This is a genomic window from Streptomyces sp. NPDC051105 (genome assembly GCF_040682795.1).
GTDB lineage: Bacteria > Actinomycetota > Actinomycetes > Streptomycetales > Streptomycetaceae > Streptomyces.
This window is the reverse complement of sequence record NZ_JBFBBR010000022.1, coordinates 56,087-112,794: the sequence shown is the minus strand read 5'-3', so window position 1 is coordinate 112,794 and position 56,708 is coordinate 56,087. Positions and strand designations below refer to the sequence as shown.

50 protein-coding genes and 5 pseudogenes (2 of these 55 running past the window's edge) are annotated in these 56,708 nt (G+C 69.9%); 30 read left to right on the top strand and 25 right to left on the bottom strand.

Features of this window, described 5'->3' with window-relative positions; genetic code table 11:
• The 6 genes from AB0N16_RS37650 to AB0N16_RS37625 all read left to right on the top strand — a co-directional run.
• Window positions 1-853: the 3' portion of an alpha/beta hydrolase gene (locus tag AB0N16_RS37650; RefSeq protein WP_365804837.1), read on the top strand. The gene continues 137 nt to the left of window position 1, outside the view; the window shows 853 of its 990 coding nt (coding positions 138-990); its start codon lies off the left edge, out of view; it ends in the stop codon at window positions 851-853.
• A gap of 78 nt (window positions 854-931) precedes the next feature.
• The gene (locus AB0N16_RS37645) at window positions 932-1,915 is read left to right on the top strand and encodes a helix-turn-helix domain-containing protein (protein WP_365804835.1); all 984 of its coding nucleotides are present in this window, start codon (window positions 932-934) and stop codon (window positions 1,913-1,915) included.
• Entirely contained in the window at window positions 1,900-2,844 is a 945-nt protein-coding gene (locus tag AB0N16_RS37640) for a helix-turn-helix domain-containing protein (protein ID WP_365804833.1), read from the top strand. Before AB0N16_RS37645 ends, AB0N16_RS37640 begins: the two co-directional genes overlap by 16 nt.
• 428 nt (window positions 2,845-3,272) lie before the next feature.
• On the top strand, window positions 3,273-4,244 hold the full coding sequence (locus AB0N16_RS37635) for an alpha/beta hydrolase (protein WP_365804831.1): 972 nt from the start codon (window positions 3,273-3,275) through the stop codon (window positions 4,242-4,244).
• Between the two features lie 23 nt (window positions 4,245-4,267).
• Window positions 4,268-4,984: an alpha/beta hydrolase gene (locus AB0N16_RS37630; RefSeq protein ID WP_365804829.1), complete on the top strand. Its 717-nt coding sequence runs from the start codon at window positions 4,268-4,270 to the stop codon at window positions 4,982-4,984.
• Window positions 4,985-5,526: 542 nt separating this feature from the next.
• On the top strand, window positions 5,527-6,015 hold the full coding sequence (locus AB0N16_RS37625; protein ID WP_365804827.1) for a flavin reductase family protein: 489 nt from the start codon (window positions 5,527-5,529) through the stop codon (window positions 6,013-6,015).
• Between the two features lie 496 nt (window positions 6,016-6,511).
• On the opposite strand, the gene AB0N16_RS37620 is transcribed toward AB0N16_RS37625, so the two are convergent.
• From AB0N16_RS37620 to AB0N16_RS37605, 4 genes and pseudogenes are all read right to left on the bottom strand, one after another.
• The gene (locus tag AB0N16_RS37620) at window positions 6,512-7,789 is read right to left on the bottom strand and encodes an MFS transporter (protein ID WP_365804894.1); all 1,278 of its coding nucleotides are present in this window, start codon (window positions 7,787-7,789) and stop codon (window positions 6,512-6,514) included.
• Window positions 7,786-7,947, bottom strand: a complete 162-nt coding sequence (locus AB0N16_RS37615) for a hypothetical protein (protein ID WP_365804898.1) — start codon at window positions 7,945-7,947, stop codon at window positions 7,786-7,788. The genes AB0N16_RS37620 and AB0N16_RS37615 overlap by 4 nt, the downstream gene beginning before the upstream one ends.
• 112 nt (window positions 7,948-8,059) lie before the next feature.
• Window positions 8,060-8,425: pseudogene (locus AB0N16_RS37610) on the bottom strand (flavin reductase); the annotation flags it as partial.
• Window positions 8,376-9,008, bottom strand: coding sequence for a TetR/AcrR family transcriptional regulator (locus AB0N16_RS37605; protein WP_365804825.1), 633 nt, complete (start codon window positions 9,006-9,008; stop codon window positions 8,376-8,378). The pseudogene AB0N16_RS37610 and the gene AB0N16_RS37605, both read right to left, overlap by 50 nt.
• Window positions 9,009-9,348: 340 nt before the next feature.
• Here AB0N16_RS37605 and AB0N16_RS37600 point away from each other — a divergent pair, with 340 nt between their 5' ends.
• Window positions 9,349-11,799: a SpoIIE family protein phosphatase gene (locus tag AB0N16_RS37600; protein WP_365804823.1), complete on the top strand. Its 2,451-nt coding sequence runs from the start codon at window positions 9,349-9,351 to the stop codon at window positions 11,797-11,799.
• A gap of 59 nt (window positions 11,800-11,858) precedes the next feature.
• Here AB0N16_RS37600 and AB0N16_RS37595 read toward each other — a convergent pair.
• Window positions 11,859-12,367 (bottom strand): annotated as a pseudogene (locus AB0N16_RS37595) (ATP-binding cassette domain-containing protein); the annotation flags it as partial.
• Between the two features lie 164 nt (window positions 12,368-12,531).
• On the opposite strand from AB0N16_RS37595, the gene AB0N16_RS37590 reads away from it, so the two are divergent.
• Window positions 12,532-12,975, top strand: coding sequence for a hypothetical protein (locus AB0N16_RS37590; RefSeq protein WP_365804821.1), 444 nt, complete (start codon window positions 12,532-12,534; stop codon window positions 12,973-12,975).
• Between the two features lie 299 nt (window positions 12,976-13,274).
• Complete coding sequence (locus AB0N16_RS37585) at window positions 13,275-13,604, top strand: NIPSNAP family protein (RefSeq protein ID WP_365804819.1); 330 nt, start codon at window positions 13,275-13,277, stop codon at window positions 13,602-13,604.
• Between the two features lie 545 nt (window positions 13,605-14,149).
• On the opposite strand, the gene AB0N16_RS37580 is transcribed toward AB0N16_RS37585, so the two are convergent.
• Complete coding sequence (locus AB0N16_RS37580; protein ID WP_365804817.1) at window positions 14,150-14,545, bottom strand: hypothetical protein; 396 nt, start codon at window positions 14,543-14,545, stop codon at window positions 14,150-14,152.
• A 524-nt stretch (window positions 14,546-15,069) separates the two neighbouring features.
• Window positions 15,070-15,714, bottom strand: coding sequence for a dihydrofolate reductase family protein (locus tag AB0N16_RS37575; RefSeq protein ID WP_365804815.1), 645 nt, complete (start codon window positions 15,712-15,714; stop codon window positions 15,070-15,072).
• Between the two features lie 590 nt (window positions 15,715-16,304).
• Here AB0N16_RS37575 and AB0N16_RS37570 point away from each other — a divergent pair.
• The 4 genes from AB0N16_RS37570 to AB0N16_RS37555 all read left to right on the top strand — a co-directional run bounded on the left by AB0N16_RS37570 (window position 16,305) and on the right by AB0N16_RS37555 (window position 18,865).
• Complete coding sequence (locus AB0N16_RS37570; RefSeq protein ID WP_365804813.1) at window positions 16,305-16,901, top strand: hypothetical protein; 597 nt, start codon at window positions 16,305-16,307, stop codon at window positions 16,899-16,901.
• Between the two features lie 158 nt (window positions 16,902-17,059).
• Window positions 17,060-17,515 carry a DUF1153 domain-containing protein gene (locus tag AB0N16_RS37565; RefSeq protein ID WP_365804811.1) on the top strand — a complete coding sequence of 152 codons (456 nt, stop codon included), beginning with the start codon at window positions 17,060-17,062 and terminating at the stop codon, window positions 17,513-17,515.
• Between the two features lie 152 nt (window positions 17,516-17,667).
• Entirely contained in the window at window positions 17,668-18,252 is a 585-nt protein-coding gene (locus AB0N16_RS37560) for a hypothetical protein (RefSeq protein WP_365804809.1), read from the top strand.
• 49 nt (window positions 18,253-18,301) lie between these two features.
• Entirely contained in the window at window positions 18,302-18,865 is a 564-nt protein-coding gene (locus AB0N16_RS37555; RefSeq protein ID WP_365804807.1) for an adenylate kinase, read from the top strand.
• 194 nt (window positions 18,866-19,059) lie between these two features.
• Here the strand turns inward: AB0N16_RS37555 and AB0N16_RS37550 are convergent.
• The 6 genes and pseudogenes from AB0N16_RS37550 to AB0N16_RS37525 all read right to left on the bottom strand — a co-directional run.
• Window positions 19,060-19,263: pseudogene (locus tag AB0N16_RS37550) on the bottom strand (transposase); the annotation flags it as partial.
• Between the two features lie 326 nt (window positions 19,264-19,589).
• Window positions 19,590-20,579: a cytochrome d ubiquinol oxidase subunit II gene (locus AB0N16_RS37545; RefSeq protein WP_365804805.1), complete on the bottom strand. Its 990-nt coding sequence runs from the start codon at window positions 20,577-20,579 to the stop codon at window positions 19,590-19,592.
• Window positions 20,576-21,991: a cytochrome ubiquinol oxidase subunit I gene (locus AB0N16_RS37540; RefSeq protein ID WP_365804803.1), complete on the bottom strand. Its 1,416-nt coding sequence runs from the start codon at window positions 21,989-21,991 to the stop codon at window positions 20,576-20,578. The genes AB0N16_RS37545 and AB0N16_RS37540 overlap by 4 nt, the downstream gene beginning before the upstream one ends.
• A gap of 982 nt (window positions 21,992-22,973) precedes the next feature.
• The gene (locus AB0N16_RS37535; protein ID WP_365804801.1) at window positions 22,974-24,647 is read right to left on the bottom strand and encodes an esterase-like activity of phytase family protein; all 1,674 of its coding nucleotides are present in this window, start codon (window positions 24,645-24,647) and stop codon (window positions 22,974-22,976) included.
• Between the two features lie 97 nt (window positions 24,648-24,744).
• Window positions 24,745-25,731 (bottom strand): L,D-transpeptidase, encoded by a 987-nt coding sequence (locus AB0N16_RS37530; RefSeq protein ID WP_365804799.1) that lies wholly within the window; start codon window positions 25,729-25,731, stop codon window positions 24,745-24,747.
• A 511-nt stretch (window positions 25,732-26,242) separates the two neighbouring features.
• Entirely contained in the window at window positions 26,243-26,881 is a 639-nt protein-coding gene (locus AB0N16_RS37525; protein WP_365804797.1) for a TetR family transcriptional regulator, read from the bottom strand.
• A 361-nt stretch (window positions 26,882-27,242) separates the two neighbouring features.
• Between AB0N16_RS37525 and AB0N16_RS37520 the strand changes: the two genes are divergently transcribed.
• From AB0N16_RS37520 to AB0N16_RS37505, 4 genes are all read left to right on the top strand, one after another.
• Window positions 27,243-27,389 carry a hypothetical protein gene (locus AB0N16_RS37520; protein WP_365804795.1) on the top strand — a complete coding sequence of 49 codons (147 nt, stop codon included), beginning with the start codon at window positions 27,243-27,245 and terminating at the stop codon, window positions 27,387-27,389.
• On the top strand, window positions 27,377-27,550 hold the full coding sequence (locus AB0N16_RS37515; RefSeq protein ID WP_365804793.1) for a hypothetical protein: 174 nt from the start codon (window positions 27,377-27,379) through the stop codon (window positions 27,548-27,550). The genes AB0N16_RS37520 and AB0N16_RS37515 overlap by 13 nt, the downstream gene beginning before the upstream one ends.
• Before the next feature lie 265 nt (window positions 27,551-27,815).
• Window positions 27,816-28,730, top strand: coding sequence for an aldo/keto reductase (locus tag AB0N16_RS37510; RefSeq protein WP_365804791.1), 915 nt, complete (start codon window positions 27,816-27,818; stop codon window positions 28,728-28,730).
• Between the two features lie 232 nt (window positions 28,731-28,962).
• Window positions 28,963-29,895 (top strand): LLM class F420-dependent oxidoreductase, encoded by a 933-nt coding sequence (locus AB0N16_RS37505; protein WP_365804789.1) that lies wholly within the window; start codon window positions 28,963-28,965, stop codon window positions 29,893-29,895.
• Between the two features lie 18 nt (window positions 29,896-29,913).
• Here the strand turns inward: AB0N16_RS37505 and AB0N16_RS37500 are convergent.
• Window positions 29,914-30,155, bottom strand: a pseudogene (locus AB0N16_RS37500) (hypothetical protein); the annotation flags it as partial.
• 216 nt (window positions 30,156-30,371) lie between these two features.
• Between AB0N16_RS37500 and AB0N16_RS37495 the strand changes: the two are divergent.
• Window positions 30,372-30,971: an isochorismatase family protein gene (locus tag AB0N16_RS37495; protein ID WP_365804787.1), complete on the top strand. Its 600-nt coding sequence runs from the start codon at window positions 30,372-30,374 to the stop codon at window positions 30,969-30,971.
• Between the two features lie 10 nt (window positions 30,972-30,981).
• Window positions 30,982-31,893 carry a DJ-1/PfpI family protein gene (locus tag AB0N16_RS37490; protein WP_365804785.1) on the top strand — a complete coding sequence of 304 codons (912 nt, stop codon included), beginning with the start codon at window positions 30,982-30,984 and terminating at the stop codon, window positions 31,891-31,893.
• 116 nt (window positions 31,894-32,009) lie between these two features.
• Here AB0N16_RS37490 and AB0N16_RS37485 read toward each other — a convergent pair whose 3' ends face one another.
• On the bottom strand, window positions 32,010-32,771 hold the full coding sequence (locus AB0N16_RS37485) for a phosphotransferase (protein ID WP_365804783.1): 762 nt from the start codon (window positions 32,769-32,771) through the stop codon (window positions 32,010-32,012).
• Window positions 32,772-32,871: 100 nt separating this feature from the next.
• Here AB0N16_RS37485 and AB0N16_RS37480 point away from each other — a divergent pair, with 100 nt between their 5' ends.
• The 3 genes from AB0N16_RS37480 to AB0N16_RS37470 all read left to right on the top strand — a co-directional run bounded on the left by AB0N16_RS37480 (window position 32,872) and on the right by AB0N16_RS37470 (window position 35,318).
• The gene (locus AB0N16_RS37480; RefSeq protein WP_365804781.1) at window positions 32,872-33,066 is read left to right on the top strand and encodes a hypothetical protein; all 195 of its coding nucleotides are present in this window, start codon (window positions 32,872-32,874) and stop codon (window positions 33,064-33,066) included.
• A gap of 349 nt (window positions 33,067-33,415) precedes the next feature.
• Window positions 33,416-34,009 (top strand): helix-turn-helix domain-containing protein, encoded by a 594-nt coding sequence (locus AB0N16_RS37475; RefSeq protein ID WP_365804779.1) that lies wholly within the window; start codon window positions 33,416-33,418, stop codon window positions 34,007-34,009.
• Window positions 34,010-34,043: 34 nt separating this feature from the next.
• Entirely contained in the window at window positions 34,044-35,318 is a 1,275-nt protein-coding gene (locus AB0N16_RS37470) for an MFS transporter (RefSeq protein ID WP_365804777.1), read from the top strand.
• Window positions 35,319-35,374: 56 nt separating this feature from the next.
• On the opposite strand, the gene AB0N16_RS37465 is transcribed toward AB0N16_RS37470, so the two are convergent.
• A complete protein-coding gene (locus AB0N16_RS37465) occupies window positions 35,375-36,229 on the bottom strand; it encodes an inositol monophosphatase family protein (RefSeq protein ID WP_365804775.1) in 855 nt (284 codons plus the stop codon).
• A 75-nt stretch (window positions 36,230-36,304) separates the two neighbouring features.
• Between AB0N16_RS37465 and AB0N16_RS37460 the strand changes: the two are divergent.
• A pseudogene (locus tag AB0N16_RS37460) lies at window positions 36,305-36,382 on the top strand (IS5/IS1182 family transposase); the annotation flags it as partial.
• Window positions 36,359-36,604, top strand: coding sequence for a hypothetical protein (locus tag AB0N16_RS37455; RefSeq protein WP_365804892.1), 246 nt, complete (start codon window positions 36,359-36,361; stop codon window positions 36,602-36,604). The pseudogene AB0N16_RS37460 and the gene AB0N16_RS37455, both read left to right, overlap by 24 nt.
• A 45-nt stretch (window positions 36,605-36,649) precedes the next feature.
• On the opposite strand, the gene AB0N16_RS37450 is transcribed toward AB0N16_RS37455, so the two are convergent.
• A complete protein-coding gene (locus AB0N16_RS37450) occupies window positions 36,650-37,945 on the bottom strand; it encodes an MATE family efflux transporter (protein ID WP_365804773.1) in 1,296 nt (431 codons plus the stop codon).
• A gap of 227 nt (window positions 37,946-38,172) precedes the next feature.
• Here AB0N16_RS37450 and AB0N16_RS37445 point away from each other — a divergent pair, with 227 nt between their 5' ends.
• Window positions 38,173-38,772, top strand: a complete 600-nt coding sequence (locus AB0N16_RS37445) for a YdcF family protein (RefSeq protein ID WP_365804771.1) — start codon at window positions 38,173-38,175, stop codon at window positions 38,770-38,772.
• Between the two features lie 198 nt (window positions 38,773-38,970).
• On the opposite strand, the gene AB0N16_RS37440 is transcribed toward AB0N16_RS37445, so the two are convergent.
• Both AB0N16_RS37440 and AB0N16_RS37435 read right to left on the bottom strand, forming a co-directional pair.
• Window positions 38,971-39,702, bottom strand: a complete 732-nt coding sequence (locus tag AB0N16_RS37440) for an alpha/beta fold hydrolase (protein WP_365804769.1) — start codon at window positions 39,700-39,702, stop codon at window positions 38,971-38,973.
• Between the two features lie 355 nt (window positions 39,703-40,057).
• Window positions 40,058-40,561: a DUF1203 domain-containing protein gene (locus AB0N16_RS37435; RefSeq protein WP_365804767.1), complete on the bottom strand. Its 504-nt coding sequence runs from the start codon at window positions 40,559-40,561 to the stop codon at window positions 40,058-40,060.
• A gap of 518 nt (window positions 40,562-41,079) precedes the next feature.
• Between AB0N16_RS37435 and AB0N16_RS37430 the strand changes: the two genes are divergently transcribed.
• Window positions 41,080-41,607 carry a DUF485 domain-containing protein gene (locus AB0N16_RS37430; RefSeq protein ID WP_365804765.1) on the top strand — a complete coding sequence of 176 codons (528 nt, stop codon included), beginning with the start codon at window positions 41,080-41,082 and terminating at the stop codon, window positions 41,605-41,607.
• On the top strand, window positions 41,604-43,220 hold the full coding sequence (locus AB0N16_RS37425) for a cation acetate symporter (protein WP_365804763.1): 1,617 nt from the start codon (window positions 41,604-41,606) through the stop codon (window positions 43,218-43,220). Before AB0N16_RS37430 ends, AB0N16_RS37425 begins: the two co-directional genes overlap by 4 nt.
• A gap of 66 nt (window positions 43,221-43,286) precedes the next feature.
• Here AB0N16_RS37425 and AB0N16_RS37420 read toward each other — a convergent pair whose 3' ends face one another.
• Together AB0N16_RS37420 and AB0N16_RS37415 are read right to left on the bottom strand one after the other, a co-directional pair.
• Complete coding sequence (locus AB0N16_RS37420) at window positions 43,287-47,558, bottom strand: discoidin domain-containing protein (RefSeq protein ID WP_365804761.1); 4,272 nt, start codon at window positions 47,556-47,558, stop codon at window positions 43,287-43,289.
• 620 nt (window positions 47,559-48,178) lie between these two features.
• Window positions 48,179-48,922, bottom strand: coding sequence for a TetR family transcriptional regulator (locus AB0N16_RS37415; RefSeq protein ID WP_365804759.1), 744 nt, complete (start codon window positions 48,920-48,922; stop codon window positions 48,179-48,181).
• Window positions 48,923-49,042: 120 nt separating this feature from the next.
• On the opposite strand from AB0N16_RS37415, the gene AB0N16_RS37410 reads away from it, so the two are divergent.
• Both AB0N16_RS37410 and AB0N16_RS37405 read left to right on the top strand, forming a co-directional pair.
• The gene (locus tag AB0N16_RS37410; protein ID WP_365804757.1) at window positions 49,043-50,176 is read left to right on the top strand and encodes an NAD(P)/FAD-dependent oxidoreductase; all 1,134 of its coding nucleotides are present in this window, start codon (window positions 49,043-49,045) and stop codon (window positions 50,174-50,176) included.
• A gap of 325 nt (window positions 50,177-50,501) precedes the next feature.
• The gene (locus AB0N16_RS37405) at window positions 50,502-52,022 is read left to right on the top strand and encodes a catalase (protein ID WP_365804755.1); all 1,521 of its coding nucleotides are present in this window, start codon (window positions 50,502-50,504) and stop codon (window positions 52,020-52,022) included.
• A 281-nt stretch (window positions 52,023-52,303) separates the two neighbouring features.
• Here the strand turns inward: AB0N16_RS37405 and AB0N16_RS37400 are convergent, their stop codons facing one another.
• Genes AB0N16_RS37400 through AB0N16_RS37385 form a run of 4 tightly spaced genes read right to left on the bottom strand, consistent with a single transcriptional unit; the run spans window position 52,304 to window position 56,344 of the window.
• Window positions 52,304-53,317: a sugar phosphate isomerase/epimerase gene (locus tag AB0N16_RS37400; protein WP_365804753.1), complete on the bottom strand. Its 1,014-nt coding sequence runs from the start codon at window positions 53,315-53,317 to the stop codon at window positions 52,304-52,306.
• Window positions 53,314-54,417, bottom strand: coding sequence for a Gfo/Idh/MocA family oxidoreductase (locus tag AB0N16_RS37395; RefSeq protein WP_365804751.1), 1,104 nt, complete (start codon window positions 54,415-54,417; stop codon window positions 53,314-53,316). Before AB0N16_RS37395 ends, AB0N16_RS37400 begins: the two co-directional genes overlap by 4 nt.
• Complete coding sequence (locus AB0N16_RS37390) at window positions 54,414-55,532, bottom strand: Gfo/Idh/MocA family oxidoreductase (RefSeq protein ID WP_365804749.1); 1,119 nt, start codon at window positions 55,530-55,532, stop codon at window positions 54,414-54,416. The genes AB0N16_RS37395 and AB0N16_RS37390 overlap by 4 nt, the downstream gene beginning before the upstream one ends.
• Window positions 55,532-56,344, bottom strand: coding sequence for a sugar phosphate isomerase/epimerase (locus AB0N16_RS37385; RefSeq protein ID WP_365804747.1), 813 nt, complete (start codon window positions 56,342-56,344; stop codon window positions 55,532-55,534). Before AB0N16_RS37385 ends, AB0N16_RS37390 begins: the two co-directional genes overlap by 1 nt.
• An 83-nt stretch (window positions 56,345-56,427) precedes the next feature.
• On the opposite strand from AB0N16_RS37385, the gene AB0N16_RS37380 reads away from it, so the two are divergent.
• Window positions 56,428-56,708: the 5' end (the start) of a TetR/AcrR family transcriptional regulator gene (locus tag AB0N16_RS37380; RefSeq protein ID WP_365804745.1), read on the top strand. Its footprint extends 349 nt past the window's final position; 281 of the gene's 630 nt are visible here — the first part of the coding sequence; the start codon lies at window positions 56,428-56,430; its stop codon lies off the right edge, out of view.

Sequence of the window (56,708 nt, the reverse complement as noted above, 5' to 3'; positions counted from 1 at the left end):
GGTCCACCGGGTCGAGGACTTCGCGGTGGACGCCTCCTTCCAGGTGTCACCCGTGGGACCGTCCGGGCTGCTGGGCTTCTGGATCTTCAGACCGCCCGGAGTCCGCGGGCCGCTGCCCGTCCTGCTCTACGTCCACGGCGGCCGGTGGATGCTGGGAGACGCGCAGACCCACGCCCGGCTCATCAGCGAACTCGTGCTCGGCGCGGGAGTGGCCGCCGTGGTACCCGAGTACAGCCGTGCACCCGAGGCCCGCTACCCCGTGGCCGTCGAGGAGTGCTACGCCCTCATGGTCTGGGCCGTCCGCCACGCGGCCGAACTGGAGCTCGACGCCGACCGGCTGGCAGTCGCCGGGGACTGCGCGGGCGCCACCCTGGCCATCGCGCTCACCATGCTGGTGAAGTCGCGCGGTGGCCCGAGGATCCGTGCCCAGCTGCTGTACTACCCGATCACCGACGCGCACTGCGCCAGCGCCTCCCAGCGGCAGTTCGCCGAGGGTTATCTGCTCACCCGGGAGGCCCTGCGCGGGTACTGGCGCCAGTACAGCGATGATCCCCGGGACCTGGCCAAGCCGACCGCGTCCCCGTTGCGCGCCGACCCGGCGGAGCTGGCGGGGCTGCCGACGGCTCTGCTGATCACGGCGGAGGCCGACGTGACGCGGGACGAGGGTGAGCAGTACGCGGACCGGCTGCGCCTGGCCGGGGTCGAGGTGACCTCGACCCGGTTCCTCGGCACGGTCCACGACTTCGTCTCGCTGGCCGCACTGCGTGACAGCCCACCGACGCGGGCGGCCGTGCGGCAGGGCGTCGCCTTTCTGCGCGACCTGCTGAGTGGCGAGGACCAGTCGACCGACTGATGCGTCCGCGCCCCGGCCGAAGGCACGCTGACGGGTATGTCAGCCCTCTACGATTCCCTCACAGGGAACGACCCCACGATGAGGCGACGCGGCCAGTCGCTCTCCACGCGTTCCGTACCGGCCGGCGAAAGTCTGGAGTTCTGGCATGACGCCGTGCTCGCCACGCTGGTGGGGATGGACATCACCACAGAGAGCGGGACGTACGACGCCACGATGCGTACGGACCGACTCGGCGAACTCCAGATCACCACGGTCGACTGCGATCCGGGAGAGGTCCACCGGGCCCCGCACTTCGTCGCCCGCGGCGACGGCGGGCAGGTGCTCGTCGCCGTACAGAGCAGCGGCATGGCCCAGGTCGAACAGGACGGCCGGTACACGGAACTTCATCCCGGTGACATCGCTTTCTTCGAGACCGTCCGTCCGTTCCGCACGCGGTTTCCCCAGCGGTTCCAGCTGAAGATCTTCGCCGTGCCGCGGTGTCTCCTCGGCCAGCCGGAGGCGGCCCTCGGGCGGATCACGGCGCGGGTCCTGCGTCCGGTGACGGGGCTCTCCGCCTTGCTCTCACCGTTCATGTCGCGTCTCGCGGACACGTCCGAGTCCTACTCCGGGCCGGTCGCCGAGCGGCTGGCCGAGAGCGCCGTGAGCCTGCTGGCCGCAGCCGCGGCGCAACAACTGGGCGGGGAGCCGGCCGACCTACCCGGCGCCGACCGGGTGCTCCTGCTGCGCATCCAGAGGTTCATCCGCTGGCACCTGGCGGAGCCGGTCCTCACACCCGCGGTCATCGCCCGGGCCCATGGCATCTCGGGGCGGTATCTGCACCGGCTGTTCGAGCAGGAGGGCACGACGGTCGGCCGTTGGATTCGTGGGCTCCGGCTCCAGGAGTGCCGCAGGGAACTGATCGGCGCCGGGAGCGTGGGCAGCGTCGCCCGGCGCTGGGGATTCAGCGGCACCGCTCACTTCGGACGGGCTTTCCGCCGGGAGTACGGCACCTCCCCGACCGACTGGCTGCGGGACGAACGGGTCCGGCGTTACGCGGAGGAGGACTGGTGCCAGGCCACTTGACCGCCGTACACGGGCTGTCGTCGTGCGAGCAGGCTCTGTCGACGGCATACGGCGATCTCGAACTGGTCGCTCGTTCGCACCCGGAGTCCTGGCGGGGCTCCCTCCAGGTGCTCCGGCTGGGCACGCTTCAGGTCTCGACCGAGGAGTCCGACGCCGTGGAGGTCGTCCGGAATCCGCGGGGCGCTGCGGCCGACGGCCGCGACCACATGTTCGCCCGTCTGCAACTCGACGGCCGGGCCCGGCTGTTCCAGGACGGCCGCTCGGCAGACCTGTACCCCGGAGTCCTGGCCTTCTACGACGCGAGCCGGCCGTTCAGCCTCGTCCTGCCGGAGCACCAGCGGGCGCGGGTCCTGATGGTTCCGCGCCCGTTGCTGAGGCTGGGCGAGGCGGAGATATGCCTGGTCACCGCGAAGGTCATCGGCGACGCGCCCGAGGGACCGGCCGCGTTTCTGCTCCCGCTCCTGTCCGGACTGGCCCAGGAGATCGGCGCGTCCGCACCGACCGCACGCGAGGAGCTCGCCCGTGCTGTCGCCGACCTCCTCGCCACCTTGGCCGCGGATCGGTTGGCCACCACGGAACCGACCGGTGTGCGGGAGGCCACGCTGTTCGACCGCATCAAGGCCACCATCGAGACCCGCCTCGGTGAGCCCGAGCTGTCCCCCCAAGCCCTCGCCGACGCGCACGGCGTCTCCCTGCGCTATCTGCACAAGCTCTTCCACGAACACGACACCACGGTCGGCGGCTGGATACGCCGGCGCCGGCTCGAGTCGTGCAGAGCCGAGCTCGCCCGTCCCAGGGCGGCCGAACGGACCATCGCCGCCGTGGCCGCCCGGTGGGGGTTCGTCAGCCCCGCCCACTTCAGCCACGCCTTCCGCAAGGCATACGGCATGTCCCCGGCGCAGTACCGCGGGCAGCGGAAGGGCGGCTGACGCGGTCAGGGCGCCCGCCGCGTCGGCCTGATCCAGGCCGCGTGCGTGTCCGACAGCCGATGCGTGACCGGCACCAGCCCCGGAGCAGGGGTGAGTTCGGTGCGCAGCAGAGGCGCGGAGCCTGCGAGGGACGGAGGAACCTGTCTGGCACGTACAGGGAGATCAACCGTCGCCCAGGGCATCGACCAGCTGCGGGGCGCAGGGCCGACCAACCCGCCGACCGGCGTCGTGGACACCTTTCGACAACCTTCTGCGCATGGAAGAGCGGTGAACTCCGCAGCGGTTCGCGTCCGACGGCGCACGGCGTCCCCCTCAGGTGCACTGCCGGATCAGTTCCGGTGCGCTGTCGCGCAATGTCCTCCGAACCCGCGGCCCTAACGTCCTGACCGAGGTACCCGCTGATCTCATCCGAAACCGAGGAGAAGTACATGTCCGACGCCGTCGAACCGGTCCAGCCGGTGCTGGAGCCGGCGGCAGCCGCCTTCGCGGAGGCGACCGCCAACCCGCCCTACCTCTTCGACCTGACGCCCGCCGAGGGCCGCAAGGCGGTCGACGAGGTTCAGTCCGGCGCGATCGAGAAGCCTGCCATCGACGAGGAGTGGATCACCGTCGCCGGCGGCCCGACAGGCAGCGTCCGGGCCCGGATCGTGAAGCCCACGGGTGCCTCCGGGCCCCTGCCGGTGATCGTCTACATCCACGGCGCGGGCTGGGTCTTCGGCAACGCCCACACGCACGACCGCCTGGTGCGTGAACTCGCCGTCGGCGCCGAAGCCGCCGTGGTCTTCCCGGAGTACGACCTCTCCCCCGAGGTGCGCTATCCGGTCGCCATCGAGCAGAACTACGCGGTCGCGAAGTGGGTCGTCGAGGAGGGCGCGTCCAAGGGCCTGGACGCCGACCGTATCGCCGTGGCGGGCGACTCGGTGGGCGGCAACATGACCGCCGCGCTGACCCTGATGGCCAAGCAGCGCGGCGACGTCCCGCTGCTCCAGCAGGTGCTGTTCTACCCGGTCACCGACGCGAACTTCGAAACCGGCTCCTACCACCAGTTCGCGGAGGGCTACTTCCTGCGCCGCGACGGCATGCAGTGGTTCTGGGATCAGTACACCACCGACGAAGCCGAGCGCGCGCAGATCACGGCATCCCCGCTCCGGGCCACCACCGAGCAGCTCACCGGCCTGCCCCCGGCCCTCGTCATCACCGGCGAGGCCGACGTCCTGCGCGACGAGGGCGAGGCCTACGCCAACAAGCTCCGCGCGGCCGGAGTCCCCGTGACCGCCGTCCGCTTCCAGGGCATCATCCACGACTTCGTGATGCTCAACGCACTGCGCGAGACCCACGCCGCCCAGGCGGCGATCGCCCTGGCCGTCGACACCCTGCGTACTGCGCTCCACGGCCGCTGAGTCACCCAGAAAGAGAGCTCCTCATGTCCACCCCTCCCACCGTCCTCCTCGTACACGGCGCCTTCGCGGACGCCGGCAGCTGGTCCGGGGTCGTCGCGGAACTGCAGAGCCACGGCATCCCCGTGCTCGCGCCGTCGAATCCGCTACGCGGCCTGGCGTCGGACGCCGCGTACATCGCGTCCGTGGCGTCCCAGATCGACGGCCCGGTCGTCCTCGTCGGCCACTCCTACGGTGGTGCGCTGATCACCGTGGCCGGCACCACGGAGAACGTGGTCGGTCTGGTCTATGTGGCGGCCTACGTCCTCGAAGAAGGCGAGAGCCTCGGCGAGTTGCAGGGGCGCTTCCCGCTGTCGTCGCTCGTCAGCAACCTCAAGGAGTGGACGTACCCGGTCCCGGGCGGCGACCCGGCCGTCGAGGTCACCATCGCCGAGGACGCCTTCCCGTCGGTGTTCGCCGCCGACGTGCCCACGAGCGTCACCAAGGTCCTCGCAGCGGCCCAACGCCCGCTGGCCGCCGCGGCGTTCGAGGAGACCGCCGTCGCGGCCGCGTGGAAGACGAAGCCGGCCTGGGCGCTCGTCGCCGGGGCGGACGAGGCGATCAACCCCGAGGTCGAACGCTTCGGCGCGAAGCGGGCCGGGGCCACCGTCGTCGAACTCGAAGGCGCCTCGCACGCCGTGGCGGTCTCCCGGCCCAAGGAGGTCGCCGACCTGATCCGTGACGCGGTGCGCGCGACGAGCTGACGCGGCGCAGGGCGGCGCAGGGCGGCGCAGGGCGGCGCGGCCGGACGTCCGTACGGTGTCCGGCCGCGCCGCTCCTCATTCCCGGGTGACCAGCACGGACGACGCCGCGCGCAGCACTGCGGCGGCGAGGGCGGACTCCGGGGGCCATGCGGGCGCAAGGACTCCGGACGCGGCCCCGGGAAACGGCAACCGTCCGGCCCTACGGCGCTGGTGGGGTCGTCGACGCACCGCCCGGACCGTGCGGAGGAAGACGGCCGCCGGGACGGCGACGCCGCGCCCTCGGCGGCGGGCGAGGCGCCGGTGTGCCGCGTGACGTGGTCGGCGCGGGCAGCAAGGGCCGCCCCCCCCCTCCGCGGTGGCCCCAACAAGGGCGCAGTGAGGTACGGCTGTCGCGCACACCTACACCTCGCAGCCGCGCCCCGAGCGTGTCACCGTACGCACCCGGCGGGTGACTCGATACGAGGGGGTGCATCACGGGCGAGACCGCAGGGCACACCCAGAGTGACCTGATATGCGATGTCTTGAAGCGGGAGCCAAGTGCCGTGACCGATCTCGACCCCTTCACCGACCTGCTCGACTATCCGATGTACGTCGTGACCGCGCAGGCCGATGGGGAAAGAGCCGGCTGCCTGGTCGGATTCGCCTCGCAGTGCTCCATTCAACCCGCCCGGTTCATGGTCTGGCTGTCCAAAGCCAACCGGACGTACCAGGTCGCCGAGCGCGCCGAACGTCTCGCGGTCCATCTCCTGCGCCGCGACCAGAACCGGCTGGCCCGGCTCTTCGGCGGCGAGACCGGCGACCGCACCGACAAGTTCACGGACGTCTCGTGGCATCAAGGACCGGGCGGAGCCCTGATCCTCGACGAGGCCCCCGCCTGGTTGGTCGGTCGCGTGGAGAACCAGATCGACGGCGGCGACCACGTCGGTTTCCTGCTCGCCCCGGAGACGGCGGACAACCCCACGGGGATCAGAACCCCGCTGCTGATGCTGAACGACACCTATGACATCACCCCGGGCCACCCGGCGGACTGAGTCGGCCGAGCGTAACCGGGCTGCATCGAACGGGGGCAGTCGGCGAAGGCCGCCGGTGGGCCGTGGCGCTCTGGGCTCTGGGCTCTGCGCTCTGCGCTCTGGGCTCTGGGATCGGGGCTCTGGGGCTCTGGGGCTCTGGGGCTCTGGGGCTCTGGGGCTCTGGGCTCTGGGGCTCTGGGGCTCCCGCAGATAGTCCGGCCGGCTCGGGCCGCGACTGCTCCGCGCCTCGCCTCACGACGAGGACTGCGGGTCGGTGAGAGGCCTCGGCCGGCTGGGGACGACCGCGTCGCACCGGTCACCGACGGGGAAGTTCGCCAGCCGGGGATACGGCGGCGCGTGGAACCCCACCGAGTGGACCGCAGGGCGGCCGCCCAGGCCAGTGCGAGCCAGCGGGTGATGGGGCCCAGGCCGACGGCGCCGGCGATGGACTCGAAGGGGATGCGCATGGTGTGACTCCGATCGTGGTCCGCGGGTGCGGCTGTGCGGGCGGCACGGGTTATGGAGCCCCCCGGTCCGAGGCGCGCGGGGCGGACTGGGCCGGGTCGCCTTCCGCATCGGCCGGGTCCGGACGGTGGCCGGCCAGAAGGGCGAGGCCCAGAGCCGCGGCGGCGACTTGGCAGGCGGCGGTTCCCAGGAGCAGGGCGGCGGCCCCCAGCCCGCTGAGGGCACCGGCCGCGGCGGCACCGGCGGCCGCGAACGTGCTCTTGAGCCCGGCGCCCAGGGTGAAGATCTGGGTGCGCACGGCCGCCGGAGCGTACCGTTCGCGGCTGGCCAGCAACGCGCTGAACAGGGGGCCGGTACAGAAGCCGGCCATGGCGAACAGGACGGCCGCCGGTATGGCGTGCCGGCTCAGGGGCACCATGGCCAGCGGAAGGCCGGTGATCAGCAGCCCCCAGAGAACGACGCGCTCCGGGCGCCGTTGGCCGACCGAACGGTAGCCGTAGCTCAGGGAACCGGCCAGGGCGCCGGCGGCGAAGGTGGTCATCAGTCCGCCCGTCGCCCAGGAGGCGTGGTATTCGGCGGCCAGCGACACGGTCACGACCGGCAGTGCTCCGACGCCCATCTGACCGACGCTACTGGCCCAGGTGACCGACCTCAGTCGATGATTGCGGGCCAACTCGGCGGCCCCTTGCAGCAGTTCGGCGGGCCGCAGGCGTCCCGTCTGCTTCCGGCTGCCGGCCCGCGGGCGCAGCCGGAGCGAGAACAGCAGTACCCCGCCCGCCATCGCTCCGACGCCCAGGGCGGCGAGGGCGACGCCCGCGCCCACCGTCGTGCCCAGGGCCGCCGCGACAGCAGGACCGCAGATGCCCGCCAGGTTGTACGAGACGGCGTCCGCGCTGAACGCCCTGGTCAACTGCTCCTTGCTGAGCAACTCGCCCAACAGGCTGGTGAGTCCCCCGGTGAGCAGAGGGGCGACGCAGCCGGCGGCCACGGCCAGCAGCAGCGCCACGAGGTCGTAGGCCCTGCCCACCAGCACGGCGAGGGCGGCGAGTGCGGCGCCGTAGAGCGTCACGGCACCCCCGTGGAAGAGCCGGCGCCGCCGTACCGAGTCGGCCAGGGCGCCGACCACGGGCGCGGCGGCCACATGCGGAATCATCAGGGCCGCCACCAGCGCGCCACCGAGCGCGGGGCTGCCGGCACGCTGGGTGGCCAGCATGACGAGCCCGACCCGGGCGCCCTCATCCGCGGTACGGGCGAGGACGGCCGCCGTCAGATACACCGGGAATGCCGGCGCGCTTCCGGCTCGGCGCACGGTGTCCGTCATGTTGGTCATGGGCGCAGGACGTGCTGCCGGTGCCGGTAGAGCACGCTGGGCGGCTCGGTGTGCTCGGTGCGGAGCCACACGACGGTGCCCGCCACGACCGTATGATCGGGCAGCGGTACCGTCTCGTTGACGTCGCGTATCGCGGAGAGGGTCGATCGGGTCAGCACAAGTGCTCCATGGGTGAGGGACCACGCAAGGTCCTGGAAGCGTTCCCGCGCGGGGCGATGCGAAGCGCCGGGCCAGGTGACGGTCCGGCCAGGCCGGGACGTCCACCGCGAAGACTCCCGCCGCCCTGACCGCGGCCAGGGTGCGGCTGCCGGTGGCCGGCGAGATCAGCAGACTCGGCGGGTCCAGCGACAGCGACATGACGGCCTCCGCCGCGCAGCCGGCCGGACCGCCGGACGGCCCGGCGGTGACCTCGGAGACGCCCGTGGGCAGCAGTGAGACGGCGTTGCGGTCGTATTGCCCGATGCGCTGAGGCGTGAGATCGTCCGTCACCTCCAGCTCCACCGGACCGTCCTCCCCCTCGTCCACGACGCGGGCGTTGCGTCCCCCTTGGCGCACTGCCACCCCGCATCGGCACCGGCTCACCCAGCTACGAGGCTGCCGAGGGAAGGGGCCGCCGGGCGAGGCCGCGGGCCTCATCAGCGGAGGGACCCAGCAGGTGCAGGAGCATCTCGACCATCTTGCTCGCGACTTGGTCGCTGTCGACCTGCGGCAGCGTGAAACACAGCTGCAGGAGCGCCAGCAGGCTGCCGTTCAGCGCGGTCAGGGCGCTGACCGGGTCCACCGCGGCGAAGCGGCCCGAGGCCATGCCCTGCTCCATATCGCGCTTCGCGCGCCGAGCCAGTGCGTGGCCGGCACACAGGCGACCGAGTCCGCTGTGACACAGGATCCGCATGATGTCCGGGTGCGATCCGGCCAGGTGTGCGCTGAGCCGCATGCCGTCGGCGAGGCGCTCGACGGGATCCTCGACGCCGCGCAAGCGGTCGTCGATCGCTTCGGCGTAGTCCTCCAGCGCATCGGCCACGGCCGCGTCGAACAGGTCCGGCTTGCACGTGAAGTGGTTGTAGAAGGAGCCGAAGCCCACGTCCGCACGCTCCGCGATGGCCCGGATGCTGGTGCTGGTGTCGCCGGACTCGGCCAGGATCTCCCGCGCCGCATGGACGAGCGCCTGCCGGGTCTGGGACCTACGGCGTTCGAAGCGATTCCTGCCTGTGACTGACATCGGCATGCACCGTGAGAGAAGCGGCAGTACTGATGTTTTCATCATGCCACCACGAACCCCGGACGTCCATCGAAGGTCCCTCCATACAGCGGGTTCGACGGACCGAGCGAGCCGCGACGGCGCCAAGACTGATGAAAGGATCATTTCTGGCGACCTTGACAGCAAAGCGATCGTATCTGACCATTTCATCAGATATGGGCGAAGTTGACCCGCTTGAAAGCGTGCCGCGCTCCGGCCGACCCCGTGGACGTCACCGCACATCGTCGGTCGGGTCCGCCCACCGCATGCCCTCGATCGCTCTCCTCCGCTCGCTTTCCTCCGCACCGATGGGATGAACCACATGACCCACACCGACTACACATCCGAGCCGGTGAGCCCCCGTGAAAAGCCCGACGCGGCGATAGCGATGATCGATGCGGCAGGAACGGTGGTGGGGTGGACCGAGGCCGCTCAGCAGCTCGTCGGGTACGCGGCCGGGGACATGGTGGGGCGGTCCGCCACACGCGTGCTGGCGTCCCCTGTGGACGCCCTCGGCACTTCGGCCTTCGCGGAGCAGTGCCGTGCCCAAGGCGGCTGGTCCGGCACCGTGCCGCTCCGCCACCGCCACGGCCACACGCTCAGAATGACCTTGCGGGTCTCCTTGCTGCGGGGCCAGAGCACCGACATCCGGTGGCTGGTATCCGTGACCGACATCGGCGCGCTGTCCTCCGGGGCGAGCACCGAGCCGGTGCGGGACTCGCTCCTCTCCCACGCCCCGATCGGCATCGCCGTTTACGATCCTCAGCTGCGCTGCACCTGGGTGAATGACGCCAAGGAGCAGCAAGACGGCATTTGCCGTGACCGACGCTTCGGACACGGCCTGACGGACTGGCTGCCCGCCTTCGAGGCGGAAGCGCTCGAGGTGGTGATGCGACAGGTGCTGGACAGCGGCACCACCATGGTCCACGAATACCGGGCATGGCCGCAGGCGGTCCGGCGCCGTGAGCACGCGTTCTCGGTCTCGTTCTTCTGCCTCCAGGATGCGGACGACACCCCTCTGGGGGTGTGCTCCATGACCGTGGATGTCACCGGCAACCGGCGGGCGCGCGAGCGCCTCGCCATTCTCAGCGAGGCCAGTACCCACATCGGCAGCACCCTCGATGTCATGCGGACCGGGCAGGAACTGGCCGACCTGGCCGTGCCTCTCCTGGCCGACCACGTCCTCGTCGACCTGGTGGAGTCGGTTCCGCTCGGTTTCGAGCTCTCGACAGGGAGCGGCACGGCGAGCGGCCGACCGCCGATGCTGCGCCGTGCCGGAGTGGCCACCATCGACCCGAATGTGCCGAGGCTGCCGTTCACACGCGAAGAGGTCATCCACCCCCACCCGGCCTCATCCTTCGCCGCCGCCCTGCGCACGGGCAGGTCGCACCTGGAACCGGTGCTGGACACCCATGGCGGCCCCTGGGTCGACCCCGACCCGGCCCGGGCGCAGAAGGTGCGCGACCACGGCATCCACTCCTTGATGGTGGTACCCATCCGTGCGCGGCGCAGCGTGCTGGGACTGGCGCTGTTCGCCCGCTCCGAAGAACCGACGCCGTTCCAGGAGGACGACCTGCTTCTCGCCGAGGAACTCGTCACCCGGGCCGCGCTCTGCCTGGAGAACGCGCTCCAGTACACGCGCGAACGCACCGCCGCCCTCACGCTGCAACGTGACCTGCTTCCGCACCGAGTGCGAGGCGGCGACGCCGTCGAGGTGACGTCGCGCTATGTGCCGGCCGACATGGACCACGGAGTGGGGGGTGACTGGTTCGACGTGATCGAGCTGTCCGGCGCCCGGGTGGCCCTCATCGTCGGAGATGTGGTCGGACACGGCATCAACGCCGCGGCCACCATGGGCCGGCTGCGCACCGCCGTCCGCACGCTCGCGGACATGGACCTGCCTCCCCATGAACTGCTGGCGCACCTCGATGACACCGTCCGGCGACTGGGCGAGGAGGACACCGACGGCCACGTCCCCGCCGTGGCGGGCGCCACCTGCCTGTACGCCGTCTACGACCCCGTCTCCCTGCGGTGCACGATGGCGCGGGCCGGACATCCCCCGCCCGCGATCATCGACCCGCAGGGCCGTGTCACCTTCCCCGACTTGCCCGCCGGAGTACCCCTCGGCCTCGGCCTCGGCCTACTTGCCTACGAGTCCGTGGAACTCCAACTCCCCGAGGGAAGTGTGCTCGCGTTCTATACCGACGGCATCGTCGAAACCCGCGACTGCGACCTCGACGTCGGCATGCACCGCCTGGGCGCCGCCCTCTCACCAACCGACCGGTCCCTGGATGACATGTGCTCCGCAGTGATCGACGCCCTGCCCACCCAGAAACACTCGGACGACGTCACCTTGCTCCTTGCACGCACCCGCGCTCTGCCACCGACCCAGGTCGCGTCCTGGGACCTGCCGAACGAGCCGACCGCCGTTCGCACCGCCCGGCACCTGGCCAGCCGCCAGGTCAGCGCGTGGGGGATGGAGCATCTCACGACCACCGTGGGGCTGATCGTCAGCGAACTGGTCACCAACGCCATCCGCTACGGCGGCGGGCCGATCCGCCTACGGCTGATCCAGCACCAGGTTCTGACCTGCGAAGTCTCCGACAACAGCACCAGTCACCCGCGTCCACGGCAGCCCCTCGTCCTCGACGAGAACGGCCGCGGCCTCTCCCTCGTCGCTCAACTCTCCCGCAGGTGGGGCTCGCGCTCGGCACCGAATGGCAAGATCGTCTGGGCAGAACAAGACCTGCCCTTCAAGGACCAGGTGACATGATGCGCCGCCATGCCGGCGACCACTTCTTGCTGAGGAACACGCCCGCCCGTCAACCGTTACAGGGCGTCCTGTACGAGGAACTCACCCTCCAAGTCCAGCGCGCCGGTCGCCTCGCGAGCAGCAGGATCGGGGCGTCTCGCAGGATGGCCCCGGCGAGGGCGACGCGCTGGCGCTGACCGCCCGAGAGTTTCACTCCCCGCTCCCCCACCAGAGTGCCTAAGCCGTCGGAGAGTGGGCCGGCGAACCCCGTGACGTACTCAGCCACGCCGCGGCCGATCCTCGTCGGTGGCGCCGGGCCAGGCGAAGGCGATGTTGTCCCGCAGGCTGCGGTGGCACACGGCGGTCGGCGGTTCCTGCGGGACGTAGGCGATCAGTGAGCGCAGGTCGGTCTGGCGCAGGAGGCCGATGCCCCCTGACCACCGATCAGGACGCGTCCGTCGCCGATGTCCGACATCCGCGGCAGGAGCCGGGCGAGTGCGGCCTTGCCGCCGCCGGACCTGCCCAACAGCCCGATCCCTGCGCCTGTGGGCACGGCCAGCTCGAGTGCCTGGAAAGTCGCCTTCGCGCCCGTGACCCACACCACTTCGACCGTTCCATACAACGTATGGTAATAATAGAACAGGAGGTTCCATACGGCGCATGGAAAATCGGACCCGGACCACGCCAGGCGCTACACATCGCCTGCCCGTACAACCGGTCGGCGCGGATCACGCCAACCGGGAAGGAAAGATCATGAAGAAGCTCACGAAGCGCCTCGCTGTCACCGTTTCCTCTGCGGCAGTCGCGGGTGTCGCCGTTCTCGGTGCAGGGGGCACCGCTTCGGCCGCGACTCCTGTGTCCGTACACGTCGACCGCCCCGCCGTCAGCGTCAGTGCAGCCGATCACCGGTGGGACCGCGGAGTCGGCTACCTGCTCGAGCAGGGCTACTCCTGCGACGAAATCCGCGGCTGGCACCAGGACCACCACGGCACCGATTCGCCCCGGCACGACTGCGATGGCCTCTACTACCGTGGTGGCCACTTCTACCGCTGGGAGGACGAGGAGCATGGCGGGAAGTCCGGCCGGTCGTACTGGGACGACTCGAACCGCCGCGACTCGAACCGCCACGACTGGAACCGCTCAGGGCACGTCGGCCGGGACGGGGAACTCCACAACAGGGACCATGCCGACTGGTGAGGCAGGTTCCGCTGGTGGCCAGTGGCCCGGGCCGTTTCCCTCGCCTTGAAGTCCGTCGACGGCAGGTGCCCGCTCGCTGGTCAGGGATCAGCGGTCCCAGACCGCCGCCCGGGCCGTCCGGCGGAGAGCCCTGCACCTCGCCGCTGTTGCAGATACCCCTCAGGCGTCGCGGACTCACGTAGCCCATGCCACGGGGTACCGAGTCCCGGCGTATCGACTGGGACACTGAACTGGCGTTCCTCCTCTCGCAAGACTGACCGCCATCCATCCACGCCCAGAAGAAAGAGCAACGAAAGTTCATGTCCCAGTACCAGCTTCGCGTCTACACCTTGGACAGCCCCGAGTCGCTCGCCACCTACGAGAACATCTGGGCCAGACACATTCCCGGCATGGCAAAGCACCGGATCACCACACACGGCGTCTGGACGGTGCCCGCAGCGCCCGCGAGCGAGGCTCCCCAGTTGTACGCCCTCGTGTCCTACGGGGACGCCGACGACATGCGGGAGCGGCAGGAGGCGTATCTGTCGAGTCCTGAATTCCGCGCGGACATGGAAGGCTTCGACATCACCCAGATCGTCGGCATCGCCGAGTCCGTGCTGACGCCCACCGCCGACTCGCCCTTGCGATGACGCTTGGCCTTGGACAGCTGACGCAGTCGGAAGGGTGGGCGTCCTCACGGCTCGTCCGGGCCTGCACGATCTCGTCGCGGAAGTCGGCCGGAGATGCGACACCGCGCACCGCCCCGCAGGACAAGAACAGATCGACTGGCTCGCCCGTTGACCTTTGCTGTCGAACTGGGCAGCCAACTACGCGTGTTGGCTGAGGACTTGGCCGAGGCTTACGTCGAGCGGTGTCTCTCCGGAAGCGGTCCACCGGTCAGTCGACGACCCGGCTGAGCACGGGTGCCTCCCAGGAAACCGAGCGCATCGCCTGGACGCCCCGCTCCCGCGAGGCCATCGCCGTCGCCGGGATCCGGTCCGAGCACAACGGCTCCGACCGTATCGACGGCCGCCGACGTCCTGACCGAGGCCGGGTGGCGAAGCGAGCCGTTGAGTTCAGCGGCGAGGACACCGACGACTACCACCAGAGCAGCGGCCTCACCAGAGACACTCGCCACGGCACGGGTGTCTCCCGAGTGGCGGTGTCCGGACCTCGTCGGGACCCGGACACCGTGTCACGGGGTACAAACGGTCTTGAGCCTGTCGGCCGCGGTGTCGATCTTGCTGGAGTCGGGGTTCGTGTCGCCGTTCAGGACGGCCTTGTTGTACTCCTTGATCGCCTTGTTGAGGTCGTCGACCGCCTTGTCGACCTTGCCGTCGTCCGTCTGGTCGTTGATCTTGTCCAGGTTCTTCTCGATGACGGTGATGGAGTCCTCGGTCCGCGTCGGGTCCTCGATCGCGTCCGCGCCCGCCCGGTTGATGGCCGTGATGCTGTCGGCGATCGAGTCGGCGTTGGTGAGGCAGCCAAGTGAGTCATCGGGGTCGCACCCGCTGGCGAGGGCTGCGGTGAGGGTGACGGCGGCTGCGGCGGTGGCGAGAGCGGTGAAGCGGCGGCGGCGGTCGACGGCCATGGGATCGGTCCCTTCTGACGGCGACGCGTTCGCGGCCACCGCCGGAATTCCTCGGCACGAGAGCCAGATGCTCTCGATCTCTGCCAACCACGATCCCGTCCCCCGCCCTACGCGACGATGGAGCAGGCTCCCTGACCCCGGGTGTAGCGCGCTCCACCCGTACGTCAGGCCGCCTGCGCGACCGAGGTCTCGGCCTCGCCGAGCCGCGTGCTCCGCGGCACGAGCGCGACCAGGAGCGTGCCGAGGGCGTCTGCGTAGTCGGACGGCACGATCTCTGACCCCACAGGTTCGTAGTAGGGGATACGGAGGGTGTCGGCGACCTGCCTTTCGACGCGCTTGGGGCGATCGTCCGAGGCCAGAATCTGGACGGCCAGGTCGGCGACGAGCTGGGCAGCGACGTCCTCGCCGGTCAGCGCGGGTCTGCTGCCTCAACGCGGGAACGTGCCCGCATCCGCGGCGGGGAGGGCATCCGACGGGACGGACGCCCCCTCGCAGTCGCAGCTCGATCCGTGTGGGCTCTCGCGTCACCTTCGCCAGAACAGGTGGTGGCTCACACCGCTCGGGCTGGGCACGACCTCCAGGTGGAACCGGTCGAGCAGCTCGTCGGGGGACTCCCACAACCGTAGTCCGGACCCGAGCTTCAGTGGCGAGACCGCCACATGCATGGTGTCGACGAGGTCGGCGTCAAGGAACTGCCGGACGGTGGTGACACCGCCGCCGAGCCGGACGTCCTTGCCCTGTGCCGCTTCCCGCGCTCGTGCGAGGACCGCGGCCGGCTCACCGTCCACGAAGTGGAACGTGGTGTCGGAGAGCGTGAACGACGGACGCTTGTGGTGGGTCATGACGAACACCGGCGTATGGAACGGGGGCTCCTCTCCCCACCAGCCGCACCACTCATGGTCCTGCCAGGGCCCACGCTGGGGCCCGAACTTGTTGCGGCCCATGATCTCGGCACCGATGTTGCGTGCGAAGTCGCGCGTGAAGTAGTCGTCCAGGCCCCGGCTCCCCCCGGGATCCGTGCGCCTGGGCCAGCTCGCCGTGGCCCCGGCCCAGGCGAACAGCCTCTCGGGATGGTCGTAGCCGAACGGCCGCTCGAGACTCTGGTGCTCACCGGCACCGATTCCGTCACCCGAGACGATGAAATTCATGACTCTCAGCAGTTGATCCACGTGTTTCCTCGTCAGGTCCTGTCGCGTCATCGTGCGGCGAGGCGCCGCACACCATGACGTCGAACGGAAGCCGGCCGGATCGACAGCGGCCCACAACTTTTTCCAGGGCGCCTCGGCAAGCAACCCCGCCGACGGTACGACCGTGACGGACGCGGACGGCACGGGGTGGCCCCGGCGATCACTGACATACGTCACCACGGACGTCACCGCCGACCGACCGCGCCACCCCGGCGGACCCCGGTCAGAACACCGGCCGGCAGCGCTCACGTACGCGGCGCCCAGTCCCAGGACCGCCCCAGAGGGCGCCTTTACGCGCTTTACCCGATTCATTCCGCCAGGTCAAGTCACGACCCCTCGGAACGTGACCATGCGGTGTCCGCGGGGCCTACTTGAAGTGCGGGCCTCACCGGAAAGGAAATCCGGAACACAAACGAGGCAGGACGGCAGGACGGAAATCCTCACAGAGGGTTCCCTCTTTCACCGAAACCGCGAATTGTCCCGTCCGACTGTCCGGTAAAAAGCGGTCCGCCGGTCATCGTCCGGGATTTCCGGGGCAGAGAAAAGCCCCCTGTATCGATAGGAGAGAAACCATGACCCGTATTTCTCACACCACCAGCGACGTCCGTTCCAAGCGCCGGGGCTTTCGCCTCGCGACACTCGCCGCCTCGGCTGCGGTCATCACCGGGGGCGTCGTCCTTCCCGCGTCCGCCGCGACGGCCGCCCCGATGCATGCCCCGCAGGTCGTGAGCTTCGTCCACGGCGGCGGCGCGGGAGGTGACGGAGGTGCCGGTGGCGGCGGCTTCATCGGCGGGGGCGGTGGCTCCGGCGGCTCCGGCGGCGGCAGCGTCCTGGGCATCGGCGGTGACGGCGGCAAGGGCGGCAAGGGCGGCGACGGCATCCTGTCCGGCGGCGGTGGTGGCGGCGGCGGTGGCGGCGGTGACGGTGTCGTCGGCGGCAACGGAGGCACCGGCGGCGACGGTGGCACCGGCCTGTTCGGCGGCGGCGCCGGCTCCGGCGGCACCGGCGGCGACGGCATTCTCAAGGGCGGCAACGGAGGCAAGGGCGGCAACGGAGGCTTCGGCGTCTTCCAGGGCGGCAACGGGGGCAAGGGCGGCGCGGGCGGTCTCGGCGTCCTCTTCGGCGGCCTGGGCGGCGGCGGTGGCGCCGGCGGCGGCAGCATCTTCTGACCGTCTCACCCGGGTCGGGGACGGAGGCCCCGCGCGGCCTCCGTCCCCCATCCCCGGCCGCCAGGCCCGTCCCCTACCGACCAGTGTGCGCAGTCGGGCGGCGGCCGGCGCAGTACCCGCAGAACCACCACCTCGATCAAGGAAAGACGGAGACCCCCATGTCCAGAACTCGCTGGCAGCGTCCTCTCGTCCTGGCGGTGGCCTCGATGGCCCTCGCCACCGGCACCGCGTGCGCCGCCCAGGCAGCGCCCGATGTCACCACAGGCACCAGCCACACGGCCCCGGCCGACCCCTCCCACTGCGGCCAGGGCGGGGAGGGAGGGAAGGGCGGAGAAGGCGGCAAGGGCGGTGCGCCCGGTCAGCCGGGAGAGCCCGGCAAACCCGGCCTGCTCGGCTGCTTCACGTCCGGCGACCTACCCGACAAGCCCAAGTCGGATCTCACGAGCACGGACAAGCTACGGATCATGCTGACCGTGGAATCCGGGCAGGCGAAGAAGGCCGACGTCATCAAGAAGTACAAGATCTCCGAGAAGGAGTTCGACACCTGGGACAAGCAGTTCCGCGACGGGGACTGGGCCGCACTGACGGCACTGAATTCCCTCTTCAGCTCCTGACGCACCCTCCCTGATGCCCCGGCCCTGTGCGGGCCGGGGCGTTCCTGTCAAGCCCCGAATTCCCGGACCGTGACGACAACACCCATGAGCGGGTTTATTCGATACAGCGGAAATCGCAGTACGGGAAATAGCTCTCCGGAAAGAGGAATGCCATGCGTATGAGTTCTTGGAAGGTCCGTCTCGGTCTCACGGTCTCGACCGCCCTGACCGCCGCTATCGCGACCGGCGCCGGCGCGCCCGCGGCGATGGCGGCACCGGCGCCGCAGAGCCATACGGCCGTGGCGGCCGCCCGGCAGCTTTCCGCTGACAGCAACCGCCCGGGCGGCGGCGACCTGTTCGGCAGCGGCCGGCTCGGCGAGATCAAGGGGAGCAACGGCAGTGTGCGGATCGGCGACCGGGTGTGCGCGGGCAACTGCAATGCGACCGGCAACGGCAGCAACGGGAGCCAGGGCGGCATCTGCGCCGGGCTGTGCAACGGCAGCGCCAACGGCGGCACCGGAACGACCGGCGCGCCGGGCCGCCAGGGCGGTACCGGCGGCACGGGCGGGATCTGCGCCGGCATCTGCGCCGGCAGCGCCAACGGTGGCACCGGAGGCACCGGAGGAGCCGCAACGGGCACCGGCGACGGCGGCCGCGGCGGCACAGGCGGCACCGGCGGCACCGGCGGCCGCGGCGGGATCTGCCTGGGGCTCGGCTGCGGAAGCGGCGGAACTAGCGGCACGGGCGGTACCCGCTGATGGACCATGCCCTGTCAGACGAAGAAGGCCACGGGGATAAGGTGCACCCGTGGAACGGATCTTGGTGGTGGGCGTCACCGGCGCTGGCAAATCCACCCTCGCCCATACCCTGAGCATCCGCCTGCGCCTGCCCTACCACGAAATGGACGCCCTGTACTTCAACGGCCCCAGCTGGGCGACCAACAGCGAACTGACCGAAGACGTATCAAAGGTCACCGCCACACCTCGCTGGATCATCGACTCCCTCGGATACCCCGAAGTCCGTGACCTGCTGTGGGACCGCGCAGACACCGTGATCTGGCTCGACTACCCCAAACACGTCATCATGCCCCGCGTCCTGCGGCGCTCCCTCCGCCGCACCGTCACCGGCGAGGTCCTCTTCGGCGGCAACAGGGAGACCTGGACCGACTGGCTGCACCGCGAACACCCGGCCTGGTGGGCCTGGACGCAGCACGGACCCCGCCACCGCGAAATCGAGCACCGTCTCCGCGATCCCCGCTTCGCCCCGCTCCACACACTCCACTTCCGCCGCCCCCGTGACACAACGGCATGGCTGACAACCCTCCCACCCGCCGGACCAGACCCCCGGACCGCCACGTCACCGACGGACTGACACTCCGCCGACCTGGAAAGATTCCCGACCGTCACCCGACGAACCAGCACCAGCAGCCAAAGGCCGCCGCGACACCGGCAAAGGCCGGGAAACGCCGTCACCCCTAGCTTGTTCTCCATCCTTTCCGGTCTTGGTGTTCAGCGGCCGATGGCAGCGACGCGGCGGCGGTCGGCGGCGCCCCCGGGCTTGCCAGGCTTCGGGGTTCCGGCTGGGCGGAGCATGGTGGCGTGGAGGTTCCTGAACCCGCGTCGAACTCGGGCGGCCGTCAGTCGGCCTGGAGCGGCGGGCATCTCCCACGGCCGGCGCAGATCCTCGGCGAGAGGGCGGACGAGGCGGCGTTGGGTGTGGGCGGCGGTAACGATCCAGGTACGACGGTCAGCTGCCTGACGGGCAGTTCGCCCTCATGGTCGAGCGAGATCACCTCGAAACCTACGGGACTCCCTCCAGGTCCCCTCCTCGGCGAGGCGGAACACTCAGGACCACGTCACGGCCCGACAACCGGGCCCGCGACACTTGCCGTCGCCGCTCCTTCCGCCGGGACCACGCGTCAGGACGACGTCTTCCTCGGTGGGGAACTACCGGAAGAACGTGGCGCGGGACATACCCGCCGCCTCGGCGATCGGTCGATCGTCGTTGCCTACGGCGCTCAGCACGGCAAAGGGCCGCGCAGGCAGCGGCCCTGGGACCCGGGCCGGTGGTGGTCGTCATGGACTGCGCCTCCCCGTCAGCCGAGTTTGCGCCGCAGTTGCAGGATGTAGAGCAGCAGGAGCGACGGCGCGACCAGGACCGCCGCCACGCAGGAGACCACGAACAACTGCCACAAGGTGGCCGAGGGGGACGCCGCCTGATGGATGGTCAGGTGCGTGCCCAGGAGGTAGGGGTACTGCGCGACCCCCCAGCCCGCCACGACCGCGGCGACCGCGATGGCCGCAAGAGTGCGGACGACGGCCGGGCTGCCCCTGCGCAGCAGAAGCAGCGCGGCCAGACCGCACACGGCGGAGACGACCAGCAACGGCGCGCCGACCCGGCTCAGCTGGTGGAACAGCCGCGGAGCGTCCGCACGGAGGATGAACACGCCTCCCAGCGCCACCAGTCCCGCGACGACGCCGGCACCGACGGCGCGGTGGCGGAACGCCGATTCCAGGGAGGACTGCGCCCGGCGCCGGGCCTGTCCGGTGAGGAACACGGCGGCAAGGTAGGCGCAGACCGTGACGGCGAGTACGCCGCCGAGAACGGACGTCGGATTGAGCCAGCTGGACAGCGGGTCGCCGTGCCCCGCCGCGGGGACACGGCCGGAGGCGATCCCGCCGGCGATGGCGCCGAAGAAGAAAGGCGTGACCACCGACGAGGAGGCGAAGACGACACCGGCGATCTCCTCGCCCCGGCCGCCCGCCAACGCGTGTCGGAAGGCAAAGCCGGCGCCCCGCGCCACGATTCCCAGCGCCGCCAGGCCCAGGGGAATGTAGAGAGTGGTGGTGATGGCCGTGAACGCCTGCGGAAATCCCGTCCAGATCATCACCAGGATGAAGACCAGCCAGGTGTGATTGGCCTCCCACACGGGGCTGATGGAAACGTTGATCAACTCCCGGACGGGGCGACCGCGACGACGGCCACCGGCTGTCAGATCCCAGAAACCGGCCCCGTAGTCGGCACCCCCGAACAGGGCGTAGGCGATCACGCCGACGAACAGGACCACGGCGGTCAGCGTGCTCATACGTCTTCGCCTCCGAAACCGCGCTCGCTCGTCGCCGGCACCGGCTCGGGACCATAGGGAACCGCGACGGCCTCGGTACCCTCTCGCGACCAGCGACGACGCATCGCCCGTAGGACGAGCACCGCGCCCGCCCCGACACAGAGGTAGATGGCGAGGACCGTGGCGAACAGCGGCCACAGATCGCCCACCGTGGTGACGGCGTCCCTCGTCAGCAGGAGCCCCACGACCGTCCACGGTTGCCGGCCGACCTCCGTCACCACCCAGCCGCTCCACAACGACAGGAGCGCGAGCAGTCCGCACGCCGACGCACCGCGCAGGAACCAGCGGTTCACCGGGACCTCGTGACGCCGCCACCACAGCCAGCCGAACCACAGCGACATCAGCAACAGCAGCGAGGCGGTTCCGACCATGACGTCGAAAGCGAGGTGCACGAAACTCACCACCGCGTCGTCGGGGCGCACGGCCGGGGGAATCGCGTCGAAACCCCTGATGGTGGTGGACGGTCTGAAGCCCGCGAGAATCGAGGCGACGTCGGGAAGGGGGATGCCGTAGCGGACCTTGCCGTCGACGAAGATGCCGCCGAGCGTCTCGGGGATGTGGTCACCGGTCTCCGGAACCATTTCGATGGCGGCGAACTTGGCGGGCTCCCTGTCGAAGACCTGCCGGGCGATGGTGTCCCCGACCAGGAACTGCAAGGGCATGGCGATCGCCCCGACCGTGAACGGCACCAGGAACCCCAACTGGTGGTAGCGGTCCCGGCGGCCTTTGAGCAGGCCCCGCGCGTACACCGCCGCGACCATGAACCCGGCGACGATGTACGACGCCAGGAACATGTGCACCATCTCCCACCAGAACGCGCCGTTGAAGAACACCTTGGACGGGAACACCTGCACGACACGCCCGTGACTGACGACGATGCCCGCCGGCTGGTTCATCCAGCTGTTCGCCGCGATGACGGAAGCCGTGCCACCGACACTCGCCAGGGTCACCGCGACGCCCGTGAAAAAGTGCGGCCATGGTGGAAGCCGCTTCCAGCCGTAGATGTAAATGGCCACGAACACGGCTTCCAGGAAGAAGAAAAGCCCCTCGTAGGCGAACGGAAACCCGAACGCCGCCCCGTACCTGCCCATAAGCCCGGGCCACAGCAGCCCCAACTCGAAGGAAAGCACCGTGCCCGACACCGCCCCGACCGCGAACAGCACGGCAGCGACCTTCGACCACCGTTGCGCGAGGAGCAGCGCCTCGTGATCGTCATGGCGCAGCGCCCGGTAGTGGCAGACCAGCATCATGAACGTGAACGCGACGCCGAACGGCACCAGAACGACGTGGAATCCCAGAGTGAACGCCATCTGCTCACGCGCGGGGAGAAGCTGTGGCGGGTCGGCGGCTGCCAGCAACGCAGACAACAGCATGAATTCTCTTTCCGGCTCGGACAGCGGCGGACGACTCGGGCGTGAGTCATGTGCTCATCGCCGTGGGGAATCAGGCAGAACGGACGCCGAAGAGCTTCGTCGGAGTCGGTCGCCGTAGGCGGACACGCTGGTCGCCCGCAGTGACCGGAAGGCTCATGCCGGCGAACGTTCATCGCGGGCCGTGCCGAGGTAGCCGGGCGCGATATCCCGCGGAACGGAGACGCCCACGTCCTTCAAAACCTTCACGGCCCTTACCCCTAGGCAATCGGAAATTACGTGAGGATGGATCTCGCGCATGCTAGTCAGCGCCTGGGGCCCCGCTTACCGCGGCGGACTGCGGTGCCGCCGATTCCCCCGTTGGTGCCATTTCGCGAGTGCCAATCAGCCGAAGCGGCGAGGTTCCAGGCGCGGAGGGGCCGTGCCGGTCGCGGCGCACCAGTGGCGGACGTATGGCTACGGCTTCTCGCGAGGGCAGCGGGGGCTATGCCCGAAGCCGGAGTTCGGACCATCCCGGTAGACCATCCCGGTAGACCATCCCGGTAGACGAACCCGGAGGACGAACCCGGTAGACGAACCCGGTAGACGAACCCGGTTGACGATGACGAGTTCAGCGGCTGGTGGTCTCCGCCTCTGCGGGGTTGGTCAAGTCGCGGTTCACTGCCGCCGGTACCACCGCACAGTTCGTCAGCACGTACGGTGCCGGGCCACGGGGCTGGAGCCGCCGACACCAGGATCCGCGGTGGCGCCGGGCGCCGACGGGCGTCTCTCGGGCGATGCCCGGCCCTTCTCGACGGATTTGCCGGGCTACGCGGTACACGGTTGAGTCGAACACCAACTCGCCTTTGTGCCGAGGATGTTGCCAGCTGTGCTGGGCCGGTCCCAGGGCGATCACTGCCGATGTGGCGATCACGCACATTCCGTCCGTTCCCGCCCCGGGCCCGTCCGTCGGAGTGGAGGGGCCCGGGGCGGGGCGCTGAGTGCGTCACTGCACGCGGATCGTCACCGTGACGGTCTTGAGCACGGCCGGCAGCTTGGTGGTGTCGACCTTCAGGATCTCGCCGTTGTCGGTCTGGCCCGTGGAGGGCAGCACCTTCTGGTGGACGGTCCATTTCCCGTCGGGGTCGACGGCGATGGTGTCGATGCCGAAGTCGTCGTCGTTGGACAGGTACAGCGTCTTGCCGGCGTCCGTGGTGGCGACGCCCTCGACCTTGTCGTGCGCGAAGAACTTCCCGCTGGGGTCGAGCTGGCTCACCAGCGTCCCGACGTTGAGGTACGGCTGCTTCTGCGCGACCTGGACGCCGGCACCGGTGAGCGCGGTGAGCGCGGCGTTGGTGCCGACCTTGCCGACGAACGCCTCGGGCGACTTGCCGCCGATCGTCAGCCCGCTGACGTCGGTCGCGCCGTTGATGTCGACCTCGTAGAGGGACTTCTGGGCGAACGGCTCGACGTTGCCGTCACGTTCGTCGATGACGAACTTCGTGTCGGACAGCGCCGTGATCTCGCTGTTGGCGTCACCCGTGGTGGCCGGGTCGTCCAGCAGGTACAGGTACTGCTTGGTCTGGAGGGTGCGCAGGTTGACCGTGACGATGCGGGTGGGCGACAGGTTGGACGCCTTGGTGCTGCCGAGATCCGGCTGCTGCAGCGCGGCCTGCGTGACGCCCACCAGCGTCGAGCCGTCCGGCGTCACCGTCAGGCCCTCCATGCCCTTGTTCTTCAGGCGGTTGGCCAGCTCGGCCGGCAGGTAACCGACGATCTTGTGGTACTGGTTGTCCGGGCTGTCCTTGTACGGGGTCAGCCGGCCCAGCTCGTAGCCGTTCCGGTCGAAGTGCGTGAGGTACGGACCGTACTCGTCCGACACCCAGAACGTGCCGTCGGGCAGCGCCACCAGGCCCTCGGAGTCGTAGCCGTAGGGGTCCCGGGCGACGGGCGTGGGAGTGCCGCCGTTGGCGTTCGTCGCGGCGACGTCGTCGATCACCTCGCTCGTGTCGTGTGGCGGACGGCCGCTGTACTGCACGCCGCCAAGGCTCTTCGGCCCCTTCAGGGTGACCTTCCTGACCAGCTCGGCCTTGCCCTTGACGAGCTTGAACTCGCCGATCTGCGGCGTGAAGTCGGTGAGCATCTCGGACTTGTTGCCGTCCGGGGCGTCGGCGTTGGGGCCGCGGTCGGTGAGGCCCCAGAAGTAGCCCGACCTGCCCGGGACCGGGGCGAGCGCGGACCCGTAGCCCTCACCGGAGATCCGGGTGGTGGTGCCGCCCGGGCCTGCGACCGTCGCGAGCGAGGGCAGCGCGTCGCCGTTCGGCTGGGTGTCCCTGAACAGCTGGACGGCGTCGGTCGCCGTGTACGTGAAGGTGTCGGTGCCCTTGAAGCCGGAGCTCGGGGTGTACGTGAAGGTGCCGTCGGCGTTGACCGTCGCCGTGCCGTGGGACGGGTCGGTGTGCCGCACGACGGCGGTCGCGCCGGAGTCGTTGCGCAGCACGTCGCCCGTCACCTTGTCGTGGCCGGAGAAGGAGTCGGCGGCCGCGTCGAAGTCGTGCGTCGGGGCGGACAGCCAGCCGTGCGCCTGGGCCACGACTGTGCCTGTGCCCGCCACGGCGACGGTGACGGCGATCGCTATGCCGATCCGGGTGCGCTTGCGCAAGCGAGGTCTTGAGGTCATACCCATGAACCTGTAGGTCAGTGATGAACTCTGAGTCGCCTTCCGGTGAACCACCAGTTCAAAACGGGCCTGTTTTCGTTCTTGGGGTTTCAGCGCGTCAGAGCGTCGCCGTCGTCTGCTCCCCCGACGCGCTGCCCGCGAGCCACTGGTCCCATCCCAGGTTGAAGTCGGCGTAGCCGTTGTCGGCCGGGGCCTTGGCGCGGGGCGAGCCGGTGATGGTCACGGGATCGCCCTGCTTGACCTGGCCGTAGAACCACTTGGCGTCCGACATGGACAGGTGGACACAGCCATGCGAGCCGCGGGCGCTGCCGCTGCCCGGGTTCGGGTCTCCGGTGGAGTAGTGCACGTACGTGCCGGACTGGGTCAGGTGGACGTCCCAGGGCAGTGTCAGGTCGTAGTAGTTGGGGCTGCCCTTGTCGCAGCTGATGCCGACGCTGCAGGAGGTCATGTGCACCTTCTCCTGCTTGTCGATGACGGCCATCGTGCCGTTCCAGGTCGGATACTCGGCGCTGCCCGCGTTGATCGACAGGGTGCGTACCGTCTGGCCGTTCCGGGTCACCTTCATGGTGTGGTCGGTCACCGAGACGTCCGCGCGTACATCGTCGCCGATCTTGAAGGTGTGCGTGTAACCGTGCACGCCATAGCGCCCGTTGCCGTTGCTGACGCCCTTCATGTCGGCGTCGATCTTCACCGTCGTACCGGAGGGCCAGTACGTCTTCGGGCGCCAGTCGGCGCGCCTGTCGCCCATCCAGTGCCAGGCGCCGACCACCGGCTGCGAGGCGCTCACCTTCATGTGCTTCTCGACCGTGGCCCGGGCCTTGGCCGCGACCGGGTTGGTGAAGATCACCGAGATCGGCATGGCCACTCCGACCGTGGTTCCGGTCTGCGGGGTGATCGTGTCCAGCAGCATCGGAGGACCGGCCGGCTTCGTCGGTGAGGGCGAGGCGCTCACGCTCGGCTTGCCCGACGCCTTCGGGTCGCCCCCGCTCGCCTTGTCACTGCCGCCCCCGCCGCAGGCACTCGCACCCACCACGATCAGGCCCGTGACGAGTGCGATCCCTATGCCGCCCTTGCGCCGCCCCACGATCTGCCCCGCTCTCTCGTTCTTCGACCCTCACGGGCCCGACTCCGACTCACTGTCAGACAGTGATGGCATGGCCCACGGTTGCCTGTTTCACGTAAAGCGTGTCTCAAACTTCGGCCTGCTGGAGACCGCCGGTGACGGAGAACGACTGCCCGACCAGCCGCGGGTACGCCGACCGGTGGAAGTCCTCGAAGCCTGTCGGGTCGGCCTGTCGTCCCCGGCCACCGTTGCCTTTGCGTTCCACTCAGTCGGTGCCCAGCGGGGCCGCCACCACGCGTTTCTGAGCGGGAGTCAGCGCCAGCCGGGCGAGGTGCGCCGCGGTGGCCCTGCGCACGGGCGAACAGCCGCACACGGGCGACACTTCGCTTGTGTATTCGGGCTACGCGAACGGCGGGCCGTACGACCACGCTTACCTGCAGGTCTACGGCTTCAACGGCGCGCCGCTCACCGTCCGCGGCGACACGACCCTCAGTTACTGGAGCTGTCGGGATTCCGGGGGCCGTCGGTCTGGTCAGCGGTCGCTGGCGGCTTCCCCGCGGAACGCCCCCGCCACCACGGGGACCAGCTGCCGTTCGATCTGCTCCGCGGACATGGCGGCCAGCTCGGCGCCGATGGGTGCCAGCGCCAGCCAGTTCAGCAGGCCTGCCGCGCAGCGCGTACGGAAGATCAGTTCCTGCTCGTCGACTCCGGGAAGGTTCGCCGTCAGCACCCGGAGGGCCTCCCGGCGGCTCTGGTCGAACTTGCCGTTCAGCCGCTCCCAGGCCTGGGGCGGTTCAATGCCGACCCGCGCCACGGTCCGCATCACGGCCAGGTCCTGTCCACCGGCCGCCAGCGCGCGCATCATCGGCCGGGCGAACGCCGCCGCCACCTCGTGGAGCGTCGCGGTGGAGCCGAGCGAACCGAGTTCCAGGAGCTGTGCGTCCAGATACCGCTCCAGCGCGTGTTCTATCGTGGACTCGCACAGCGCCTTCAGCGATCCATAGTGGTAGCTCACCGCGGCGACGTTGGCTCCGGCGCGCTCTGTGATCTCGCGGAGAGTCACGCCCTCCTGGCCTCGCTGCGCGAGCAACTCCAGGGCGGCCGTCTGCAGCCCGTCCCGCGTGCGCTGCCCGGCCTCCCGGCGCAGATCCGCCTTTTCCACCCTCGCCATAGCATGTACTCAAGCAGATGCTTGAGTACATTGTCAACAGTCGGCGCGCGATTCGGGGCCGACCGCGAGCAGGCCCACCCCGGCCCGAGCACAACACCAGGCGGAGCATCGACGCCCGGGCCGGCCCGTGACCGCGACCTCACGTCGCCACTCCGGATCGCTGCCACAGAAACGAGCCGACCGGCCGCGACTCGGCCACGCGCACGCCTCCACGGTGGCGCGACCGCGGACTGTCAAGCAGTGGCTTGACAGTCCGCGTCGACACCCATAATGTCAAGCGAGCGTTTGAATTACTAAACACGCAGGAGAGGCCATTAAAGGCGGATCTCGGATCCTGTGAACCGACCTGGAGGAACTGGACATGAAGCTGCTCAGCCGGAAGTCGATCACCGCCGCCACCGCGGTTGCTGTCCTGGGCGGTCTTTCCATCGCCGCCGCGCCGACGCAGGCCGCAAACCCCGCCCACAGCGGTGCGGCGGTCCGCAGCAGTACGGCGTGCCGGACCTGACTCCTCGCCAGCTGGCGAAGCTGCCGCTCACGGACCGGCACCTGACCAGGCACGAGAGGCGCAATCTCGCTGTCGTCCTGCGCTGCTTCGTCGGCTACTCGGCCATGTACCAGCAGATGGGCGTCAACTGGGACTGGGCCTCGGCGGTCGAGAAGCATTGAACCGCTCCCCGGCGGCTGACGCCCGGCACCACCAGCCGCACGTCACCCCCCGGTTTCCGCCGCGCCGGCCGCCGCAGGGCCGGGAGCAGTAGCGCGGAGGCCTTCGGCCGCGTGCCGGGACGAGAAAGCCGTCCGAGCCCTTCACGTCCGCGCCCTTCAGGGGCAGGGAGCCCGGGTTATGTCGTCAATACGGAGCGGGACTCGCCGTTCCATCAGCACCGACTCGAACAATCGGCAAGACGCGAAAATCGGCAGGGAGATTACGGTGACCAAGACGCACGATCGTGAATTGACCGCTGGGGTGAAGGTTCCCCTTGTCGGTTTCGGGACTTATCTCATTCCGAACGAAGAGGCCCCGTCCGCCGTCGAGAATTCCCTGGCCGCAGGCTACCGACACGTCGACACGGCCGAGGTGTACGAGAACGAACGCGGCGTCGGCGAAGGGCTGCGTCGCGGTTTGCGGCGAGAAGGTCTCGAACGCGGCGACGTCTTCGTGACGACCAAGCTGTGGCCGCTGGTCCAGGAGCGCGCCAAGACGAGCGAAGAGACCCTGCGGTCCCTCGACGAGAGTCTCGAGCGACTCGGTCTGGAGCACGTCGACCTGTACCTCATCCACGCCACGTTCGGGCGTGAGCAGCGTCTGGAACAGTGGCAGGCACTGGTTGAGGCCCACAAGAGCGGCAAGGCGCGTGCGATCGGCGTCTCGAACTTCAATGCCGCTCACATCGACGAGCTGGCAGAGGCGGGACTTCCCCTTCCGCACGCCGATCAGATCGAACTGCACCCCTGGTCGCAGAAGCCCCGACTGACCTCCTACCTGAACCAGAAGGGCATCACGCCCATCGCCTACAGCAGCCTGGTTCCGCTGTCGACCTGGCGCACCGCGCCCGGCCAGATGAGCGGAAAGACGCAGGAGATGCGCGCCGAAGGAGAGCGCTCCGACTCCCCCTTCAAGAAGCTGGCGGCAAAATACGGTGTGACCGAAGCGCAGTTCCTTCTGGGCTGGGGCGTGCAGAACGGCTATCCGGTGCTCCCGAAGAGCACCGACCCAGTCCGCATGCGTGAGAACCTGGACGTTTTCTCGTTCCGCATCGACGACGCCGACCAGGACTACATTCGCGGTCTGGATCGCGGCGCAGGGCTTGCCTGGGGCGAAGTAGATCCCACCACGCACGGCTGACCAGCCCCAGACCAGCGCGTTTCCCGGCCCCGCCCAGCATCCCGCAGGCCCGATGGGCGCCCCCGGCTGCCCCCGGCGGTAGGTCTGGGCCGGGCCAGCACACCTTTCCGGGGCGGCCCGGATCCCCCCGTGCGAGGGATCCGTTCGGACCAACCTCGGCCGGGACTCGCCCCCACCTCACCGAGTTGACGTTAACTTGATTGCGCAACCAACTACAGAGGAGCGCACCGGCATGACGACCCGGCTCGGAATCGGTCTTCCGCAGAATCGGCAGTACAACCTCGGCAAGGACGTCCCCGACGTGGCACGCGCCGCGGAGGACATCGGATACGACAGCCTCTGGGTGTACGAACGAGCCCTGTTCCCGGAACCCCAGACCCAGCCCCTGTACGGCGTCCCGGGCCTGCCCTGGCCCGATGCCTACCGGGGCGTGGCCGAGCCGCTGGTCACACTGACGCTCGCGGCGGCGGCCACCGAGCGGGCCGAGCTGGGCACCGCCGTGCTGGTCGCCCCGCTGCACATCCCCTTCCAACTGGCCAAGTCGCTGGCCACGTTGGACGCGGCGAGCGGCGGCCGGGTCGTCGCCGGCTTCGGCAGCGGCTGGTCCCTCGACGAGTACGCGGCCGCCGGGGTACGCCCTTTCGAGGAGCGCGGCAAGGTCATGGACGAGATGGTCGAGGTGTGCCGGGCGGTGTGGGGCCCGGACCCGGTGGTCTACGAGAACGGCCGGATCACGAGGATCGCCTCGGCCGTGGTCGGGCCGAAGCCGGCCCGACCTATCCCGATCCTGGTGCCGGCCAACACCCCGCGGGCGATGCGACGGCTCGTCGACCACGCCGACGGCTGGCTGCCGTACGCCGACGGTCCCGATCAAGTGGCCGAGAGCTGGCGCCGACTGCAGGACCTCGCCGCCGAGCGGGGCCGCACCCGGCCGCTGCGGACGGTGGTGCGCGTGAACCCGGACTACACCGCCAAGCGGCAGGAAGGGACGGACCGCCAGCCCTTCCAGGGTGACGTCGAGCAGATCGTCAGCGACCTGATGGCGTACGCCGAGATCGGTCTCGACGAGTTCCTGGTCGACCTCTCATGGGCCACGCGGGATGCGCAGGAGCTGAAGGACGTGGCTGCCGAGGTGTACTCGGCGGCCCGTGCGGCAGGTTTCTGACCGGCTCGCGCGGGCCGCGGGGAGTTCGACCGGCGTGATCTCGTCGTAGACGTCTCCGGGGCCCGGGTCGGTCCGGTCGATGGCGCCTCCGAAGCGGTGCGTGACGCCCCAGACCGCGTTCAGCTCGGTCTGGACGGCGCCCTCGGCCGGCCCGCCCTCCCCCGCCCTCCCCCGCCCTCCAGGAGATGTCGTCCCCTCCAGGAGATGTCGTCGCCGGCGAGGAAGTCGCCCTGGCTGTCCGCGGGCAGCCGGTCCTGCACCCTGCGTTCTTTCAGCAGCGCGAAAAGGAAGATCAACAATTACCACGCCTGGCTGACTCACAGACCTTGGGTAGGCCCCCGACTCCAACCGTCGAAGCCAGCACGTGGTGGCCGGCGCCCAGCGAGTGGACACGGCTCCGGTGGTGACCGGATCGGTCCGCACCCGGACCCGATGAGGCCTGTCGCGCGCCAGCCCCGCCGGTCAGGCTTGGGGGCATGACCCGAGCACTGATCGTCATCGACGTCCAGGAATCCTTCCGCGCCCGCCCGCTGTGGGAGACCATCTCCAACCCGAAGATCGCCGACCAGGTGGACCGGCTGGTCCGGCTGGCCCGCCAGGCCGGGGACCTGGTGGTGTGGGTGCTGCATTCCGAGCCCGGCAGCGGTGATGTCTTCGACCCCGCCCTCGGACATGTCCGGCTGATGGAGGAGTTGCAGCGCCGGGACACGGAACCGCTGATCCACAAGACCTCGCACAACGCCTTCACCACCACCAACCTGCAGCAAATCCTCACCGAGCGCGGCATTCACGAACTCACTGTCTGCGGCATCCGCACCGAGCAGTGCGTGGAGACCACCACCCGCGTCGCGAGCGACTTCGGCTACCTGGTCACCTTCGTCATCGACGCCACCGCCACCAACCCGATCCCGCACCGTGACGCTCCCGCCGACCAGAGCATCGCCGAACTGCTGTCGGACCCCCGTACCCTGAGCGCCGAGGAGATCATCAGGCGCACGGAGTACGCCCTTGCCGGACGCTTTGCCACCATCACCACTGTCGGGCAACTGGAGGCTGCGGCCGGGGCTCGGGCATGATGACCGGATCGTGAGCCACATCGTCTTTCTCCTGGTGCCCGGACTCCACCTGCTGGACCTGGCAGGCCCCGCGCAGGTCTTTTCCACGGCCTCCGACTTCGGGCACCCCTACACGCTGAGCTACATCGCCGAGCAGCCGCTGGTCCCCACCGCTCAGGGCCTGTCCTTGGCGGCCCGGCTCGACTGGCCCGAACTCGACCAGGAGGATCTGATCGTGGTGCCCGGCTGGCGGGCGCCCGTCCTGGCCGGCAGTCCTGCCATCGGCGCGGCCTTCCTGCAGTCCCTCCGGGACCACCACGCCAGGGGCGGGACCGTTGCCAGCGTCTGCGCCGGAGCCGAGGCGCTCGGCCGAGCCGGGCTGCTCGACGGTCGCCGCTGCACCACCCACCACGATGTGCAGGACGAGCTCGCACGCCGCTACCCCAGGACGACGGTCATTCGCGATGTTCTGTACACCGCCGACGACCGGGTGGTCACCTCGGCCGGCATCGCCAGCGGCATCGACCTGGCGCTGCACCTGATCGCCACCGGGCACGGCCCCGCCGTCGCCGCACAGGTGGCCCGGGACATGGTCGTGTACGCGCGGCGCAACGGCCATGAACCGCAGGCCAGCGCAATGCTCAGGTACCGATCCCACCTCGACGACACCGTGCACCACGCCCAGGACCTGCTCGACGCCCGCTTCGACCAACCGTTGCCCCTGTCCGCCCTGGCCGCGACCGTGGGCGTGAGCGAACGTACCCTCACGCGCCTCTTCACCCGCGCCACCGGCGGCCTCACCCCATTGCGCTATCAGCAGACCCTCCGTCTCGAACGCGCCGAGCACCTCATCAGTCACGGCGCCACGGTCGATGCCGCCGCCCGCGCGGTCGGCTTCGAGGACCCCCGCATGCTGCGCCGCCTGCGAGCTCGCGAGCACTGACCAGCAGCAGCGCGCGATCGCCTCCCGCTGAGCATCTCCTCACCGGGGGTCTACGGAGCCGGGAAACACCTGCGCAGGAAGCCACCCCACGACCCGGCGTGCCCCTCCCCGCGCGCTCAGTGCAGTGCGCGTTCCAAAGCGCCCTGATGATCGGAAACCCACTGATGGGCCCTTTGGACTTCCCTCACCACCCCGGCATCCCGAAGCCGGACCATGGCGTCGTCTCCGGCATCGGCCTGGGTCTCGATGCCCCGCCAGCACCGGTCCTGCCACCACAAGACCGTGGCCACAAGACGGTGCCGGTCCGACAACTCGTAGCTGTCGGCGATCAGCCTCATGCGCCGGGCTGCCTCCCCGACGTCGGCCACAGCAGGGCCGAGACCGAGGTACTGCCAGCAGACATGAGCGACGTCATAGATTCGGGCGCCCGGCGCCCCCAGATCCCAGTCGATGAATGCCGCCGGCCGAAGCGAGCCACTGACCAGCCGATAGACCGTGTTCCGGGGCGACAGGTCGTTGTGACAGACGACCTCGTGGGATCGGGCCAGTGGGGTGCCGGCCGTCAGGTCGTGGAACTCCCGCACGAGCCTGGCGACCGCCGCCAAGCTCTCGTCCGACGACACGGCAGCAGGTTGTCGCGGCTCCCACGCCACATGGCCGTCAAGGTAACTGAGCGCTTCCCGGCCCTTCTCGTCCACACCGAGATACCGCGGAGCTCCGTTCCAGCCACTGGCTTCGAGCAACCTCAGCAGATCACCCACGAACTTCGTGCGAGCAGAGGCTGGACGGCGCACCGTGTCCCCGACACGAACGACGGCATTGACGAAACCTCCAGGCAAGGACAACTCAGGCATCCCTCCACCCTGCCCGATCGTCACCTCGAATTCTCCATGACTTGTCAGTAGCCGACCTCGGCGAACGACGCGCCGGGGGACGTACCGTCAGTTCTGGACGCAGAACTCGCCGGGCGTTCCGGACGTGAACAGGCCAGGTGACCGCTTCGGCGGCGCCCTCAGCGTCCGGGACGTCGACGGCGACGGCGGGGTCTGGGTCTTCCCCGCCACCAGCGACGGCCCCTCCCCCAACCGCTCGTGGTCCTTCAACGGCAGCACACTGCACGCTCCCAACCCCGACGCCCGCTTCGGCCAGACCCTGGCCCCGCACGGCCGCTGACAGCAGCCCACCGGTCGCCGAACGCCGACAGCCCGCCACACGACACACGACCGCCCGGCTTCCGGACCACGCAAGACCGACCGGCTTCCGCGCAAGCACCGGAGGCTGTGCCGAACCCCCGCAGTGCGCCTTCTCCGGACCGGCGCCCGCCGGACGCCGGAGGCCCGTGTAGGTGGCCGCCCGGTCCGCGGGGCGGGCGGCGGCGGCAGTCCCACTGCACACGAGTCCGGGCCCACCCGCTACGGGGGAAAGCGGTGGGCCCGGACTGGGCCAGGCTCCCACACCGCCACCCTCGTGCAACTCTGAAGGAGTTATTGCGAAGTTTTCGCTTCATATCTACGGTGACCGCATGCGCCCGAAGCGTGAGCCCGAGCAGATCACCGATCTATCACGGTTGAGACTGTTCATGAACCCGCTGCGGATGCAGCTCTGCCGGCTGCTGCTCGCCGCAGGCTCCGCGACCGCCTCTCAGCTCGCGGAGTATGTCGACGAGACGCCGTCGCTGGTCAGTTATCACCTGCGCAAGCTGGCCGAGCACGGCTTCGTGATCGAGGCGAGCGGCCAGGGAGCCGACGGCCGGGAGCGGTGGTGGCAGGTGGCGTCCGAGGAGGGCTGGGGTTTCCGCGAGTCGGACTTCGCGGACACGCCTGAGGGCGCCGCCGCCGTCGGTGCGGTGACGCGCAGCCTCTTCGACACCCGTATCACCCAGTACCGTGCCTACCTCGACCAGAAGTCCGCTTGGGGCACCGAGTGGGCCGACGCGTCCTTCAGCTCAGAGTGGCTGCTCGACCTGACCCCGGCGGAGCTCGCCGAGATGAGCGATGAACTCGAGGCGCTGACTCGGCGATGGCGAGAGCGTGGCAAGACAGCCAAGGCGGCCGGCGACACCGAGGGCCGCGAACACGTGTCCGTCCACCTCTACGGTTTCCCCTTCCGGCCCTGACGCCACCGTATCCCTCGACTTCCTGGAGCCCGCCATGGCCACCGCAGAGACATCCGTGCCCGAAAACGCCATCACACCGGCCTACCGCGACGGCAACGTCCTGCGCTGGCTCACCGCGTACACCGCCTCCCTCGTCGGCGACAGCGTGTACTTCGTCGCCCTCGGCTGGTCCGCTCAGAAGGCCGCCGGCCCCACCGAAGTCGGCCTTGTCATGGCCGCCGGCGCGTTACCTCGGGGGTTACTCATGCTCGGCGGGGGCGTGGTCGCCGACCGGTTCGACCCCCGCCGGGTGATCCTCGGCAGTGACGCGCTGCGCTGTCTCCTCATCCTGGCGGTGGCCGCCTGCGTCGCTCTGACCGCACCCGCTCTGTGGATCCTGATCGCGGTGGCACTCGTCTTCGGCGCCATCGACGCACTGTTCGTACCGGCGGTCGGTGCCCTCCCGCCGCGGATCACCGGCCCCGACCAGCTGGCCCGGGTCGTCGGCCTGCGTTCTCTGTCGATGCGCCTCAGCCAGATCGCGGGCCCGCCGATCGGCGGCCTGGCCATGGGGCTTGGAGGCCCGGCGGCCACCTTCACCGTCGCCGGCCTGCTCTTCGCCCTCTCCCTGCCACTCCTGCTGACGATACGGCTACGGTCTCTCGGAGGGCGGGACGCGGAGCAGCAGCCGGAGTCCGGCACGGCCCACAACGACCTGCTCGACGGCCTGCGTTACATCCGCCGCCACCGTCTCATAGGCCCGCTCGTCACCGTCGGCGCCATCTGCGAACTCGGCCTCGTCGGCACCCTCAACGTCGGCATGGTGCTCCTCAACGCCGAGCGCGGCTGGGGCCCTTCCGGTTACGGCTGGATCGTCAGCAGCTTCGGCGCCGGAGCGGCGGCCAGCGCCGCACTGCTCGCCATCGTCGGCCGGCTGCCGCGCGCTGGCCTGATGCTGGCCGGAACGCTGCTCGTGGGCTGTGCGGGAGCGGCCGCCATCGCGCTTGTGCCGACCCTCTGGTCCGCTGCCGTACTGGCCGCGCTGGTCGGGCTGAACGCGGGTATCTTCGGCAGCCTGAACAACGCCCTTGTCCAGACCGCGACAAATCCCACCTATCTCGGCCGGGTCACCTCGGTCGTCATGCTCACCATGGTGGGACTCGCGCCCCTCAGCTACCCGCTGGTCGGCGCCGCGATCGGAGCGTGGGGCGCCGCCCCGGTGTTCGTCGGCTGCGGCTGCTTCGCCAGCCTGGGCGTGGTCATCGCCCTGACCTCCGACGCGGTGCGGGGTGCCGAACTGCCCCGGCGGCGGGCAGAAGTGACCGCCTAAGGCTTGTCCCGCAACCGCTCGTCGGGGCGAAATGGTGTATCCGCAGGGAGGGTCTCTCAGTTGGCGGCCACGGCGATGTCCAGGAGTTGTTGGTGGAGCCCGGGGCGGGCGAACAGTGCGGCTCCGGTGTCCGTCCGGTACTGGCCGGTGAGGTCGCTGAAGGTGCCGCCGGCTTCCTGCACGATGGGGATCAGCGGGGCGATGTCCCAGGGGCCGGCTCCCAGGAGGAGGAAGGCGTCCAGTTGACGGGTCGCGACCAGGAGCGCGCCGTGGCAGGTGCCGGACCCGGTGGACGGTTTGCAGGGTGCCGGCGCGATGGGAACCGCTGCACTCCAGTCGAGCGACGGTCGGACCTGCGAGACGCCCCGGGCTAGCCGCGCGGCCACTGCGCGTTCCTGCTGACTCAGTCTGGACGGAGGCGGCCAGATGCCGACCGCCGCATCCTGGGCACTACCGCCTGCGGAGAGGGCCAACCGGTGCACCGGTGCGGCGGGGCTGGATGGGCATCGCCCCGCCCAGGAACCCGAATCCGGCCTGGCCCACCACCGGCGGCCCAGGGCAGGGGCGGAGACCATACCCAGGGTGATGCGGCCGTCCTCCTCGACCGCGATCAGCGTGCTCCACTCCGGTTCGCCGGCGAGGAAGCTCGCGGTGCCGTCGATGGCGTCGATGATCCACCGCCGTCTGCCGTGGCCCTGGGCGCCGAACTCCTCACCGATGAACGCGTCGTCGGGATACTCCTGGCGGATCAGGGAGCGCAGGACGATTTCGATCTCCTGGTCGGCGTCAGTGACGGGGCTCCCGTCACTCTTCGTCCGGGATTCGATGGTGGTCGAGAAGTAGCTCCGGGCGATGGCGTCCGCCTGGTCGGCGAGGCGGTGCGCCAGTTCCAGGTCTGCCGGGTCCGTCACGAGGCCGCCCTTCCCACCGTGGTCCGCCGATGAGACTCCGGATGGAGCGTGCAGACCCGATGCCATTATCAAGGTGTGGCTGCTGTGATCACGGCGTCGGAGCCGTCCTGGATTTCCCCGTTCACCGGACTGAACCCGCGCTGTTTTGCCAAGTTCGAACTATGGGACCGTCACACGGTTGCGCGGGTCGAGGACTCCGGAGTTCGGACGATTCGCAACGCGGTCGTCGGTGAGCTCCACTTCGAGGTGTCCAACACCTGGCTTGCACCACGGTCGGGTCACCGCCTGCAGGTCTTCGCCCCGGCCGATTCTGAGACCGAACGACGTCTCGCCGGCTTGGTCAGCCGGGCCCCCCACGTGCGGCCCGCACTGTAGGCGCCTCGGACATCGTCCCAACTGGCCTGATCGCAGGGCTGGTGGTCATGAGGGCGATGGCAAGCCGCTACGTGTGTGGAAGAAGTAGGCCTGACCAGCCACCAGCAGAAGGTTGGCGCCGGCCAGGGAGAGCCACAGCGCGTGCAGGCCTCCCGCGTTGCCGACGGGCACGGCGGCCAGTGCGAGCAGGCCGTAGCAGACGGCGAAGGCGGCCAGGCTGGGCACCGTGCGCTTGATACCGATCAGCCCGAAGCCGAAGACCGCCTGGACCGCGTCCGCGAGAACCGCGAGGAGGACGAGGGGCAGCAGGTCCAATACCTGGTCGCGCAGGTCGGAGTCGTGGGTGAAGACCGAGATCACCGGATCGCGGACCAGAGCCAGCAGCGCGGCCAGCGCGGCGACCGTGCAGACGGCGACCCTCACTCCGGCGAGCGCGGTGCGCCGTATCTCCACCACGTCTCCGCTCCTCACAGGGTCGGCCATCAGGGGTACGGTCGCCTGGCCGACCGCGACCGCGGCCGTGAACATGAGGTTCGCCAGCGACAGCGCGATGCTGTGCACGGCCGCGCTGTCGGTGCCGACCCGGGCCGCGGAGAACGCGAGCACGCCCAGCGCTCCGAACTTGATGAGGACGGTCGCCGCGAGGGGGATGCCGACCCCGGCGATCCGCAGCACATCGCGCGGCCTCGGCCGTCCCAGGGCCAGCGGCCTCCCCGCCAGCACGGTGTTCCGGCGGAGTTGCACGTGGGCAAGCGCGGCGTTGATCGTGCTGGAGGCGAACATCGCGATGCCGGCACCCGGCAGGCCCAGGCCGTCCCAGGATCCGAAGCCGCCGACCAGCGACAGCGAGAGTGCCACAGCGACCACCGTGCCCGTCAGGCCGGATCGCATCACGGCCTTGCCCTTGCCCAGGCCGACGAGTGCCGAGGTGGCGGTGGCCCCGATCGACATCATCACGACGGCGCAAGCCAGGATGTAGGGAAAGACGCCCAGTTCGTCCAGGGTCGTCTCGGGGACGCCGCCGACACCGCCGATGACCGGGACCGCCACGACCGCGACCGCCCCCAGCAGGCCCACGAAGATGCCGAGCCATATGCCGTTGCGCAGCACGGGCACCAGCGCGTCGGCGTCCTCTTTCTGCGCCGAGACAAATGGCATGACGCCACGCATCGCCCCGGAGACCGTTGCCATGGCCGGACTGAAGACCGCCAGCGTGACAGCGAATGCCGCGAGCGAGCCCGTGGCGTGCCGCCCCAGGACGGCCGTGTCCACCAGCGACGCCGCCGATGACGCGATCATGCTGAGGTAGAGGGGCATGGCGGCACCGGCTATGCGCCGCATTCTTCCCCTCTCCCCCGCTCCGCCCGAAGCGGCGGACGCTTTCACCAACACACCTCTCCCCCTTTCATCTCTCACGCCACAGCAGGGCTACATCGTTCCAATGATCAGTTCGGTTTGATCGCGCGATACCGAGCGCGATACCGAGCCTGATGCGCGGCGGTTACGGGCGTGGTGGGGGTGGGCGCCGAAGGCGGACAGTCGCTACCGCAGTGCCCTAGAGTCGCCGCATGCGACGACGGACACGACTGGCGATGGCTGTGGCCGCGGCCCTGGCCTGGGGCGAGTGGTTGAACTGGCGCTGGTCGCGAGCGCTCGTCGGAAACAGCGCGGGCGCATCCGAAGCCGTGGTCGTGCTGGGGTACCGGAACCCCCAATCGACGGCGAACTTCATCAACCGCTGGCGAGTGCGCGCTGGTGTCCGTTCCGTTGCCGACGGCAGTGCGCGTGGCACTCGCGTGATTTTCAGCGGTGGGGTGACCGGCAGCCACGCTGCGGAAGCCCGGTTGATGGCTGACTACGCGAAGTCGGTGCTCGAGTTCGAGGGCACGGTGCTTCTCGAAGACCAGAGCGCGACGACATGGGAGAACATCACGAACGTCATCCCACTGCTTGAGGACGTCGACCGCATCAAGGTCGCCTCCCAACCAGCTCACGCACTCAAAGCCCGTGCGTACTTGCGGCGGCAGCGCCCTGATCTCGCTGAGAGGCTCGTGCGAGCGGATGACTACCGCCCTGGCGAGTGGATGGTCGCCAAACCGCTGCTGGCTCTGTACGGGCTTTGGACACTCCGCGGTCTGAAGGCCGAAGAACGGAAGGTCTCACTGTAGATCCGCAAGCGGCGGAATCGTTGCCGGCGGGCGATCGCGCGCTCCACGACGCGGCGTTGAGCCCCTAGCAGGGCGGCGCACCAACCCCGCCGGCGCAGGCAGGCGCGGTTGGTGCGGCACGAACGGGTGCCCCCGTCCCCACTCACCCGTGGCAGGTGAACGCGAGGACGACCGGCGACCCGGGCCCAGAACCCGTTGTCAGGCGAGGTGCCGGGTGAAGAATCTCAGTGTGCTGTCCTGTTCGAATGCCGGCAGGTCTCCGTGTCGGCCGGGGTTGGCGTGCAGCGTTTTCTCCGTCGAGGCGAAGGCGTCGAAGAGCGCCAGGCCTTGGTCACGCGGCACACGCTCGTCATCCCACTGCAGCAGAAACTCCACCGGAACGGTGATCCGTGCGGCGTCCTCGCCCGAGGCCAAGGCGCCGCCAAGGCCCAACACAGCGGCGCGGACGCGGGGTTCGGCGGCAACGAAGGGAACACCGAGTCCGCATCCCAGCGAGACTCCCCAGTAGCCCACGGGGCCGTCGCCCACGTGGTCGAGTTGTTGGACCGCTTCCAGAACCGCCCGCCATTCCGGAACGGTCTGGCGGGCCACGAGCGCCTGGAATCCGGCGATCAGCGGCGCGAGTTCTTCCCCTGCCGCCACACGTGCCTGGTTCTCGGTCGCGATCCGGTTGTACTTCTCGTCCAGCGGCCGATCGCCATGGCCCGGTACGTCGACCGCCAGCACCGCGAACCCGCACTCGGTCACGGAGCGGCGCGCACGGTCCGTGATGTCGGGGGCCTTCTTGTGCTGACCGCCGCCGTGTCCCATCACGATGAGGGGACGCGTACCGGCAGCGCCTTCCGGCGTCCACAGAACGCCGGGGATGTCGTTGAGGACAAAAAGCTGTTCGCAGACGCCGTCGGAGGACGTCTCAGAGATGAAGCGCATAGCGTTTCAAGCCCTTCGGGATGCCTTCTGCGGGCACTCCTCAGGCCATGCGAGGGAGGGAGGCCCGACCTGTCACAGTGTTGATCGGTCTCACCTCCTCAGTTCGCAGCAGACGCACGGCGATGTTGAAACTATCACAACGGTCCTCGGGACCCCGGCTACGTCACGTCCGAATCGGCCGCACCGACCAGGTTCAAGAAGGTGGGGGATGTCGCGCGGGAGACGCAGGGGTACATGCGGCCCGTAGGGCCCCGGTGTCGTCGCGGTGTTCGGGTTCGCCCGGTCGGGATGCGGTGGTCAGGGCCGAACTCGCATCCCCGGCTGCCGTCGTCGACCGGTGCTCTCTCCCGTTCCGTCAGGGGCGGTCCACGCGGAAGTGGTAGCAGCCGTATTCGACGGCGCGGACGTGTACCTGGGCGGTCTCGGGGTCGGCGAACGCCTCGGCCAGCGCGTGTTCGAAAGCCGCGCGGGAATCGTCGGGAAGCTCCAGCATGCGTCCGCCTGTGATGTGGCCTCGGCTGTCGTAGCGGCGCAGGACGCGCAGGGCGCCGGGGCGCGCCCAGGGGTAGCCGAGGTTCTCGCCGGACGGGCCGCCGCACTCCTCGGCGTGGATGAAGACCGGGCCCTGTTCGTCGTACGCGCCGGGGTCGGCGTTCGTCTGTGCCGCCCACCGGCGCAGCGGGGCGTAGGAGACCAGGGCGATCCGCTCGCCCGGGGTACTGGACCGCAGGCAGCAGCGCAGCGGCGCGTCACCCTCGTCGTCCGTGTACGGGCGTGGCGGATTTCCGGCGTCGTCCTGGACACGGAGTTCCTTGAGGACGGCGGCGGAGATGGGAAGGGGAGGGAAGGTGAGAGTCATGAGTTCAGCGTGCCGCGAGCCGGCCCCGGCTGCTGGCGGGAACCGGACGCCGTCTTCGGCACCGGAGGAGGGCCCGCCAGAGGAGCCCGGGTGTCCCGTGTGCCATAGGCTCAGCGGCCACCGCTTCCAGGGCCCGTGGCAGGCGTGGGTCGGATCCAGAGCGAACCGGTGGGTGCCCTGGGGCTCGTGAGGTGTGCGACGGCGCACTCTTCGCAGCATTCGCGCCACCTCGCGCTCCGTTAGTGCTTCAGCACTCCTGGGCAGAGATCCCACGGTCAGCTCCGCACACCGCGATCCGCTCCCGCCGACCCGGCCGCGCCTCTGGCGGACCGCGCCCACGCCGGAGACCATGGCGCCCTGCGCTCACACGATCGCGACGTACAGGACGTCGACCCGGACGACCGGCGCCAACCGCTCCGCACGATCTTCGGTCCGCACGGCGTGCGGTCACCCGAACCGCTCTCCCCGCGCACGGTCCACCACCCGCGGGGCCGGGTCCCCTTCGAGGAGTTGCCGAGATGTCCCATAATTCCCCCGAGTTACCCACGGACCGGTCCCCGAACGACCACTCCCCGAACGACCACTCCCCATACGACCGACCCCCGAAAGACCAGCCCTCGTACGACCAACCCTCGTACGACCGGCCCTCGTACGACCCATACCTGTACGACCGGCCTTCCCCCGCCTGGTCGACCGGCCAGGACGAGCCCTCCGGTGGCCGTCCGCCGAACGCTCACTCCGGTGCCCACCGCACCCTGCGTCTGCTGCGGCGGGCGTACCGCTGGCAACGGCGCGTGGCGACCTTCACCGCGCTCGGCTACTTCGCCGCCTTCCTCACCCTGACCGTCAAGGCGCCCTCCCTGATGGCCCACCCCGGCCCCGGCGGCCTGCCCACCGGGTTGGTCCTGGGCCTCGTCCAGATCCCCGTCACCTGGCTCGCGGTCCTCCTCTACGAGGCCACCGCGCACCGCTTCGTGGATCCCCTGGCGCGCCACGCCCGCCGCCAGACGCGCGTGGCCGTCGCGGAGCGGGAGCAGGCGCCATGACCGAGTTCAGCGGCTCCGCCCAGTCCTGGTCCCTCGTCGCGTTCTGCGCGGTCGTCGCCCTCACTCTGCTGCTGTGCGTGCTCACCGGACCGGAGGCGGACGACCTCGCCGAGTTCTACACCGGTTACCGGTCCCTCTCGCCGATACGCAACGGGCTGGCCGTCGCCGGTGACTACATCTCCGCCGCCACCGTCCTCACCATCGGGGGGATCATCGCCCTGTGCGGCTACGACGGCATCGTCCTGGCCCTGAGCGCCTTGCTGTCCCTGCTGTTGCTGATGTTCCTGCTGGCCGAACCGCTTCACAACACCGGCCGCTACACCATGGGCGACGCGCTGGCCCGCCGCCATCCGGCACGGTCCGTGCGCGTCACGGCCTGTCTGGTCACCCTGGCCGCACTCGTCCCGATGATGGTCGTGCAGCTGGCCGGTGTCGGTGAACTCCTGGCGTACGTCCTCGGGTTCGACGATCCCGGTATGAAGAACGGTTGCGTGGCCGGCGCCGGTGTCCTCATGATCACTTATGCGGCGCTGGGCGGGATGCCCGGCACCGCGCTCGTCCAGATCATCAAGACCGTGGTGCTGCTCGGCTCCGGGCTGGTCGTGAGCGTCCTGATCCTGCGCATGTTCGGCTGGCAGCCCCAGGCCCTGTTCCACGCGGCGGCCGGGCAGAGCGGGGCGGGGCCCGCCTATCTGAGGTGGGGTCTGCAGTACTCCAGCAGCCCGCATCCCGCCCTGGACATGGCCAGCACCCAGTGCGCGATCGTGCTCGGCGGTGCCTGCCTGCCGCATGTCACCATGCGGATGTACACCGCCGGCACCCCGCGCCAGGTCCGTCGCGCGATGTCCTGGGCGGTCTCCTCGGTGACCTTGTTCATCCTGATGCTCACGCTGATCTGCACGGGCGCGGCCGCGCTCGTCGGCCATGACCGCATCGCCGCCGCCGACGCGCACGGCACGACCGCCTATCTCCTGGGCGCCCGCGCCGCGTTCGGAACCAGTCTGTCCCGGCCGGAGAGCCTGCTCTTCGCCACCGTCACCACCGCCGTCTTCCTCACCCTCCTCGCCTCCGTCGCCAGCATGACGCTCGCCTGTGCCAACACCCTCGCCCACGACCTGACCGCGTCCCGCGTCACTCCCCCGGCCCCCGCCCGGGAACTCGCCCTCGCCCGGTTCAGCGCCCTGGCCGTGGGCGTCCCCACCATCCTTCTGGCCGTCCTCGCCCAGCACCGCAGCCTTCAGCCGCTGGCGACCGTCTCCTTCACCCTGGGCGCCTCCGCCATCGCCCCCGCGCTGCTCTACACCCTCTTCTGGCGCCGCTACACGCGCACCGCACTCCTGGCCACGCTCATCGTGGGCACCCTGAGCGTCCTCGCCCTGGCCCCCGGCACCACGCTGGTCTCCGGCACCCCGCTGTCCGCCTTCCCGGACGCCGACTTCGCCTGGTTCCCCTACAACACGACCGCCCTGGTCTCCGTACCCGCGGGCTTCCTGGCCGGCTGGCTCACCACCGTCCTGGCCGGGCGACGGGCCACCGCCCGGGAGCGCAGCCGCTACGAGTCCCACGAGCACCACCTGCTCACCGGGCCGCCGCCACGCCACTCGCCCCGGTAGTGCCGGACACGGCGGGAAGGGGCGCCCCGCCAGGGGACGCCCCTTCCGTTCACCGCCCTTGGGAAACTACTCGATGTTGATCTTGAATGTGCTGGTCGTGTTCTTGATGTCCTGGGCGTTGCCGCTCATCCGCAGGTTGCGGAAGGTGGCCTCGCCGACCGCCGGGCCCTGTCCGGGCTCGGGCAGTTCGTTGGCCCAGATACCGAAGCCGGACTTCGCGTCGAAGGCGTCTCCGCTCTTCTTGGAGTTGGTGATGGAGATGTCGGTGAAGATGGTGTCCTTCACCGGGAACTGCGGCTGGCCACCGACGTAGTTGGTCTGGAACATCACTCCTCCGTAGGTGGAGTCGTCGATGTCGACGTCGTTGACCCGGATGCCCTGGAAGACCTTGGAGGCCGAGAACGCCCAGATGGCGGGGAAGACCTGCGAGCCCCAGAAGTGGCCGCCCGTTCTGTCCAGGGAGACGTTCTCGATCGTCGTCGGATCGGTCCCGAAGCCGTTCATCGGGTAGCCGAAGTCCAGGGAGGAGATCGTGATGCCGGAGTAGACGAGGGTGTCGGCGACGCGGATGTTGCGGAAGGTGTTGTTGTAGCCGCCGTAGACGGCGATGCCCGCCGCGCGCCAGGTGAGGGTGGACGTCAGGTTCTCGTAGAGGTTGTTCTTCTCGTCGGCGCCGCCGGCGTCGATGGCCGAGAAGAGCGCGAAGCTGTCGTCGCCCGTGGCCCGGGCGTCGTTGTTGACCACGTGGTTGTCCGTGGAGCCGTTCGTCATGTTGATGCCGTCGGCGAACGTGTCACGGATGCGGGAGTTCTCGATGGTCATGTTGTCGGTGTTGGCGCCCCAGTAGAGGCACACCATGTGCTCGGCCCAGATGTTGTCGATGGTGATGTTCGAGACGTTGGAGAAGTCGAACACCTTGCCCGGGCCGTCGATGCGGGACGTGTAGTTGCCGAAGTAGGCGAAGCCGGAGAAGGTCGAACCGTTCGCACTGGCCTCGGCCCGGAAGCCCACGTCGGTGTTCTCCTGCGAGGAGGGCGCGCGGAAGCGGGTGAACCACGGCCCGGCCCCGACGACCTTGACGGCCTTGCCGTAGACCTGGAACTTGCTGGAGGTCTCGTAGTCACCGGCGGGCAGGTAGACGCCGACGAGCTTGCCCGTGGTGTCCATGCGGACCTTGTCGAGGGCGTTCTGCACGTCCTGGTGCGTGAAGCCGGCCGGGACCGTGTAGGCGGCCGGGTCCGGGTTCGGGATCTGCGTCGCCTGTTCGAGGTTGATGAAGTCGATGGCGTAGGTGGAGGTGTTGGCCGCGTCCTTCTGGAGGCGGATCTTGGAGCCGGCCGGCACGGTCTTGCCGAGCAGCAGGTTGGCCTCGTCGTAGATGTGACGCTGGGCCCCGGAGCCGGGCGAGTTGCCGGGCGAGGTCTCGTTGCCGTAGAGCCAGGCGTACTTCGAGGTGAGGTCGATCGCCTTGAGGAACTGGCCGTCGACGTAGACGTTCAGGGTGGTGTTGGTGCCGTCCGGGATGGAGAAGCGGGTGACCAGGGTGTTGGTCGCCGCACGGGTGGTCCACTCGACGTACTGGCCGGTCCCGTTCAGGGTCACCGCCTTGCGGCCGCTCGCCTCGCCGGCGATGTCGCCGATGGTCCGGTTCGGACCGACGACCGTGGCGCCGCCGCCGACCGTGCCGTCCTCGGCCTCGTACATGTCGTAGGGCATGTCCGCGCCGCGGCCGACGAACAGGGGCTGCGTGGTGGTGTTGTTGGTGCGCTTGACCGGCAGTTCGTTGGTGTCGTCGGCGATGACCGTCTTGACGGTGTACTTGCCGTTGACGGCCGTCCACGAGCCGAGGGCGATCGGTGCGGTCGTCTGGCCGGACGCGATCGTGCCGGTGTAGGAGCCGCTGAGCGTCTTGACCGTGGCTCCGTTGGCGTCCTGGACCGTCAGGGTGACGCCGTGGGCGCCGGAGGCCGAGGCCACCGTGCCCTGGTTCTTGATGGCGACGGTGAAGGCGACCGCGTCGCCCGCCGAGGCACTGGACGGTGTCCAGGCGACCGGTGCGGCGACCAGGTCGGAGCTGGAGACCGGCTTGACGACCAGGGCGTCGGAGCGGGTGAAGACGTTGTTCGCCTCGTTCTGCTCGATGACCTTGTTCGACGGGTCCACCTCGGCGCCGACCGGGTAACTGCCCGCGTCCCGGCTGCCGATGCTCGCGGTGACCGTCTTGGTCTCGCCGGCCGCGAGGACCGGGACGTCCGCCGTGGCGGCCTTCGTACCGCCGAGCGTGAAGTTCAGGTCGGTGGCCTTGGACGCCTTGCTGCCGCTGTTGGTGACGGTCGCCGTCAGGCTGATGGCGTCCGACTCGACCGGTGCGGCCGGCGAGTTGGTGATGCCGGTGACCTTGAGGTCCGGGTTGGCGGCCGGAGTGCCGATCACCTGTACCTCGGCGACCTGCCCGCCCGGGGCACCGGTGTTGGACGCGAACTTGAGCTGGATGTCGGCGGCTGCGCCGGAGACCGGGATGGTCACCGTGTTGCCGGTCGCCGGGTTGAACGTGTAGTCCTTCGCCGCGGCGAGGCTGGTGAAGGCCGTGGCGTCCTGGTCACGGCCGAGCACCTGGATGTTCTGGGTGCGGGTGGACCAGGCGGGGTCCGGGTTGAGCTTGACGACGACCTGGCCGAGGTCGGCGTTGGCACCCAGCTTGGTGGTGAGGGTGGCCGGGTAGGCTCCGCCCGCGCTCTCCCAATAGGTGCCGATCTGACCGTCGTTGGCGTTCGTGGCGACGTAGGTGAAGGTGTACGAGGAGGCCTCGATGGGCTTGCCCTGGGCGAGATCGGAACCGGCTCCGGACCCGGGCCGGGTGACGCTGTTGCTGGCCACCGACACGTTCCCGGCGGCGTCCTTCGCCTTCACGTAGTAGGTGACCGTGGCCGTCGCCGACGGGGTGTCGGTGTAGGTCGTGACGTCACCCGCCACGGACTTGACGAGCTGGTCGTTGGCGTAGACGTCGTAGCCGGTGACCTGGACGTTGTCGCTCGACGCCTGCCAGGTGAGCTTCACGTCGCTGCCGGACTGGGTGTAGGCGAGGTTGCCGGGCGCCGTGGGGGCCTGGGTGTCGCCGCTCGCTCCCTTGCGGGTGACGCTGTTGCTGTTGGCGGAGACGTTGCCCGCCGCGTCCTTGGCCCGCACGAAGTAGGTGATGTCGCTGCCGGCCGGCTGGGTGTCCGTGTAGGTCAGGACGTTCCCGGCGACGCTCGCCCGCAACTGGCCGTTGGCGTAGACGTCGTAGCCGGTGACGGCCGTGTCGTCGGTGGCCGCGTTCCAGGTCAGTTTGATCTGGCCGCCGGCGGGCTCGGTGTAGCTCAGGTTGGTCGGCGCGGTGGGCGCCTGGGTGTCGCCGGTCGCCGGTCCGTAGACCTCCAGCTCGGACGCCTGCCCGGCGGGCCAGCCGCTGTTGGCGGTGAACAGCGCGCGCACGTATCGCGTGGTGGTCGTGTCGAAGGTGATGGTCGCCGACTGGTCGTTCGAGCTGTCGAAGGTGTACGCCTTCGAGGCCGTCAGGTCGGTGAAGTTCTGGTTGTCGGTCGAGCCCTGGACCTTGAAGGTCTGGCTGCGGCTGGGCCAGCCACTGGGGAGCCGGAGCGTCACCTGGTTGACCTTGACCGACGAGCCGAGGTCGACCTTGAGCCACTGCGGGAAGGCGTTGTTCGTGCTCTCCCAGTAGGTGTTGCGGTTGCCGTCACCGGCGTTGGCCGCGCCGTAGACGTCGGCGTGGCCGCTCTCGCTGAATGGCTTGCCCTGGGCGAGGTTGGGGGTCGAGGCGGCGGCCGTGAGGACCTGCATCTCGGCGAGCTGGGCGGTGCCGGCGACCGAGTTGGCGGTGAAGTCGGCCCGGACGTACCGGGCGAGGGTCGCCGGGAAGGAGACCTTGACCGTGTTGCCGTTGCCGGGGCTGAAGACGTACTGCGCCGACGACTTGAGGGTGGCGAAGCTCTTGCCGTCGGCACTGCCCTGAAGGGCCAGCGTCTGCTTGCGGGTCTGCCACTGCTCGGGCAGCCGCAGCACGACCTGCCGGACGCGCGCGGTCCGTCCGAGGTCGGTCTGGACCCACTGGGCGGACTTCTTCCCGGCCTGCCAGTAGGTGTCGGTGTCGCCGTCGGTGACATTGGCGGCCGCGTGTGCGGCGCGGGCGCTGCCCGCCGTGGTCCTGGCGTCCGCGGCGGCGTTGGGCCCACCGGCCGCGTGCGCGCCGACGGCGGGCAGGCCCAGAACCATGACGGCGGAGGCGAGCACAGCAGTCGCTGCGCGCCGTCTCCAGGATCTCGGCTTGTGTCGAGTCATGCGAGGTCGCTTTCTGCGGAGGCTCGCACACCGAAGGGGCGGCGAGGGCGGCTCGTTCCTGGCGGAGTGGTGCAGAAAGGTGCGGGAGGATCGGTTCTCCGCGGTGTCTGTGCGGAGCGGTGCGGTGTCTGTGCGGAGCGGTGGCTCGATGGCGCGGTGCGGTGGCGCGGTGGGCGGTGGCGCGGTGGCGCGTGCGCAGAATATTGCGTTGTTTCATCGAAATATTGCAGAGACTGGTGAGCCGGTCCACAGGCAGGACGTCACAAATTTCACCAGAAGAGCTCACGCCTCGGCGGAGAAAGCGATAGGCGCAGCCCTTTTCGACCGATGGGGCGGTCAAAGAGCGGGCACACAGGCGTACTCCACCCGACCGGATGCCCCGGTCCGCAACTCGGATGCGAGCGTGCCGCTTGCGTCACCGGACCGCAAGCAAACGCAAGATGCGCAAGAACTTGCGTGATCCTGCGTCGTGAGCCTACAACGCACGCCCGGCCTCGGCGGGCGCATGGAAGGCGTCGAACGCGCCCGGATTCTTGGTGCCGAGGCGGCCCGGAACCCCTACGCCCGGAAGCCGTCGAACCTCATCGGCGAACTGTGGGGGAGGTCGCGGGGCGGTGCGATCAGGGCGTGCCGGTTTCGCGCGAGGCGGGCGGGGTGCCCGGCCGTCCGGCGGGCGGGTGGAGGGTGGTGATGCCGGTGAGGACGAAGTCGATCCCGGCGAGGAACTGCTCGCGGTCGTCGTGCTCGCGCATCTGGTCCGCGACGGCCCGGGTGAAGGGGTAGTCGTCGGGGTCGAGCTCTTTCCACGCCGTCGAGACGGCGCCGAGGAACTCCTCGCGGTCCGTGCCGGGGCCGGGCACGCCGGCGTTCACGGCGTTCTGGCCGGCGGCGCCGAGGATGTAGTGCAACAGCGCCGAGGTCGCCGTGAACCAGCTGCTCTCGGGCACGCCGAGCGCGCGGACCTGTCGGCCGATGCTTTCGAAGATCCGCGCTGTCACGGTTCCCCAGGGGTTGCGGGAGAGCTGCACGGCGAGCTGGGTGGCCAGCCAGGGGTGTTCCTCGATCGCCCCGGCCAGACCGAGCGCGACGGCACGGATCCCGTCCTGCGGTGAGCCCGCGGGTTCGGTGGGATCGGCGGCCAGGGCCGCGGCGACGACGCCTTCGGTGGCGGCGCCGAGCAGCTCGTCCTTGTTGGCCACGTGCCAGTAGACCGCTCCGGGGCCGGTGGCGAGGCGCTCCGTGAGCGCCCGGAACGTCAGCCCGCTCTCACCGGCCGCGTCGAGCAGTTCGACGGCGGCCTCGACGATGCGCTCCCGCGAGAGCGCCTGTGTGCGCCGCTGTGACCGGCGCGTCCGCGTTGCCATGCCCGTCATCTTGACACATCTGGAGCGCCGTTCCAGCATGGAGCGTCGTTCCACTATGGAACGGCGTACCAGAGACGCGGCCGTACCTCACCGCGCCGTCTCGATCCCGAAGGAGCCACTATGCGCACTCACGTCACGATCATCGGCGCCGGACTCGGCGGTCTCACGCTCGCCCGCGTCCTGCATGTGCACGGAATCCCGGCCACGGTGTACGAGGCGGAGGTCTCCGCGACGGCACGGGCGCAGGGCGGGATGCTCGACATCCATGAGCGCAACGGCCAGCCGGCTCTCGATGCGGCAGGCCTGACGGAGGAGTTCCGCGCCCTCGTCCTGGAGGGCCGCGAAGCGACCCGGGCCCTCGCGCCGGACGGGTCGGTGCTGCTCGACGAGCCCGACGACGGCACGGGCGGCCGCCCCGAGGTGCTGCGCGGCGAGCTGCGGCGGACCCTGCTCGACTCGCTCCCGGCCGGCACCGTTCGCTGGGGCCACAAGGTCGTCGGCGTCCGTGCCCTCGGCGACGGCCGCCACGAGGTGGCCTTCGCCGACGGCGCCACCGTCACCACGCACCTGCTGGTCGGCGCGGACGGGGTATGGTCACGGGTCCGGCCGCTGCTGTCCGACGCGGTGCCCGAGTACGTCGGCACGTCGTTCGTCGAGACCTATCTGTTCGACGCCGAGACCCGGCACCCGGCCACCGCGAAGGCGGTCGGCGGCGGGGCGATGTTCGCGCTCGCGCCGGGGAAGGGGATCCAGGCCCACCGGGAGACCGGCGGGACCCTGCACACCTACGTGGCCCTCCGCAGGACGCAGGACTGGTTCGCCGGTATCGACTTCACCGACGCCGGCGAGGCGGCGGCTCGGATCGCGGCGGAGTTCGACGGCTGGGCGCCGGAGCTCACCGCGCTGATCACCGACGGCGACACCGCGCCGGTCCTGCGCCCCCTCCACACCCTGCCCGTCGGCCACCGGTGGGACCCAGTGCCGGGGGTGACCCTGCTCGGCGACGCCGCCCACCTCATGATCCCGAACGGCGAGGGCGCCAACCTGGCCATGTACGACGGCGCCGAACTCGGCGAAGCCCTCGCCGCGCACCCCGACGACACCGAGGCCGCGCTCACGGCGTACGAGCGGGCCATGTTCTCCCGCGGCGCCGAGGAGGCCGTCGAAGCTATCCGGCTCCACGAGCTCATGTTCGGCGACGACGCGCCCCACGGCCTGATCGACATGTTCACCGGACACGGGCAGACCGGATGAGGCGCTCGTCGGGCCGGTCAGGGCAGCGGTGAAACGACCGGGTCGGGCCGTGTGTCCCCGAGTGGCGGCCCCGGGCCGGTGGGACCAGGCTGGATGCCGGAGAGCCCGGCCAGGACGCGCCGGCCCGAGTCCGCGGGCACGGGCTCACGGTGTTTGCCTCGCAGACGCGGGGTCACCCGCTCAGTCGGAGCCCGAAGACTCCGGAAACGAACGACGCGAACACATCCGTAGGGCACCGTCCCGGGGCGGGCCACGGATGAACCGGCCGGCCCCGGGACAGCGCGAGGACCGGCACCACTGCTCCGTACGGAGAAAGGCGAGAGTCATGACGCAGAAACCACCCCTCACCACCACCGACTCCGGTGCCCCCGTCGAGAGTGACGAGCACTCGTTGACCGTGGGGCCAGGGGGGCCGGTCCTGCTACAGGACGCCTACCTGATCGAGCAGATGGCTCAGTTCAACCGGGAGCGCATTCCCGAGCGCCAGCCGCATGCCAAGGGGAGCGGCGCGTTCGGCCACTTCGAGGTGACCGAGGACGTCAGCGCCTACACCATGGCCGGCCTCTTCCAGCCAGGCACCCGCACCGACCTGGTCATCCGTTTCTCGACGGTCGCCGGTGAGCGGGGCAGCCCGGACACCTGGCGCGACCCTCGCGGCTTCGCGGTGAAGTTCTACACCAGCGAGGGCAACTACGACATGGTGGGGAACAACACGCCGGTGTTCTTCGTGAAGGACCCGATGAAGTTCCAGCACTTCATCCGGTCCCAGAAGCGCCGCGCCGACAACAACCTGCGCGACCACGACATGCAGTGGGACTTCTGGACGCTCTCCCCGGAGTCCGCCCACCAGGTCACCTGGCTGATGGGCGACCGCGGCATCCCGCGGACCTGGCGCCACATGAACGGCTACACCTCCCACACCTACATGTGGATCAACGCCAAGGGCGAGCGGTTCTGGGTGAAGTACCACTTCAAGACCGACCAGGGGATCGAGTTCTTCACCCAGCACGAGGCCGACCAGATGGCAGCCGTGGACACGGACTACCACATGCGCGACCTCTTCGAGCACATCCGTGACGGCCAGTTCCCCAGCTGGACGCTGTACGTGCAGCTCATGCCGTACGCGGAGGCCGCGGCTTACCGCTTCAACCCGTTCGACCTCACCAAGGTGTGGCCGCACGGTGACTATCCGCTCGTCCCGGTCGGCCGCATGACCCTGGACCGCAATCCGACCGACAACCACGCCGAGATCGAGCAGGCCGCGTTCCAGCCCAACAACTTCGTCCCCGGCATCGGGCCCAGCCCGGACCGCATGCTGCTGGCCCGGCTGTTCTCCTACGCGGACGCCCACCGGCACCGGATCGGCGCCAACTACCAGCAGCTGCCCGTGAACGCGCCCGTCGTCGACGTCCACACGTACTCCAAGGACGGTGCGATGGCCTACCGGAAGACGTCTGATCCGGTGTACGCCCCGAACTCCAAGGGCGGCCCGGCGGCGGACCCGGCCCGGTTCGGGCCGCCGCCCACCTGGGCGGCCGACGGCGAGATCACCCGCGCCGCCTATGTGTCCCACCCCGAGGACGACGACTGGGGTCAGCCCGGCACGATGGTGCGGGAGGTACTGGACGACGCCGCTCGCGACCGTCTGGTCGACAACGTCGTCGGGCATCTCCTCAACGGCGTCACCGAGCCGGTCCTGCAGCGCGCCTTCACGTACTGGTCGAACATCGACGAGACGATCGGCAAGCGCATCGCCGACGGCGTACGGGCCAAGGGCGACGAGAAGGATCCCAAGGCCGCCGAACAGGGCAACCCCGCACGCAGTTCCATGCAGCACAAGGCCTGACCCGAGCCACCCGGAACAGGAACACGCGCCATGGGCTGAGCGAGTCGCTCAGCCCATGGCGCGTGTCGGGTGCGGGCGGGTGAAGACGGACCGGAAGGACGCGTACGGCTCCCGCCGGCGAGGACGCTGCCGGCCTCAGGTGCCGAGGAGGGCCGGGGCGATGAGGGGAACCGAGGCCGGCCGTCTCCCCTCGTCCCAGGTCACCGGCCGACGCCGCACCCCGCCCGGCGGTCACGGCACGGTGACAGGGGCCGTCCTGGACTCGCCGGTCCGCAGCGTGGCTACTGGTTGTTGAACGCGGCGTCGAAGGACGCCTTCGGCGCCGGCCACAGCAGCGAGCGTACGAAGGTCACCGCCTCCGCCGCGCCGTGCAGGCGGTCCATGCCGGCGTCCTCCCATTCGATGGAGATGGGGCCGTCGTAGCCGATGGACTCCAGGGCACGGAAGGCGTCCTCCCAGGGGACGTCGCCGTGTCCGGTGGAGACGAAGTCCCAGCCCCGGCGTGGATCGCCCCACGGCTGGTGCGAGCCGAGGACGCCGGCCCGCCCGTTGCGCGGGCGCAGCCGGGTGTCCTTGCAGTCGACGTGGTAGATGCGGTCCTTGAAGTCGGTGATGAACCCGACCGGGTCGATGTTCTGCCACATCATGTGGCTGGGGTCCCAGTTGAAGCCGAAGGCCTCGCGGTGGCCGATCGCCTCCAGGGTACGGACGCTGGTCCAGTAGTCGTACGCGATCTCGCCGGGGTGCACTTCGTGGGCGAAGCGCACTCCCTCCGCGTCGAACACGTCGAGGATCGGGTTCCAGCGGGTGGCGAAGTCCTCGTAGCCGGCGTCGATGACGGCGGCCGGCACCGGCGGGAACATGGCGACGTAGGGCCAGATGGCGGAGCCGGTGAAGCCGACGACGGTGTTCACGCCCAGTTTGCGGGCCACCCGCGCGGCACGTTTCATGTCCTCGGCGGCGCGCTGCCGTACTCCTTCCGCGTCGCCGTCGCCCCAGACGTACGGGCGCAGGATCGCCTGGTGGCGGAAGTCGATGGGCGCGTCGCAGACGGCCTGGCCCGCGAGGTGGTTGGAGATCGCGTAGGCCTTGAGGCCGTGCCGGTCCAGGACCTCCAGGCGTGATGCCGCGTAGGCGTCGTCCTCGTCGGCGCGCTGCAGGTCGAGGTGGTCTCCCGAGGCGGCGATCTCCAGGCCGTCGTAGCCCCACTGCGCGGCGAGGCGGGCGACGTCCTCGAAGGGGAGGTCGGCCCACTGTCCGGTGAACAGGGTGACGGGGTGGGTGGCTGCGGTCATGTGCGGTCCTCCGTCGCGGGTGCGGTCTCGATCCAGGTGCCGCGTCCGGCGGCGGAGGCCAGGACGGCCTCGGTGAGCCGTGCGGCGCGCAGTCCGTCGTCGAACGTCGGCATCCCCTCGGGATGCCTTCCCTGTACGGCGCTGTAGACGTCGGTGACGAACGCCGTGAAGGCGTCCTGGTACCCGAGGGCGTGGCCGGGAGGCAGCACCGACAGACGGGCCGAGTCGGGGGCGGCGGTGCCGGGGTCGCGCAGGAGCAGCTGCGATCCCTCTCGCCTGCCGATCCACAGTTCCTCGGGGCGTTCCTGTGCGAAGCGCACGCTCTGCCGGGTGCCGTGGAGTTCCAGGGTGAGGCTGTTCTTGCGGCCTGGGGCGAGCTGGCTGACGAGCAGGGTGCCCAGCGCCCCGTTGCCGAGTTCGACGAGGAGGGCGGCCGTGTCCTCGTTGGTGACCTCGGTGTCGCCGCGCCGGGCGAAGACGGTGCGGGTGCGGGCGGCGAGACGGTGGATGCGCTGATTGGAGACGAACTCGACGAGGTCGCACAGGTGGGAGCCGATGTCGGCGAAGGCGCGGGAGGCGCCGCCCGCTTCCGGGTCGGCGCGCCAGTTGGTGTCGGCGGGGTCGAGGAGCCAGTCCTGGAGGTAGGTGGCGTCCAGGGTGAGGACGGTGCCGAGTTGTCCGTCCGCCACGAGCGAGCGGGCCTGCCGGGCCATCGGGTGGTAGCGGTAGACGAAGGGGACCGCCGCCACCCGGCCGGCCTCCCGTGCGGCCCGGACCAGTCGTTCGGCGTCCGCCACCGTGGTGGCCAAGGGCTTCTCGCAGATGACGTGCGCGCCCGCGGCCAGCGCGGCCAGGGTGTGTTCGGTGTGCAGGCGGTTGGGACTGCACACGTGAACGACGTCGAGGTCGCCGGCCGCGACGAGGCGGTGGGCATCCGGTTCGGAGCGTTCGACGCCGAGGGTCTCGGCGGCCCGCTCGCCGCGTTCGGGGGTCGAGCTCGCCAGAGCGGTCGGGTGGCCCCTGGCGGCCCGGCTCGCGCGGGTGTGCACGGCCGCCATGAAGCCGCCGCCGATGAATCCGGCGCGCAGGGGGCGGTTCACAGGGTGACTCCGTAGGGGTCCCGGTCCTCGGGGACGAGTGGTATGTCGCCCGCGGCGCTGGTGACGTGGACGGTTTCACCGGAGGTGACGGACTCGTCGATGGAGATCAAGGTGTCCAGGACGTGGTAGCCGAGGTCTCCGGTGGCGATGTGGGGCCGTCCGCCGCGGATGGCACGGGCCATGTCCAGGACGCCCAGTCCGCGTCCGGCCTCGATGCCGACCGGCGTGACCGTCTCCCATACGGGATCCTGGCCGCGTTGCTGGACCCGGGTGATCCGCACCTCTCCAGCGAAGGTGTTGGGGTCGGGCAGCACCAGCGTGCCCTCGGTGCCGGTGATCTCGACGAACCCGGTGCGGGTGAGCGGGGAGTCGAAGCTGAACACGCTCTGGCCGACCCCCCCGTTCTCGAACTGGGTGAGCGCGGAGACATGGGTGGGTACGGCGACGGCGAACTCGGTGCCCGCCCGCCGGCCGCTCCTGACCGTGCGCACCGTCCGGGCGGTGGAACCGACCGCGGCGACCCGGCTGACCGAGCCGAACAGGCAGACCAGGGCGGTGAGGTAGTACGGCCCCATGTCGAAGAGGGGCCCGGCGCCCTTGGCGAACAGGAACTCGGGGTCGGGGTGCCAGAGGTCGGGTCCCGCGTACTGCATGACGGTCTGCGCGGACAGCGGGGTGCCGATGTCGCCGCGGGCGATGGCGCGGAGGGCGGTCTGCAGGCCGGGGCCGAGCACGGTGTCGGGGGCGACTCCGACCCGCAGCCCGGCCGCGGCCGCCCGGTCGAGCAGGGCGCGGGCGTCGGCCCGGTCGACGGCGATGGGCTTCTCGGACCAGACGTGTCTGCCCGCGGCGACGATCGCCGAGCTGACCTCGGCGTGGACGGCGGGGACGGTCAGGTTGACGACGATGTCCACGTCCGGGTGGGCGAGGACGTCCGCGGCGGTGCCCCACTCCTCGACGCCGTACTTGCGGGCCTGGGTCTCGGCACGCTCGGTGTCGAGGTCGCCCACGACGGCCACGTGCAGGTCGGGGAAGCGGGTGAGGTTGGTCAGGTACTGGTCGCTGATGTTGCCGGCGCCGACGAGTCCGACGCCGACCGGGTTGTGTGCCGCCATCAGGCGATGCCCTTCCCGTTGAGGTAGGTGACGCCCGCCGCGATGCCCTCGAAGATGTCACCGTCGTAGTGGTCGAACTCGATGACGGCGTACTCGGCGTCCGGGGCCGCGGCCAGCGAGGCGTCGAGCGGTATCGCTCCCCGGCCCGCCGGAACCTGGCGGGTGTCGGCGGGGTCGAAGGGGGCACCGGAGGTGAACGGGTCGTCGATGACGGGGCCGTCCTTCACGTGCAGGGCGCGCACCCGGGAACCCAGGCGTTTCAGCAGCGACACGACGTCGTAGCCGCCGGCCGAGGCCCAGAACAGGTCTATTTCCAGGGCGACTTCCGGGGCCAGCAGGTCGGCGAAGCGGTCGAAGGCGTTGACACCGGCGGCGGTGTGTACGAACTCCTGCGAATGGTTGTGGTATCCGACCCGGAGCCCGTGGTCGGCCGCACGTTCCGCGGCCTCGTTCAGGAGCGCGGCGGTGCGGGCGATCTCCTGCTCGTCGGCCCAGCGGGCGGCGGGGACGAACGGGTCGAAGAGGATCTCCACGCCCAGTCGCCGGGCCGCCCGGAACGTCTCGTCGAGAGTGGGTGCGGGTGCCCCGTCGGCCGTGGCGCGTTCCGGGGAGAGGAAGCCGGCGTGTCCGGTCGGCGCGGACAGGCCGTGCCGGGCGAGCGCGTCGGCCAGTTCGTCGGCGCGGTGCACGAAGCCGAAGGCCTCGACGTTGCTCAGTCCCAGCGCGGCGAGGCGGCCCAGGGCCGCGTCTTCATCGGCCTCCAGAGCCTGGCGGACGGAGTAGAGCTGGACCGACATCCGTGGTGTCGACATGAAGGGCTCCTCTCGGGGCGGACGGCCGCGCAACAGAATACCGACAGGGGTGACGGTTTCTAGAGGGCGTCTAGCATTTCCGTATGGCAAAGGCGACGGCGCGGCAGGGGACGGCCCCACGGAACTACCCCAAGGGGGAGCGCCGGCGCGCCCAGATCATCGAGGCCGCGTTCACCGCGTTCGGGCAGGTCGGCTACCGCAACGCGAGCATGGTCCAGCTCGCCGCGGCCTGCGATGTCTCACGCGCGGGACTGCTGCATCACTTCCCTACGAAGGAGTCGCTGCTCGAAGCGGTTCTGGAGGAACGGGAACGTCAGGACGACGCGCACTTCTTCGGTTCGGGCGCGGTGAACCGCGACGGCCT

Coding starts and splice junctions, on each gene's coding strand:
- AB0N16_RS37645 (WP_365804835.1), top strand. CDS start 932: ATGAGGCGACGCGGCCAGTCGCTCTCCACGCGTTCCGTACCGGCCGGC.
- AB0N16_RS37635 (WP_365804831.1), top strand. CDS start 3,273: ATGTCCGACGCCGTCGAACCGGTCCAGCCGGTGCTGGAGCCGGCGGCA.
- AB0N16_RS37630 (WP_365804829.1), top strand. CDS start 4,268: ATGTCCACCCCTCCCACCGTCCTCCTCGTACACGGCGCCTTCGCGGAC.
- AB0N16_RS37620 (WP_365804894.1), bottom strand. CDS start 7,789: ATGACCAACATGACGGACACCGTGCGCCGAGCCGGAAGCGCGCCGGCA.
- AB0N16_RS37605 (WP_365804825.1), bottom strand. CDS start 9,008: ATGTCAGTCACAGGCAGGAATCGCTTCGAACGCCGTAGGTCCCAGACC.
- AB0N16_RS37600 (WP_365804823.1), top strand. CDS start 9,349: ATGACCCACACCGACTACACATCCGAGCCGGTGAGCCCCCGTGAAAAG.
- AB0N16_RS37590 (WP_365804821.1), top strand. CDS start 12,532: ATGAAGAAGCTCACGAAGCGCCTCGCTGTCACCGTTTCCTCTGCGGCA.
- AB0N16_RS37585 (WP_365804819.1), top strand. CDS start 13,275: ATGTCCCAGTACCAGCTTCGCGTCTACACCTTGGACAGCCCCGAGTCG.
- AB0N16_RS37580 (WP_365804817.1), bottom strand. CDS start 14,545: ATGGCCGTCGACCGCCGCCGCCGCTTCACCGCTCTCGCCACCGCCGCA.
- AB0N16_RS37570 (WP_365804813.1), top strand. CDS start 16,305: ATGACCCGTATTTCTCACACCACCAGCGACGTCCGTTCCAAGCGCCGG.
- AB0N16_RS37565 (WP_365804811.1), top strand. CDS start 17,060: ATGTCCAGAACTCGCTGGCAGCGTCCTCTCGTCCTGGCGGTGGCCTCG.
- AB0N16_RS37560 (WP_365804809.1), top strand. CDS start 17,668: ATGCGTATGAGTTCTTGGAAGGTCCGTCTCGGTCTCACGGTCTCGACC.
- AB0N16_RS37545 (WP_365804805.1), bottom strand. CDS start 20,579: ATGAGCACGCTGACCGCCGTGGTCCTGTTCGTCGGCGTGATCGCCTAC.
- AB0N16_RS37540 (WP_365804803.1), bottom strand. CDS start 21,991: ATGCTGTTGTCTGCGTTGCTGGCAGCCGCCGACCCGCCACAGCTTCTC.
- AB0N16_RS37535 (WP_365804801.1), bottom strand. CDS start 24,647: ATGACCTCAAGACCTCGCTTGCGCAAGCGCACCCGGATCGGCATAGCG.
- AB0N16_RS37525 (WP_365804797.1), bottom strand. CDS start 26,881: ATGGCGAGGGTGGAAAAGGCGGATCTGCGCCGGGAGGCCGGGCAGCGC.
- AB0N16_RS37520 (WP_365804795.1), top strand. CDS start 27,243: ATGAAGCTGCTCAGCCGGAAGTCGATCACCGCCGCCACCGCGGTTGCT.
- AB0N16_RS37505 (WP_365804789.1), top strand. CDS start 28,963: ATGACGACCCGGCTCGGAATCGGTCTTCCGCAGAATCGGCAGTACAAC.
- AB0N16_RS37495 (WP_365804787.1), top strand. CDS start 30,372: ATGACCCGAGCACTGATCGTCATCGACGTCCAGGAATCCTTCCGCGCC.
- AB0N16_RS37475 (WP_365804779.1), top strand. CDS start 33,416: ATGCGCCCGAAGCGTGAGCCCGAGCAGATCACCGATCTATCACGGTTG.
- AB0N16_RS37470 (WP_365804777.1), top strand. CDS start 34,044: ATGGCCACCGCAGAGACATCCGTGCCCGAAAACGCCATCACACCGGCC.
- AB0N16_RS37450 (WP_365804773.1), bottom strand. CDS start 37,945: ATGCGGCGCATAGCCGGTGCCGCCATGCCCCTCTACCTCAGCATGATC.
- AB0N16_RS37445 (WP_365804771.1), top strand. CDS start 38,173: ATGCGACGACGGACACGACTGGCGATGGCTGTGGCCGCGGCCCTGGCC.
- AB0N16_RS37440 (WP_365804769.1), bottom strand. CDS start 39,702: ATGCGCTTCATCTCTGAGACGTCCTCCGACGGCGTCTGCGAACAGCTT.
- AB0N16_RS37435 (WP_365804767.1), bottom strand. CDS start 40,561: ATGACTCTCACCTTCCCTCCCCTTCCCATCTCCGCCGCCGTCCTCAAG.
- AB0N16_RS37430 (WP_365804765.1), top strand. CDS start 41,080: ATGTCCCATAATTCCCCCGAGTTACCCACGGACCGGTCCCCGAACGAC.
- AB0N16_RS37425 (WP_365804763.1), top strand. CDS start 41,604: ATGACCGAGTTCAGCGGCTCCGCCCAGTCCTGGTCCCTCGTCGCGTTC.
- AB0N16_RS37420 (WP_365804761.1), bottom strand. CDS start 47,558: ATGACTCGACACAAGCCGAGATCCTGGAGACGGCGCGCAGCGACTGCT.
- AB0N16_RS37415 (WP_365804759.1), bottom strand. CDS start 48,922: ATGGCAACGCGGACGCGCCGGTCACAGCGGCGCACACAGGCGCTCTCG.
- AB0N16_RS37410 (WP_365804757.1), top strand. CDS start 49,043: ATGCGCACTCACGTCACGATCATCGGCGCCGGACTCGGCGGTCTCACG.
- AB0N16_RS37405 (WP_365804755.1), top strand. CDS start 50,502: ATGACGCAGAAACCACCCCTCACCACCACCGACTCCGGTGCCCCCGTC.
- AB0N16_RS37400 (WP_365804753.1), bottom strand. CDS start 53,317: ATGACCGCAGCCACCCACCCCGTCACCCTGTTCACCGGACAGTGGGCC.
- AB0N16_RS37390 (WP_365804749.1), bottom strand. CDS start 55,532: ATGGCGGCACACAACCCGGTCGGCGTCGGACTCGTCGGCGCCGGCAAC.
- AB0N16_RS37385 (WP_365804747.1), bottom strand. CDS start 56,344: ATGTCGACACCACGGATGTCGGTCCAGCTCTACTCCGTCCGCCAGGCT.